The 51,514-nt window shown below is 64.6% G+C and carries 48 protein-coding genes and 2 pseudogenes; 22 read left to right on the top strand and 28 right to left on the bottom strand.

Translation table 11 applies throughout. The annotated features are described in order from the left end of the window. Positions 1 to 316: 316 nt before the first annotated feature. Positions 317 to 490: a hypothetical protein gene (locus FJ694_RS25530; RefSeq protein ID WP_157270141.1), complete on the bottom strand. Its 174-nt coding sequence runs from the start codon at positions 488 to 490 to the stop codon at positions 317 to 319. Positions 491 to 705: 215 nt separating this feature from the next. Continuing rightward, positions 706 to 2,640, bottom strand: coding sequence for a ParB/RepB/Spo0J family partition protein (locus tag FJ694_RS25525; protein ID WP_198320989.1), 1,935 nt, complete (start codon positions 2,638 to 2,640; stop codon positions 706 to 708). A gap of 215 nt (positions 2,641 to 2,855) precedes the next feature. On the opposite strand from FJ694_RS25525, the gene FJ694_RS25520 reads away from it, so the two are divergent. From FJ694_RS25520 to FJ694_RS25485, 10 genes are all read left to right on the top strand, one after another. Continuing rightward, positions 2,856 to 3,761: a DUF932 domain-containing protein gene (locus FJ694_RS25520; protein WP_157270144.1), complete on the top strand. Its 906-nt coding sequence runs from the start codon at positions 2,856 to 2,858 to the stop codon at positions 3,759 to 3,761. A 57-nt stretch (positions 3,762 to 3,818) separates the two neighbouring features. Next, complete coding sequence (locus FJ694_RS25515) at positions 3,819 to 4,190, top strand: hypothetical protein (protein WP_157270139.1); 372 nt, start codon at positions 3,819 to 3,821, stop codon at positions 4,188 to 4,190. Continuing rightward, positions 4,187 to 4,714, top strand: coding sequence for a hypothetical protein (locus FJ694_RS25510; protein WP_157270138.1), 528 nt, complete (start codon positions 4,187 to 4,189; stop codon positions 4,712 to 4,714). The genes FJ694_RS25515 and FJ694_RS25510 overlap by 4 nt, the downstream gene beginning before the upstream one ends. Next, positions 4,707 to 4,841, top strand: coding sequence for a hypothetical protein (locus FJ694_RS37665; RefSeq protein WP_259373180.1), 135 nt, complete (start codon positions 4,707 to 4,709; stop codon positions 4,839 to 4,841). Before FJ694_RS25510 ends, FJ694_RS37665 begins: the two co-directional genes overlap by 8 nt. Beyond that, complete coding sequence (locus FJ694_RS25505; protein ID WP_157270137.1) at positions 4,838 to 5,050, top strand: hypothetical protein; 213 nt, start codon at positions 4,838 to 4,840, stop codon at positions 5,048 to 5,050. The genes FJ694_RS37665 and FJ694_RS25505 overlap by 4 nt, the downstream gene beginning before the upstream one ends. Positions 5,051 to 5,137: 87 nt before the next feature. After that, positions 5,138 to 5,269: a hypothetical protein gene (locus tag FJ694_RS37660; RefSeq protein WP_259373179.1), complete on the top strand. Its 132-nt coding sequence runs from the start codon at positions 5,138 to 5,140 to the stop codon at positions 5,267 to 5,269. Positions 5,270 to 5,312: 43 nt separating this feature from the next. Beyond that, positions 5,313 to 5,558, top strand: a complete 246-nt coding sequence (locus FJ694_RS25500) for a hypothetical protein (protein ID WP_157270136.1) — start codon at positions 5,313 to 5,315, stop codon at positions 5,556 to 5,558. 16 nt (positions 5,559 to 5,574) lie between these two features. Beyond that, the gene (locus tag FJ694_RS25495) at positions 5,575 to 5,967 is read left to right on the top strand and encodes a hypothetical protein (RefSeq protein WP_157270135.1); all 393 of its coding nucleotides are present in this window, start codon (positions 5,575 to 5,577) and stop codon (positions 5,965 to 5,967) included. Between the two features lie 134 nt (positions 5,968 to 6,101). After that, positions 6,102 to 6,428, top strand: a complete 327-nt coding sequence (locus tag FJ694_RS25490) for a helix-turn-helix transcriptional regulator (RefSeq protein WP_157270134.1) — start codon at positions 6,102 to 6,104, stop codon at positions 6,426 to 6,428. Positions 6,429 to 6,487: 59 nt separating this feature from the next. Further along, positions 6,488 to 6,775 carry a hypothetical protein gene (locus FJ694_RS25485; protein WP_157270133.1) on the top strand — a complete coding sequence of 96 codons (288 nt, stop codon included), beginning with the start codon at positions 6,488 to 6,490 and terminating at the stop codon, positions 6,773 to 6,775. Between the two features lie 71 nt (positions 6,776 to 6,846). Here the strand turns inward: FJ694_RS25485 and FJ694_RS25480 are convergent, their stop codons facing one another. Next, on the bottom strand, positions 6,847 to 7,053 hold the full coding sequence (locus FJ694_RS25480; protein WP_157270132.1) for a hypothetical protein: 207 nt from the start codon (positions 7,051 to 7,053) through the stop codon (positions 6,847 to 6,849). A 343-nt stretch (positions 7,054 to 7,396) separates the two neighbouring features. Here FJ694_RS25480 and FJ694_RS25475 point away from each other — a divergent pair, with 343 nt between their 5' ends. Beyond that, positions 7,397 to 7,948: a hypothetical protein gene (locus tag FJ694_RS25475; protein ID WP_157270131.1), complete on the top strand. Its 552-nt coding sequence runs from the start codon at positions 7,397 to 7,399 to the stop codon at positions 7,946 to 7,948. Positions 7,949 to 8,455: 507 nt separating this feature from the next. Here FJ694_RS25475 and FJ694_RS25470 read toward each other — a convergent pair. Then, positions 8,456 to 8,704: a hypothetical protein gene (locus tag FJ694_RS25470; RefSeq protein ID WP_157270130.1), complete on the bottom strand. Its 249-nt coding sequence runs from the start codon at positions 8,702 to 8,704 to the stop codon at positions 8,456 to 8,458. 232 nt (positions 8,705 to 8,936) lie between these two features. Beyond that, positions 8,937 to 9,164 (bottom strand): hypothetical protein, encoded by a 228-nt coding sequence (locus FJ694_RS25465; RefSeq protein ID WP_157270129.1) that lies wholly within the window; start codon positions 9,162 to 9,164, stop codon positions 8,937 to 8,939. A gap of 216 nt (positions 9,165 to 9,380) precedes the next feature. On the opposite strand from FJ694_RS25465, the gene FJ694_RS25460 reads away from it, so the two are divergent. Then, complete coding sequence (locus FJ694_RS25460; RefSeq protein ID WP_232540222.1) at positions 9,381 to 9,857, top strand: hypothetical protein; 477 nt, start codon at positions 9,381 to 9,383, stop codon at positions 9,855 to 9,857. An 80-nt stretch (positions 9,858 to 9,937) separates the two neighbouring features. On the opposite strand, the gene FJ694_RS25455 is transcribed toward FJ694_RS25460, so the two are convergent. The 14 genes from FJ694_RS25455 to FJ694_RS25390 all read right to left on the bottom strand — a co-directional run bounded on the left by FJ694_RS25455 (position 9,938) and on the right by FJ694_RS25390 (position 25,371). Then, complete coding sequence (locus tag FJ694_RS25455; RefSeq protein WP_157270127.1) at positions 9,938 to 10,396, bottom strand: hypothetical protein; 459 nt, start codon at positions 10,394 to 10,396, stop codon at positions 9,938 to 9,940. Between the two features lie 128 nt (positions 10,397 to 10,524). After that, positions 10,525 to 10,836 (bottom strand): hypothetical protein, encoded by a 312-nt coding sequence (locus FJ694_RS25450; protein WP_157270126.1) that lies wholly within the window; start codon positions 10,834 to 10,836, stop codon positions 10,525 to 10,527. A gap of 141 nt (positions 10,837 to 10,977) precedes the next feature. Beyond that, positions 10,978 to 11,283, bottom strand: a complete 306-nt coding sequence (locus tag FJ694_RS37835) for a histone (RefSeq protein WP_157270125.1) — start codon at positions 11,281 to 11,283, stop codon at positions 10,978 to 10,980. Positions 11,284 to 11,774: 491 nt separating this feature from the next. Further along, a complete protein-coding gene (locus tag FJ694_RS25440; RefSeq protein ID WP_157270124.1) occupies positions 11,775 to 12,773 on the bottom strand; it encodes a site-specific integrase in 999 nt (332 codons plus the stop codon). Further along, on the bottom strand, positions 12,770 to 13,702 hold the full coding sequence (locus FJ694_RS25435) for a tyrosine-type recombinase/integrase (RefSeq protein ID WP_157270123.1): 933 nt from the start codon (positions 13,700 to 13,702) through the stop codon (positions 12,770 to 12,772). Before FJ694_RS25435 ends, FJ694_RS25440 begins: the two co-directional genes overlap by 4 nt. After that, entirely contained in the window at positions 13,699 to 14,973 is a 1,275-nt protein-coding gene (locus FJ694_RS25430; RefSeq protein ID WP_157270122.1) for a site-specific integrase, read from the bottom strand. Before FJ694_RS25430 ends, FJ694_RS25435 begins: the two co-directional genes overlap by 4 nt. A 43-nt stretch (positions 14,974 to 15,016) precedes the next feature. Beyond that, a complete protein-coding gene (locus FJ694_RS25425; RefSeq protein WP_157270121.1) occupies positions 15,017 to 15,226 on the bottom strand; it encodes a hypothetical protein in 210 nt (69 codons plus the stop codon). A 332-nt stretch (positions 15,227 to 15,558) separates the two neighbouring features. Continuing rightward, positions 15,559 to 17,271, bottom strand: coding sequence for a GTPase domain-containing protein (locus FJ694_RS25420; protein WP_157270120.1), 1,713 nt, complete (start codon positions 17,269 to 17,271; stop codon positions 15,559 to 15,561). Between the two features lie 11 nt (positions 17,272 to 17,282). After that, positions 17,283 to 19,376, bottom strand: coding sequence for a GTPase (locus tag FJ694_RS25415; RefSeq protein ID WP_157270119.1), 2,094 nt, complete (start codon positions 19,374 to 19,376; stop codon positions 17,283 to 17,285). Positions 19,377 to 19,749: 373 nt separating this feature from the next. Further along, a complete protein-coding gene (locus tag FJ694_RS25410) occupies positions 19,750 to 20,127 on the bottom strand; it encodes a PH domain-containing protein (protein WP_157270118.1) in 378 nt (125 codons plus the stop codon). Positions 20,128 to 20,226: 99 nt separating this feature from the next. Continuing rightward, entirely contained in the window at positions 20,227 to 20,964 is a 738-nt protein-coding gene (locus FJ694_RS25405) for a YaaW family protein (RefSeq protein ID WP_157270117.1), read from the bottom strand. A gap of 197 nt (positions 20,965 to 21,161) precedes the next feature. Further along, positions 21,162 to 22,466 (bottom strand): DUF445 domain-containing protein, encoded by a 1,305-nt coding sequence (locus tag FJ694_RS25400; protein WP_157270116.1) that lies wholly within the window; start codon positions 22,464 to 22,466, stop codon positions 21,162 to 21,164. Between the two features lie 116 nt (positions 22,467 to 22,582). Next, the gene (locus FJ694_RS25395) at positions 22,583 to 24,889 is read right to left on the bottom strand and encodes a VIT and vWA domain-containing protein (RefSeq protein WP_157270115.1); all 2,307 of its coding nucleotides are present in this window, start codon (positions 24,887 to 24,889) and stop codon (positions 22,583 to 22,585) included. Between the two features lie 41 nt (positions 24,890 to 24,930). Then, on the bottom strand, positions 24,931 to 25,371 hold the full coding sequence (locus FJ694_RS25390) for a MerR family transcriptional regulator (RefSeq protein ID WP_157270114.1): 441 nt from the start codon (positions 25,369 to 25,371) through the stop codon (positions 24,931 to 24,933). Between the two features lie 176 nt (positions 25,372 to 25,547). Here FJ694_RS25390 and FJ694_RS25385 point away from each other — a divergent pair, with 176 nt between their 5' ends. Together FJ694_RS25385 and FJ694_RS25380 are read left to right on the top strand one after the other, a co-directional pair. After that, positions 25,548 to 26,354: an ADP-ribosylglycohydrolase family protein gene (locus FJ694_RS25385; RefSeq protein WP_157270143.1), complete on the top strand. Its 807-nt coding sequence runs from the start codon at positions 25,548 to 25,550 to the stop codon at positions 26,352 to 26,354. 120 nt (positions 26,355 to 26,474) lie between these two features. Next, a complete protein-coding gene (locus FJ694_RS25380) occupies positions 26,475 to 28,112 on the top strand; it encodes a nuclease-related domain-containing DEAD/DEAH box helicase (protein ID WP_157270113.1) in 1,638 nt (545 codons plus the stop codon). Between the two features lie 117 nt (positions 28,113 to 28,229). Here the strand turns inward: FJ694_RS25380 and FJ694_RS25375 are convergent, their stop codons facing one another. Further along, positions 28,230 to 29,051 carry a DUF1439 domain-containing protein gene (locus FJ694_RS25375; RefSeq protein ID WP_157270112.1) on the bottom strand — a complete coding sequence of 274 codons (822 nt, stop codon included), beginning with the start codon at positions 29,049 to 29,051 and terminating at the stop codon, positions 28,230 to 28,232. A gap of 561 nt (positions 29,052 to 29,612) precedes the next feature. Between FJ694_RS25375 and FJ694_RS25370 the strand changes: the two genes are divergently transcribed. Further along, on the top strand, positions 29,613 to 30,656 hold the full coding sequence (locus FJ694_RS25370; protein ID WP_157270111.1) for a hypothetical protein: 1,044 nt from the start codon (positions 29,613 to 29,615) through the stop codon (positions 30,654 to 30,656). A gap of 14 nt (positions 30,657 to 30,670) precedes the next feature. Then, positions 30,671 to 31,099, top strand: a complete 429-nt coding sequence (locus FJ694_RS25365; RefSeq protein WP_157270110.1) for a hypothetical protein — start codon at positions 30,671 to 30,673, stop codon at positions 31,097 to 31,099. A gap of 171 nt (positions 31,100 to 31,270) precedes the next feature. On the opposite strand, the gene FJ694_RS25360 is transcribed toward FJ694_RS25365, so the two are convergent. From FJ694_RS25360 to recC, 4 genes are all read right to left on the bottom strand, one after another. Further along, positions 31,271 to 32,194: an HNH endonuclease gene (locus FJ694_RS25360; protein WP_157270109.1), complete on the bottom strand. Its 924-nt coding sequence runs from the start codon at positions 32,192 to 32,194 to the stop codon at positions 31,271 to 31,273. Positions 32,195 to 32,312: 118 nt separating this feature from the next. After that, complete coding sequence (gene recD / locus FJ694_RS25355) at positions 32,313 to 34,388, bottom strand: exodeoxyribonuclease V subunit alpha (RefSeq protein WP_157270108.1); 2,076 nt, start codon at positions 34,386 to 34,388, stop codon at positions 32,313 to 32,315. Beyond that, entirely contained in the window at positions 34,385 to 38,053 is a 3,669-nt protein-coding gene (recB, locus tag FJ694_RS25350; protein ID WP_157270107.1) for an exodeoxyribonuclease V subunit beta, read from the bottom strand. Before recB ends, recD begins: the two co-directional genes overlap by 4 nt. After that, positions 38,050 to 41,580: an exodeoxyribonuclease V subunit gamma gene (recC, locus tag FJ694_RS25345; protein ID WP_232540220.1), complete on the bottom strand. Its 3,531-nt coding sequence runs from the start codon at positions 41,578 to 41,580 to the stop codon at positions 38,050 to 38,052. Before recC ends, recB begins: the two co-directional genes overlap by 4 nt. Positions 41,581 to 41,893: 313 nt before the next feature. Between recC and FJ694_RS25340 the strand changes: the two genes are divergently transcribed. After that, entirely contained in the window at positions 41,894 to 42,598 is a 705-nt protein-coding gene (locus FJ694_RS25340; RefSeq protein ID WP_157270106.1) for a hypothetical protein, read from the top strand. Positions 42,599 to 42,691: 93 nt separating this feature from the next. Here the strand turns inward: FJ694_RS25340 and FJ694_RS25335 are convergent, their stop codons facing one another. The 4 genes and pseudogenes from FJ694_RS25335 to FJ694_RS37320 all read right to left on the bottom strand — a co-directional run. Continuing rightward, positions 42,692 to 43,195, bottom strand: a complete 504-nt coding sequence (locus tag FJ694_RS25335; protein WP_157270105.1) for a hypothetical protein — start codon at positions 43,193 to 43,195, stop codon at positions 42,692 to 42,694. A 67-nt stretch (positions 43,196 to 43,262) separates the two neighbouring features. Further along, positions 43,263 to 44,261: a helix-turn-helix transcriptional regulator gene (locus tag FJ694_RS25330; protein WP_157270104.1), complete on the bottom strand. Its 999-nt coding sequence runs from the start codon at positions 44,259 to 44,261 to the stop codon at positions 43,263 to 43,265. Between the two features lie 2 nt (positions 44,262 to 44,263). Further along, positions 44,264 to 44,911 (bottom strand): ATP-binding protein, encoded by a 648-nt coding sequence (locus tag FJ694_RS25325; protein ID WP_232540219.1) that lies wholly within the window; start codon positions 44,909 to 44,911, stop codon positions 44,264 to 44,266. 308 nt (positions 44,912 to 45,219) lie between these two features. Further along, a pseudogene (locus tag FJ694_RS37320) lies at positions 45,220 to 45,735 on the bottom strand (AAA family ATPase); the annotation flags it as partial. Between the two features lie 2,255 nt (positions 45,736 to 47,990). Between FJ694_RS37320 and FJ694_RS25315 the strand changes: the two are divergent. The 5 genes and pseudogenes from FJ694_RS25315 to FJ694_RS25295 form a co-directional block, all read left to right on the top strand. Then, the gene (locus tag FJ694_RS25315) at positions 47,991 to 49,292 is read left to right on the top strand and encodes a replication initiation protein (RefSeq protein ID WP_157270101.1); all 1,302 of its coding nucleotides are present in this window, start codon (positions 47,991 to 47,993) and stop codon (positions 49,290 to 49,292) included. A 41-nt stretch (positions 49,293 to 49,333) separates the two neighbouring features. After that, positions 49,334 to 49,597, top strand: a complete 264-nt coding sequence (locus FJ694_RS25310) for an H-NS family nucleoid-associated regulatory protein (RefSeq protein ID WP_157270100.1) — start codon at positions 49,334 to 49,336, stop codon at positions 49,595 to 49,597. Positions 49,598 to 49,624: 27 nt separating this feature from the next. Further along, entirely contained in the window at positions 49,625 to 49,846 is a 222-nt protein-coding gene (locus FJ694_RS25305) for a hypothetical protein (RefSeq protein ID WP_157270099.1), read from the top strand. A gap of 411 nt (positions 49,847 to 50,257) precedes the next feature. Then, a pseudogene (locus FJ694_RS25300) lies at positions 50,258 to 51,217 on the top strand (IS5 family transposase); the annotation flags it as partial. An 87-nt stretch (positions 51,218 to 51,304) separates the two neighbouring features. Continuing rightward, positions 51,305 to 51,514: transposase (locus FJ694_RS25295; protein ID WP_157270098.1), on the top strand; the 210-nt coding region annotated here is incomplete at its 3' end.

The raw sequence follows: 51,514 nt of genomic DNA, 5'->3' as shown, positions 1-51,514 counted from the left end.
CACCCGGCAGCACGCGTGGCCGAGCTCACGCCACGGCTGTGGAAGCAGCACTTCGCCGCCAGCCCGCTGCGTTCGGCCTTGCACGGCGTGAGCGTTTAGGCAAGGACGCCGCGCAGCGGCCGCTTACAGCCGTGCTGCCGCGCCAGCCCACCAGGATGGGCATCGCGACGGCACTGGCAAACACGCCAGCGAGCATCGTCACGAAGGCTGTTTGAATGTCGAGCACAAAGCGGCTGATTGTCTCCGATCAGGCCGCCAGGCCAGGGGAGCGGATGCTCGCGTGCGACGGCGCCCGCCCGGTGCGGCAGACCGGGCTTCAGCGTCCGGCCTGCTTGCCAAGCTGGGCACCGATGCCCACGGCCGCGGCTGCTGCCAGGACGGCGCTGGCCATCCCGACCAGCCACGGCATCTGCTGCGGCGGCAAGTAAGCCGAGGCGATGCCGGCGCCGACATAGGCCAGCAGCAGCAGGGTGACAACCAGCCTTGCCATTCGATTCCCTTTCCCTTGCGAGCACTGGGTCAGGATAACCACAGGCCTTTCAGCAACCTGAAGCTTCCTGCTCTCGCATCCGACGGTTTTCGCGGTGCGCTGAACGCATGGCGACCGGCGATACGGGATATCCAACGCCGCCAACAGCACAGCACTGCGGTCCGTGTCGCAGCCCCTGCCCTTGCAGCAGAGGCCGGTACGAGGCAGTTGCAGCTTCAGCCCTTGGCCTGCAGCACGGGCGGCAACCACCGCGTGCCCTGCAGCCGCTGCTGCGCCAGCGCGACGGCCTCGCCCTTCTTCAGCCCTTCCAGGCCCGCCGCCGCTTCAGCGCCTGCGCCCTCGCGCACCGCGTCGATGATCTTGGCTTTGGGCACGGCGCCCAGGTAATGGGCATCGGCTTGCCAGAAATCCGACATGTCGAGGCCCACGGCGGCGGCGATGGCGTCCGCAATGGGCTGCGGCGCCTCGCGGCCCTGCACCGTGTTGAGCGTGCTCGCGGTGCAGACGGCCAGCAGGTCCAGCACCTGGGAGTCGTCGGCCTTGAGCACCCAGGCCAACAGTGCGCGCTGGTCGCCGGGCAGCAGTTGGCCCCATCGCTCGGCATGAGCTTCCATTTCCTGCTGCGCCTTGCACTCGGCCAGATCGGCGCCTTCCTTGCGCACATCGGCGGTGTCGGCGCGAATCTCGACCGGGCGATCACCGGAGCCACAGCGCGACGACAGGCCGGTCTGCACAGCAAGCTGGTAGGCCAGCACGCGCAGCGCAATAGCCGGGCTGTCCGCGAGCGTTGCGCGCAGCGCCGCCGTGCGGTGCGCGGTCAACTGGCGCAGCAGCTTTTCCGAGTAGTCAGCTTTGGGTGCCTTGGCCTTTGCCGTACCTGCGCTGCCCGGTGCTGCTGCCGTGTCGCCTTGCGCCACCTGTGCCTTACGGTCCTCCGCGCGCACCAGCCCACGCAGCACGGCCAGTTCGCCGCGCTGGTCCACGTACACCACCGCGCCGGCCAGCGGCAGGTCGCGGGGGTCGATCTGCTGCAAGGTCTGCTCAATCGCCTCACGCTCTGCCTCTGCCTGCCGCTGTTGCCCTTCCAGCAGGTCAATGGTTGCGCTGTCATCCTCCGGGTTCAGGTTGTCAATCTTGGCCTCCAGTTCCGACAGCAGGGACTCAAGAGCATCCAGGCGCTCTTGCTGCCCATCGCTCGGGGCTACATCGAGCGTGCGGTAGTGGGCGAACGCCTGCCGGTCGGTGTAGCTCAGGCTGGTGCGAACCTCCACCCATTGCCAGCCGCCTTCCGTCCGCACGGCTTCAGCCCCGCGCTCCAGGCGATCCAGCGCCAATTTTTGGAGCAGAGCCGGTTCAGTCATAAACCCCGGCGCGTTTTCATTTTCAGAGAAAAGATCGCGGCGCACGTTCCCACCCGCCGCCTCGTAGGCGGCAAATCCTACGAACTGAACCAGCGGATTATTTGACGGCACGTCGCACTCAGTCAGTTTGCGGCGCAAGTTATACGCAGACCGCTCCCAGGATGGGGTGTTCTCCCAGAGGGTTTCCTGCAATTCGTGCGAATCCGTGAGGGTCAAGGCCATCAACTGTTCCAGTTCGATTTTGTCGTCCCGGTACAGTGCCATGAGCTTCGGGCTGATCTTGGCAAGCTTCAGCCGGCGCTCCACAGTAAGCGGGCTGATGCCCCAAGCGTCGGCGATTTGCCCGACTGTCTTGCCCAATTCAAGTAAGGCGGCGAAAGCATCAAGCTGGTCTGCCCCGTGGAGAGGTTCGCGCCCGCAGTTTTCAGCCAGGGATACCGAAACGGCATCGTCTTGAGAAACTTCCAGGCAGCGCACCGGAAAATCAGCCGTCACCTTGCCCTGTGTGAACAGAAAATTCAGTGCTTCCAGGCGGCGGCCACCAGCCACGACGCCGTAGCGCCCCGTGGGCTTGGGTGCCTTCTTGCCTGACACCTCAGCTTGCACGATTACGTTCTGCAGCAAGCCCTGGGAGTAAATCAGCGCCGCCAGTTCTTCGACGCTGCGTGCCGGGGCTTTGCGTCTTACGTTGAGGGCGTGACGGAAAAGGTGCTTCAGCGGCACGGTTATTTCCCGGCCTTGCACCCGCTTGGCTGCTTCGACGATCTGCGATTGTTCAGACAAGTTCATCTGTAGCTCCTGCCTCTCATGCGGGAGGCGCCGTGATCGCTGCATGCGATGGCAAATAATAGTCCAAACACTCATTGCAAGCAAGCGCACCAATAATCCGCGTGTCGATTATGGAGAATGTGTAGTGCTTGCTTGATATGGGTGAAACACCGAAAATGACTTCAAGGCGATGCAATAAAGCGGCGCCCCGAACCCTGGAGTCACTGATGGACCACATGCTCGCTACTCGCTTCGGTCGCAATGTGAACAGCATCCGCCGCGACCGCCCGCTGACGACGGAAGAACTGCAGCACCACGTTCCTTCTCTGTTCGCCGAATCGGCGCATTCCAGCCGGTCGGAGCGCTACGCCTATATCCCTACCATCGCGGTGCTGGACGCGCTACGCAAGGAAGGGTTCATGCCGTACTCGGCGATGCAGTCGCGCTGCCTGCGGGAAGACAAGACCCCGTACACGAAGCACATGCTGCGGCTGCGCCACACCAGCCAGCTCGACCACGGCCAGTTCAAGGCCCTCAAGATCGGCGACTCGGTGCCGGAAATGCTGCTGCTGAATTCGCACGACGGCACGAGCGCGTACCAGATGCTCTCAGGCATGTACCGCCTGATCTGCACCAACGGCATGACTGTGCAGGACGGCGCCGTGCGAGACGTGCGGGTGCCGCACAAGGGCGACGTGCGCGACCGCGTGTTGCAAGGCGCCTTCGAGGTGCTCGACGGCTTCACCCGCGTCATCGAGAAGGTGGACGACATGCGCCTCATCACCCTGGACGACACGGAGCAGGAAATCCTGGCCGAGGCCGCCCTGTCGGTGCGGTTCGACGACCCGGCAACGCCTGCTCCCGTGACTGCTTCGCAGATCAACACGGCGCGCCGCTGGGAAGACCGGGGCAACGATCTGTGGCGCACGTTCAACCGGCTGCAGGAAAACGCGATCAAGGGCGCGCAGCAGGGCCGCAACGCCAAGGGCAAGCCCATGCAGACCCGCCCGGTCCAGGGCATGGACCGTGACGTGGGGATTAACCGCGCGCTGTGGCTGCTCACCGAGCGCATGCGTGCCCTGAAGGCCGGCGAGCCGGTCCCCGGGGACGTGCCGGCTGCCGCCGAGCCCGTCGCCGCCTGACAAGGCAGGGAGCCCGGCCAGGGCTCCCGCTCATCTGGCCGATCAAGGAGCCCCGAAATGTGCGAAGGCAACGACAAGCCCGATGTGTACGCCGTCATGGTCGAGTGCTGGTTCAACCTGGACCACGACGACGCGGCGCTGATGGAGGGCTGGTTTCTCACGCCGAGTGACGACCCCGGGAAGGAGCCGCTGCAGGTGCAGCGCGCAGCCGACGCGGCCGGGCTGCAAGCCGCATGGGGGCTGCCCTTCGCAGTGCCGGCGCTGCTGTCGAACGACGACGCCCGGGCGCTGGTGCGCGATGGCACGCAGCCCCATCACCAGGCAGCGCGCGAACTGCTGGCGCTGCTCAATCCGCCCGAACTTGACCGCGTTGCAGCCTGCGCCGCGCCGGCGCAGCCCGTCATCCCTGCCCACGAGGACCAGCAATGAACCCCGACACCGTACTGACCGGCTTTGACAAGTTCATGGCCGCCGTGCGCGGCATCGACACGCCGCACATCGCCAAGGCGCTCGGCACCTTCACACCCGGTACGGACTGGTGCAGCTGCTCGAAGTACCGCATGGCCGAGTGCTACGGGCATGCCGTGCTGGACAGGTGCCCGGGCGTCCTCAACCTCACCAGCGAGGGCCTGCGCAGGATGGATCTGGGCCTGCTCGCGATGCGTGCACGTGCTTGCGCGCAAGGGCGCGAGGGGTGGCAGGCCATCGGCAGCGACGCCAGCGCAGCGGCCCTGCCCGGGCTCACCGTGGCCGAGATCGCGGCGGAGCTGTTCAAGGCCCCGATGCTGGAGGGCTTGCGGCGGGAACTGCACGACGTGTCGCGCTCGCTGCTGCGCACGGAAGACAAGCTGCGCTCGGCCGAGGGGCGCTCGAAGGAACTCCAGGCGTACAACGCCGCCTTGCTGGCGCTGGTGGAGCAGGCGGCCGTGCCGGGTGGCATCGGGGATGCATGAGTTTTCGCGCCCGGGCGGCTGGCGCGAGCGGGCTGAGCGGGTCATCGCCCAGCGCCAGCAGGCCGAGCACATCGCCGCCGAGCTGGTCAGGCCAGCCGTCGGCATCGGCAGCGAGGCTAGGCTGTGAGCGCCGCCAACCCCGCAGAGGCGCAGCGCGCATTGCTGGCGCAGGCTGCACGTGCCCGCGCGGCCGATGCCGTCTGCCGCGCCGGCGCCGCCGGCCCCTTCTCGCCCGGCTGCGACACCGCGTTGATCGCGCTGCGAAACGAGCTCGACCGCATCGGCCGGCTCACCCCAGAGCAACTGCTGTCCGGCGCCGCGCGCGCGGCAGCTTGAGGCCCGCCATGAGCACTGCCCCCCTTGCCCCGCTTGCCCCCCCCTGTGACCGTTGTTCCCGCCGGTCAGGAGTGATGGCGGGAGGGCTTGCACACCTGGCACGCGCGCGCGCTGCAGGCCGAGGCCGAAGCCGAGGCGCTGCGGATCGAGCTGGCGGCTGAGCGCCGCCGCAGCGCCGAGCTGCAGGCGCAGTTGCAGGCCGCCTGCACGTCGCGCTGAACCACTGCCCCTTCGCAACACCGTTCCCCGGAGACACACCACCATGCCCGGTATCGCTATCTCCCCTTCCCTGGACGCCGACGACCTGATCGACAGCGAGCAACTCGCCGGCACCGACTTTCAGATCCTGCTCGATGCCTTGAACACGCGCGACAGCCGCGACGTCGAGTGCTGCCGCGAGGCCCGTGAAGGCTCCGCGCTGCAGCGTCACCACAGCGCCCGGCTGAAGGCCAGCAGCAAGCTCGCCGAGAAGCTGCGCCGCATGGCCGCGGCAAGCCGCAACGCCTGAACCGGGAGCACCACCCATGCAAACCACCTTTACGCTGTGGTCCGCGTGCGGCACCACCTACGTCCGAGCCAACAGCGCCGTCATCGGAACGGTGACGACAGAGCCGGTGCCGGGGAGCCAGCGCCGGCGGCACACGGTCACGTTCTCTCCCCGGCAGGGCGTGGCGGACCGCTGCGGCCTTCGCCAGGTGCAGGGGGGCCATGTGGCCGAGGTGCTGGCGCTGCTCGCGCTGGATTGGGCGCCGCCGATGACGCGCGACCAGGCACAAGAGGCGTTCCGGGTGCTGGTGCGCAAGTACGGGCTCGCGTGGAGCATCGACACCCCGGTTGAGGCGCACACGAGCAACGACCTGATCGGCACGGTCCTTGACGAAGCCGGCCGGCGTGAGGCGCTGGGCCTTCCTGCCTGATCTTGCAGAGCGGGGCGGCTTGGCAGGCGCGGGGCTCGGCTTGCCAACGGCCCGTGCATCAGCTCCATGGTCAAGCGGCGGGCGCGCGAGCGGCGGCCCGATGGGTAAATCACCTACAGTGAGCGCAGGACGTGATGGAGATATTGATGACCCCGACGAGCCCGCAGCGGGCAGCCCGCCCCTCGCGCAAGGCGCCGCCGCTGGAAATTTTCCCCAGGCTGCCGACTCCCTCCGGCGACGAAGTGAAGGAAGTGCGCCAGGCCATGGGTTGGACGCAGGGCCAGGTGGCCGACCTGGTGGGCTTGAGCGATGCGCAGGCCATCAACGAGATCGAGCGCGGCGACCGCAAGATGACGAACGCACGGTGGACGGTGATGCTGTTGGCCGCCAGGCGCCATCCCACTCTGAAGCTCGTGCCGGCTGACCAAGAGCAGCCGAGCGAGCAGCCGTTGCCGGGATGAGTTCGACAAAGCTTGCTCCAGGCGATGCGTTGCCGGCAAGCAGCTGCAGAGGTGTTCCCGTGGATCGGCTTTTCCCCATCGACGAAGCACTCACCGCGGAGCACGCCGCCGTGCTGGAGGTGATTGCGGTAGATGTGGGCTGCTCTACCGATGCGGTCTACATCGGCGCCGGCGCGAGTGGACCTGCCGTGTTCTACGAAGACGCCCACGGCAACAACGGCACCCGCTGCGCCTGCGATCTGGAAGGGGCGTACTGGCAGGAGTGCAAGCTACGCGCGGTCGCGAATGCCTCCGTGACAGAACTGCTGGCGCGGCTGCGGACCAAGGCGGGTCGAGGGCCTGCGTAGGCAAGTTCTCTGCTGGTCCGCACGCTCGCGGACTTCATGCTGCGCCCCGAACGGGAAGTCATCGGGGTCGCTCAGGACCCTTGGAGCGTCGGGGCCGCGCTGCCTTCCTCGCCGCGGCGCTGGAGCCAGTCCTTGATGACCTGCTTGGCTTCGGCATGCAGCGCCAACGGCACATAGACGCCGCGAAGTTCCGCCTGGCCTTCGGCGGCCCGCGCCTGGCGTAGCTTGCGCGACCGGCGCGTCGGTCCCTTTGCGGCGGAGGGGTCGTCGGGATTCATGATGGCTGGATCGCAAGTTGACCTGTTGCGCGCAACACTTCATGATGCGCGCCGACTTGATAACGGGACTGCATATAGAAGTGCTGCGCCCGGTGAGACAGCTTGGCTTGTAGTTCCTAAAACTATATTGCCAGTTTGTATGTGCCGGACACAAGTTACGTCAAGTCTCGTTCAAATACACAGGACAAAACCTGCTTTTCCTGCGCGTGCTCGGGACGCTTCAGCTTCCTTTGTCCGGTGCCCCATCAACAACCCACTAAAGAGGGAAGCCCCCGTGACTACGAGCAGGTCCATCGAGCAGCGCCTGCCAGTGCCTACGCCTGAAGAAGTCAAAGACGGCCGCATGCGCGCCAACCTGTCTCAAGCGCAAGCCTGCAAGATCGTCGGTTTCCGGGAGGTGATGAGCTGGAGCAATTGCGAGCGTCGCGCGCCGGACGGCACACCCAAGGCGACCATGGACCCGCTGCGCTGGTTCGTGTTCCGCATCGCCACAGGGCAGCACCCCACCTTTGTCCTGGCGCCGCGTCTGGGCGCACCGATTCCCGAACCCACGACAGCGCTGCGCCGGCGCAGCTCGGCCAGCGCCGACGTGGCCGTGACCTACGTCATCGAGCAGCGCCGGCGAGGGCGTCGATGGACCGCGCTCGAAAGCGCCCCGTTCCTGAGCGTGACGGCTGCCCGTGCCGCGGTGGAAGCGCTGCAAGGGGCACAGGGGATGGGGCCGCTGCGCGTCACCCGCTATGCCGACGACGCACCCGAGCAGGCGCTGCCAACTGCCGACAAGCAGGAGGCCAACCCGCGGCGGGTCAACTTCAGCTTGCGCGCCTTGCCGCGCGTCCAGCGAGCCGAACACCCCTTGACGCCGAGTTGCGCCCGCTACTGCTGGCGGCGTTGAAATAGGTGGTGAGGTGCGGTGCGCTGTTGCGTAGCGAGTGCCCTATTCCGCGCGCTATTCGGGGCCATGCCCAGTGGCGCGGTATCCCCGCCGCGCCGACACACCTCACCGGGTGGCGCGCAGTCTAAAGCGACTTGGAAAATTAGTTCATAGAACTACATTAGAACGCCCCGCGTCTGGGTGTAATTCAGCACGCCAGCCGGGGCACTCACGGGTTTCCCAGTGAAACGCTCCGGTGCTGGTAGACCACCAAGCGGAGGCCGCGGGTCAGTTCCAAGGTTGGTCCGACGCTGGCCAGCCGTCCGCCTCGGCCGCGGCCGGTGACGGCAGGGGACTTTGCCGAGCTGCTGGTGCCGGAGTTGGCGCGGCAGCCTGCCTGCAGTTGGGCACGTACCTGCAGCCGTGCCCCCAGGGGCTGCCGCGCCGGCCCGACTGGGCGCTCCAGCACCAGTGGCGTGACCAAGCATAGGAAACCGCGGGCCATGCCGCCGAAGTTGACTGCTAGGGTCACGCAGGCCAGTGCGCCGAAGGGAAAGCGGTAGAGCATGCCCAGGTGCGTTGCCGCCGCAGGCTCGATGTCGAAGACTTGCGTGTCCGGCACACCAGCTCCATGGCACCCAAGGAGCGCGGCGCCAGCAGCCGGAACCAGTCGTGGCGCTCGATGAGGGTGAGCTGCGCCGGTGCCAGGCAGCCCAGCGCGTCAGCCTCGGACGCGGCCTCGCGCAGGACGCGGGCATCCTCGTCGGTGATGGTCATCGATGTTCAGTGACGAGGCGAAGCGCAGATTTTCGGTGGAGCCTGCTGTCCGCGAGACTGGGCTCGAGCCGTTCTTCACCTGGCGTCCGTGCTGCGCGTACGGGATGCTCAGGGCGTCTTCCCCGGCGGGACTCGCTGGCGATACCCACGGCTGCGCTGAAAATCAAACTCCGCCGCGCAGCCCCGGGACGATGCCGCGCGCTCCTGCCGCGTTCTGCCGCAGCCCGGGGATTCAGGGCTTTCTCTGGCAGCTCTCAGCGCAGACCTTCTGGTTGCCTCCCAGGATTTTCTTGGTCACCAGCTCGGAGAGCGGCCGGTGCTGCCCGCACTTGAAGCACGACATCGTGGTCGAGGCGCCGCCCAGCGTGACCGAGCCGAAGGCCGAACCGGGCTTCTTGGCTCTGTACCGCAGCCCGTCATTGGAGATCTTCGTCTTGGTGTCGGTTTCGCGTGCGCTCATGTCGTGCCGGGGCGGAAGAATTGGGTCAGATGGCGCCGGTCAAGGAGATTTCAAGGGCATGGCCGGCGCACGGCGCGCTGCCTCGAAAGACGGCTACGCCACAATCCCGCCCACCATCACCCCGGCGCGGCTGCCTGCCGCTGGAGCCGCCAGCGGCCCGCGCGGCGCGCAGCACAACAGGAGAGTACGGACGTGACAGCCTTGTCGATTCCCATCGTGGCCGACGCCATCCGGGCCGTCGCGGCAATGGGCTTGCAGCAACGCCTGGATCTGGCGGACCGGGTTCATGCCGAGCAGCCCACGCTGCTGTACTCGGTGCTGGTGATGCAGCGGTTTGGGGCGACGATGGCGCAGATCGAGGTGCTCATCGAAGTGCTGCTGGTGGTGTTCACGGCGATGAAGGTTGCCGGCGGCAAGTGGCCCGTCATCACCGAGGAGTTGCAGGAGCGCTGCCTGGCCCGTGTGGTGGGGCGCGCCAGGTTCATCGAAGGCCTCGACGCACCGCAAGTCGACGCCGCCGTCAAGGACGCGACGCTCGGACATCCGCAAGCGCCGCTGCTGGCCTACGCGGTGGACGCGATGCGGTGCCAGGGCTGGCTGGGCATCAAGGACGACACGCAAAAGCACCTGGTGCTGACCGGGCTCAACCTGGTCGAGTGCGTCGCGGAAGCGGCCACCCGGCGCAAACGCTGAGACGCTCCAGGAGCGTCCAGGCGCCGCCTGTAATAGAGCCGCGACGAGCCAACGTGCCGGCACGCTCGCGGCTGGCCGGCTCAGCGCCTGGCGTTGGCGCGAGGCAGGAGGGCGGCAGTGCCAATGCGCACGGGCGTGCCGGCCACGTCAAGCTCGATGTCGCCCGTCACCGCCATGGAGTGCGCCAGACTCCACACCGTGATGGTCAGCACCGGCGGGTTCGGCGCGGCATGCGGGCCGTGGCCCGTCCGTGGCCTGCTAGTCAGTTCCATCAGCACCAGTGTCGCGTCGTGGTCCTCGCCCACGGCGAACTCTGCCCTGGACTCTATCTCCGCGAGGCCCTCCACCGTGTCGTGCCGTGGTGGCTCCACGTCGATGACGGCGCGCTCCAGCCCCGCCGCCAGGTCCACGGTTCGATACACCAGCCAGCGGCCGGCGAAGTCAGCCAGGCGCACGCCCGGCGCACCGTAGCGGCGCGACAGCCGGGCGTAGACAGCGTGGAGCAGCTGCGGCGGTTGCGGGTCGAGCGTGGAAAACATGGCGCGGCACTTTGCCAGCCGGTCCGTCCGCGCCAGGGCCCATGTTGCAGCACCGTCACACCAAGCGGGCGGGTGCGCGTGATATCCGGCCAGCCCTGCAGCGATACGGTGGGCCGTGCATGACAGCGTCAGGCATGTCCTGGCGGGTAGAAGAAGCCGCCGCCACGCTCCATTTCCAGGCGGGTTTCCTCCAGCAGATCCTCCTGCACCGGGTCCGGCGCGCCGCCTTCCTCCACGTGCGCCGCGTACCAGGCCGCGATCAGCGGCACCACCAGCGGCTCCGGGCCGTCAACCAGTTCGTCGAGGTCCAGGTCGCTCGCCTCGCAGATCGCCGCGATGGGTGCCATGGAAAAGCGCACCCGGCCATTGGCCACGTCGCGTGTCAGGCGCAGGTCCTCGAACTCGACGCCCTCAGGGATGGTCACGCGCAGCCGTCTCATGTCGCTCCTCCCAAGTGTTGCCATGCCGGGATACTCGCCCTTCGCCGCTGCTTTGGGCTGCGCAGGCATGGAAATCCCTGCCCTGTGGGGACTGAATGCCGCACAGTGGCGGCACCGGCAGGCACTGGAGCGCCTTGCGCGTCAGGATGCGGCGGCGTCAGCGCCCGGGGTGTCGGTGGCCGATGTCGCATCAGGAGCCGCTGCACGCCCAGGCGCGTTCACGCCGTTGGCAGGGCCCGTTTTGCGAGCGGCCTTCTTGGCGGACACCTTCTTGACCGCCGCCTTTTTCGCGGCGTGCTTCTTCACCGCGGGCACCGCCGTGTCGGCGGCCTCGCTCACCGGCGCAGCGTCCGCAGGCGCGGCCTGGGCGCGCATCTTCTTGGTCGGGGCCTTCTTGGCGGCAGCCTTCTTTGCGGGAGCTGGTGCCAGAGTCTCAGCCGCTTTCACGGACCCAGAAACCTTCTTGGCAGCCGGCGCGGCGGTCTTAGCACCGCGCTGGGCAGCCGAAACTCCAGTGGAGGCGGCGCTCGAACGGCGCGCGCCCCGGTGCTTTTGGACGCAAGCCGCCCCTCAGCACAATGGCTGAATGAAGACGTTCCTGTTGTTCGTTGCAGACGCTGGTCAAGTACCCGACGCTCACGGCCAGCCGGCTTTACGTGATGGTGTGCGAGCGCGGTTATGCAGGCTGTCAGCGTCACTTCCGGGAACTGGTGGCCGGGATGCGGCCGCGTCCCGCGGCACAGGCCTACCTGCGGCTTCGCACGCTGCCCGGTGAGCAGGCCCAGGTGGACTGGGCCCTATGCCGAGATCGGCATAGCGCCCACTACGCCGAGTCCCCGGGCATGCCGAGTAGTTGGGTATTTGCGCAATGACCTTCCTCCAAATCGAGATCGTCGTACGCTGAAATTGACCCCAGAAACTCGGCATATCTTTTTGCTCTACAAGTTCTTCAGGAAAGTGAGCAGGGCATCATCTGGCCTGTACGCCGATGCGACAGAAGTTGGCGACGCGGTCGTGGTCAGCACTTGTCGCTTCAGTTCCAAGTCGGCATTCAAGTAGACATGGGTAGTCTCTACTGATTCATGGCCGAGCCACATGGCAATCACTGATGTGTCGACACCGGCCTGCAGCAAGTTCATCGCTGCGGTATGTCTCAGCAAATGTGGAAATATGCGTTTGGTGCCCAATGACGGGCAGTTCTGCCGCGCCTTGTTGGCGTGCTTTGCGAGCAGGTATTGAATGCCGTCGTTGCTCATCCGACCACCTTCACGGTTAGGGAAGAGAACATTGCTAGTACCACGCACTGGTTCTGCAAGCCATGCGCGTAGGACTGCGGCCGTTTGTTTCGTAAGAGGCGTGCAGCGCTCCTTGCGACCTTTACCTATCACACGAACATGAGCGCCAGAACCTAAATCTACGTCGTTCCGAGTTAGTCCTGTCAACTCAGATAGCCGTAGACCAGACTGAACTGCAAGTAATAGCCATGCGTGGTCACGCCGCCCAGACCAAGCGCCTTGGTCGGGAGCCGCAAGGAGCGCATCGACCTCCTTGCGTTCAAGGTAACCAATCTGTCGATGAACGCAGCGTTTGCACGGTATCGCTAGGACTTGCTGGATCTGCACAGCGTGTTCAGGCAGTTCAAAAGCAGCGTACTTGAATAGTGATCGAATTGCCGTCAGACGCAAGTTGCGTGAACGCGCAGATACCCCACGATGATTCTCAAGATGGTCAAGATATTCGGTAATAAGTGGAGCATCGATATCCTGCCATGCCAGACTGGAGGGAGACTTGCCGGTACGATCGGTTGAAAATCTCAGCAGCAAGCGGAATGTGTCGCGATACGAGCTCACAGTATGCGGGCTGGCATGACGTTGCTGCATGAGTCGTTGAGTGAAAAACCGCGTCAAGATGGCGGCGAAACTCACTGCCGGCTTCATGACGTCATCTCCCAATGTCGTTCAAGCCGATCCTTTGCAAGGTTCATCAGCTCTGGGCAGGCGGAGATATACCAATACGTGTTGCGAGTCTCAGTATGACCCAAGTAAGCCGACAGAATGGGTAATTCTCGATCGACATGCTTGCCATCTTGGTACCAGCGCAACAGGGTCTGGATAGCAAATCGGTGACGAAGGTCGTGCAGTCGGGGACGTCGTCGGTCACGCTGCTTGGCAACACCAATGCTCTTGAGCAAGCGTTGAAAGGTATCGTGCGCCTGCTCATATGACAGGGGAGTCCCGTGATCATTTACAAATACACGCTCCGTTGTGTATGCAGCACGGAATGATTGTCTGCGCCATATATAGTCCGCAAGAACATCCATCGCGGTGGGGTGCAGTGGAACCAAGCGCGACTTCCCAAATTTGGATGAGCGGACAGTAATAACTGCCTCGTGAACGTCTACGTCGCCGAGATTCATCGCAAGTGCCTCGCCAATACGGAGCCCTGTCACGGTCAGTAAACCGAACAGGCAGTGGAACGTCCAGCGCCGCAGGCTGTCTTCTGGAGGGAGCGTCAAGGCAGCACGCAGCAATAGCTCAATCTCTCCATCGGTAAAGAAATGCGGGGGGTTGCGAAGCTTCTTGCAAGGAATGACATCAGGAGGCGGAACCTCCGTTCGCTCATCGATTGCACTGCAGTACCTTGCGAACAGACGTACAAATCCTAGCCGTCGGGCCCACCGAATAGGCTGAACTGAACTTGGCAGCAAAGCCCACCGCAGCGCAGATTCATTAGTAATGTAGTCCAAACCTTCGCCCTCCATATAGGTCACAAAGGCTGCCAGCCCGGTTCCTTCACTCTGTAGTTTGAATCCCAGTGCGCGACGCATGGAAAGGTAGTCATGCAATAGAGATCGCAAAGTATTCATTGCGCACTCCCCGGCCATGCAAGGCTTATTGAACGTAGAGCGGTAAAGTCAACCTTTGCATAGATGGATGTTGTCTTTTGATGCTGATGTCGCAGCAGGCTGCCAATCTCCGTCAAGCTGGCGCCTTGCCGCAGCAACTGACAAGCCAGCGCATGACGAAATTGGTGTGCTCCTGCGTGGGGCGGATGAATACCTGCCCGAGCAATGGCTGCGACGACAATTGATCCGATGCTGGTTTGTGATCCAAGCCCAGCGATAGGAGCGTTCACGCGGAGAAACAGGCTTCTACAGGCACTACGCGGTCTACCTCGCTGAAGATATTCCACAATTGCGCTGCCCACGTCAGCGGGCAATGGTAGCTCTGAGCGCTGTCCGCCTTTGCTGCCAACCACTGCAAGACTTCCTTGCTCCCAATCTATACTGTCGAGGGTAAGAGCGACAATCTCGCTGGAGCGCAGACCCAATCGGGACAAAAGCAACAATATTGCGTAATCGCGGCAGCCAACGGCTGTGTCACGTCGGCAACTTGCAAGAACAGCCTCCACGTGATCCTGTGAAATAGCCCTTGGAATGCCTGTCATTGACCAGTTCGGCACGGTAGGAACCGCTGCGGCGAGGTTCAATGAAACCGCACCGCGCATGCGCAAATAGCGTAGGAACGACCGCAGCGCAATGGTTGCGCTCTTCGCTCGGGCAGGGCTGTATCGAGAAGCTTGTCTCCTTATAAATTCCACCACGTCTGCAGCACGTAGCTCATCGAAGTTAAGGACACCACTTCCAAATCGTTCGCTCAGGAAGTGCTCGGCGAAGGAAATATACTGAGCGCACGTTGAGCGCGACAATGCTTGATCCTTGAGAAGGGACGCACCATAATTGAACATTGCCTGCTGGATCGCCGAAGCGTCAACAGAATTATTAATGGCAGGCTGCTGGATTAAGTTAGAGCTCCGCAAGAAACACATTAGCCTCTGCAGGCATGGTCGGTCTCCGATTCTCTTCGATTGCGGGCGTTCGACCGCACGCATGAAGACTCCAACGTGCTCATCTGATAGCGAGGTCAATGTGATGGCATTTGTCTCCAACCATCCGCTGAACTTCGCGATAAGGCGCACTTGTGGGGCTATTGATCGCCGCGTGAACCCTTGCTCTAACAGATCTCTTGCTATCGCATCGATATAAATTGCAATTGGACCTGTAGGAGCATGCAGCAGTGACCATATCTTGACTTCAGATCGTTCCATTTGATCCTCCATGAAGGGGATGAACACCATGGAGGAAAATGCAATGCCGAGTAAAGCGACGCTTGCAGTCGTCCTATGTCGTCATGTCACCGGAACTACTCGGCATGCCCGGGGACTCGGCGTAGTGGGCCCACATGGGCCACATCGAGGTCGGCCGGGCGCGGCGCCCGCTCATGGCCTTCAGGTGCTCCGAAGTTAAGGCGTCGTGGCGCTCCTGCAGGGCGCGCACGTGGTCGAAGGCGGCTCGGCGCAGCAAGGCGTCCTCAGTGTCGTGCTGCGTCACGCAGCCGCTCCTTCTTCCTTCGGTCCGCGTGCTGAGGGAGCCCAGCGCTCAATGCTGAGCTGCAGCGCGGTAAGCTCCACGGCCTCACTCAGCCGGGTGAACAAGTCGCCCTCCCACGCGATGGGCCCGCCGATCCGGCGTCCGAGCATGTCGTACTCTTCCAGAAAATGGTGCGCTTTGCGGCGAGAAGCGCAAGCGAATCAAGAGGTTAGGTAATCCGCGCAAACGGTGGCCCAGTCCACTTTCCAAATGCCTGTCAACAAAGGATAAATTGGCCAGAAACGCATCATTCATCCTGAAAAATACGAACTCAAGACAGCGCCGCAAAGCGCTCAGCAAGCTGCTTGAATTTCGTCGCGAAGCGCCATCAGCGCCCCCAGACGCTTCTTAAGCAGCAAGGATTGATCCGACTTGGAAACGGTCTCTTCGCGAATTTGGTTCAATACGCCGTCCAATTCACCCAACGGTGTATCAAAGGCAGTCGTCAGCATGGCTTTCATTTCCTTGTTGAGAGCCGCGCGAACGAAGTCTGCATGGGCCTTGTACGCCTTTCGTATTTCCCTCTTGGCTTCCAGTATCTGCTTCGCTCGTTGACTCTGTTGGTAGTCATCGTAAAACTGCATCAACACGCCGATGCAAGCCATAGCCGGACCCAAGAATTTGGCGCCCTTGCCGATACCGTCCGCTATTTTGATGGCTTCGTAAGGTTTGAAACTATGCCCGAAAAAGTTTCCCAATTCCTTGACGGCGGAATGAACCGGACTACCGGACACCTTAGTCAATCCTGACTTGGATGCATTGCCGACGGCATTTTCCGTAATCCAAGAGCAGCCTCTCTTTGCACCGCTCAGCAGTGTCTGATTGAACGCCGTGTTAATGGCCGCCGGACCATCGACTGAAAATTGACTTTCAGTCGTGAAGTCATGGCGTAAACTGGATATCTCTATGGTTTCGAAAGCCGCTTTGACTTTCCGGGCCAAGGGAGACTCTGAGATGGCAACAAGCTCCTGTTCAAGATCTTCCTGACAAGTTACCAAGACGCCTTCAATCGACTTCAGCGCCGCACTGCAGCTTTTGCCGCATTGGTCGTTGGCCCGCTGCTGCGTCGCCTCGAATTCATGCTGTGAAATCTCCGTACCGACACAGTCCGCAAGTTCATTGCCTTGGGCCTCCATCTTCGTAACCATCTCTTCGAGCAGTCCTTCCACGCGCTCCTTGACATGTCGCCGGCGGTTGCGAAACGCTTTCCTGAATTGCTCCAAGATGCTGATCAATCCAGCCGTCTTGGGGTCGGAAACATCAAGGCTGGCGATCATGGATTCCAGCCGATCCTGGAGCTCGGATAGCGGCTGCGTCAGTCTGGCAGCAATGCCGCGCTCGGCCACGAATTCGTCGATAGCCTTCACGAACCCCGACCGGTTTGCCAATGCTTCCAACTCGCGCCTTTCGAACTCGTCGTCTTCATCCAGGGCATCAAAATATGATTGCGCATCGGTGAACACGATCTTGAAGTCTTCCGGGATTCTGGGCTCCAACACCGCCGACATTCCCGATATTTTCGTATCACGGCTACCGGAATCATTGCCAGACTTGTTGACAACGATCATTAAATCCTTCGCGCGTCCCTGTTGAAAACACAAACGGCGGAAGGCTTGGCCCACCACGTCGTCAAACAATTCATTGGTGATGACAAACACCAGCAGGTCTGCGTTTTTAATGGCTTCAAGCGCGTCGGCGTCGTGCTCCTCACACACGCCTGCAAGAATGCCGGGCGTGTCCCATATCTGCACTGAGCCGAAGGAGTATTCATCCACACGGAACGTAGTAACGCCCGCACCGACCTTGATATGCTCAAAACCTGTGAGCATCTTGATCAACGACGATTTTCCCGCACTATACTGACCAATGAACGCAATCCGCAGGGGTGCGATGGCCATATCCGTTTGAAAAGACGGCGTTGGCGCCATCGAGCCGGTAGCTTGTGTGGTCTCCTGAATGAATTCCTCAATCTTCCGCTTAAACAAGTCATATTGAACGTTTTGCATTCGCTTCTCCTTTACAATGCAATGGGCCTGATTTCAACCCGGCAAATTCCAGCAACCATCTTAATTTTTCTGTGGTCTTTCCCGTAAACTTTGCCAAGCTTTTCTTTTGAAACAAATATCTTAACTACGTTGTTACCAATATTCTCCACGCGCTCGATCAGCCCTCGGTATAGGTGCATGACTTTATTTTCAATACTGCCTTCGTAGATCACCTTGATGTCTTCATTCAAGGCATCACCAATCTGCCTTAGCAATTCGCCATCACGAAAGTATGCATGGGTCGAAAAATAGCATGCATAGCCCCGGCTCCTGACGATGCGTGACATAGAAGGTAATGCAAAGTGGCGTTTCATGACCAATGCCGCCACACGGTGCAGCAGCCGGCTATTGAGTTCGTGCTCCACGCTCAGCAACTGATCCTTGGTCTGCTCGACACTGTTCAAGAACTTGGTGAGCGCGATGCACAAAGAAATCAGATTGGCTTCGGCAGGTACCAAGGTGGCGCGGGTGATCTTGTTGTCAAACCAGTCTTCAAGATTTTTTCTGATTTTCAATTTTTGCTGATTCAGCTGCTTTTCCAATTCCTTGCGCTGCTTCAGCTTTGCTTCATTTAACTTGCGATTGCGGCTGTCAGAGAGCCACGAGAAAATTCCAAACAACAAACTTGCACCTGCCGCAATCCATCCAACTGGATTCCAGGCGTTATAGAAGGCAATGGCGCTGAGCACGCCGGCAATCGCCGATCCCCATCCGTTGATGCGTTTGTAATCAAATTCCGAAAAGCTGCCACCCGGATGCAGTGCGTCCAATCCCATGCCGATCGTGATGGAATCCTCAAGGGCTTGGTTGAAATCCCTCAACTCATCCATGACCCTTTCAACCAACTCGCAAGTCGCATCTTGGATGCTCTCTTGAACCTTGTACTGCTTAACGTGAGCGTTCCATGCCGACTCGGCATTGGCATTTTCTACGTGATTATCCACGAAGTCGGACACTGAATCCTGCAGTGGCTTGAAAGCCTTGTCCACCAAGTCAGCCATCGTGGCAGGCAAGTCATGCAGCAACTTGCTTTTCCAACGCCGGACCCGGTTCAGTATGCTTTCATAGTTCTGCAGCAAGCTCCGCATCCGGTCGCGCTGCTCATGCAGCAATTGGTCCTGCTGTTCAATCTGAAACAAGGCGGAGTCCAGAAAAGTTTGAACTCTTCTAATAGCACCACGAGTTTCCACTTCTATTCTCAGCGCATCAATCAAGTGCCCGATGCGGCTCAAGGTGTGTAGTTCGGCAGCCATTTCTCCGCTTTCCTGGGTGGCCAGGAAAGCGGCTTGTGCATGTATATGAATGACTTTGATGTCAGGCTGCATGCCTGCTCGCGTGGCAAGGAACCGGAGACGCCCGATATGCTCGGCAATGTCCTCTTCCTTGTACACATACTTCTCGGGATTTTTCAGGGCGCGGCGCCTTGTGCCTTCATTGCTCAAATCCTTTTTGATGTTGAGAAGAAAAATAAGAGGCTTGTTTAAGCGATGCACGTGGACCAACTCGTTGAAAGTAGATTCCTGGATGCCGTCGCTGTTGAGGAGGAACAAGACGACATCAGACTGTTCTAGTATTTCCCGGGCCATGGCAGTGTCTTCACCCCCCTCAAACGCACCGAAGCCAGGCGTGTCAATGACACGGAGGTCATTCCACACATATTCCCTTACGTCGCGAGTGGTGCGTTGCGCACCCCGACCTATGGTCGAGCCGTCGCCTCCAGTGAGCGCTTCACGAAGTGTGCTTTTCCCTGCCATTGTCCTTCCAAACAACATGACGTTAAAGTAGGACAGGCAATTCTTGTGTTTCCTGATGCTGGCATGACGCTGTTCCAGGAGTCGTGCATGGTCAATATTCAGTTGTTCGACCATGGTGGCCAAGCCGTCCTGGACAAGTTTTTCCTTTGAGAAGGTGGAAACTCCTTCCCTCACAATGGAAGACAAGGACGATTTCAGCTGCTCGATGGAATCGTCGCATCGCTCAAGATGCTCAACGACGACGGACAACTCCGTTTTGGCTATCTTTTTGCATTGGTGCAGTGCTTGGTTGTACGACTCTTCTGCGCGCATAATGCTTTGCTGGTGTTGCGTCAGGTGTCGGTGCACCGACGTGCGTTTAACGATATGCAAGGCCACTAGTGCTTGGCCGGGATCAAGGGTCCGAAGGGTTTATTGATTCCGGTGCGCTGCCGCTGTTGCGGCCCATCTTAGGGGTAGGCGGATTTTTCGTGCGGATTGGTACGGCTATACCAAAATTCCCTTTGACAGACAGACACTTGCAAATTTCATGCGACGGCCAAGTAGGTGGTTTACCAAATTTTTGATGCGCTCTGTTTTTTTTTGACTTCAGGTCCACCTGTCTGCACAAAAAGTCCGACTACCCTAGATTCGCAACGCAGCTATTCCACGATTGCATATGGTAAATAATTTTTCTTGCTGCTGTTCATCGCAATACGTGTTCGGCAAGTACACTTTGAACCTCGTAAATGTTAAGCCTTTTGTTGAACTGTTTCTGGACTGGCGTAGGGTTGCCTGAAATCCAAATCTTCAGTTCTGCATCAAGATCAAAATGACCCGCAGTTTCCACGCTGAAATGTGTGATGCTTTTATAGGGTATGGAGTGGTACTCCACCTTACTGCCGGTTACCCCCTGCTTGTCAACGAGCACCAGTCGCTTATCGGTAAAGACAAAGTAGTCGCGGATAAGTTGGTATGCTTGCTCCACTCGTTCGCTAGACGCTAGTATTCGACTGAACTCAGTTTGAATCTTGGCGGTGTCGACTTTGGAGGCATTGCCAAGCATGCCGTCAAGTATTCCCATGATTTGTCTTCGTAATGTTGCAAGACTCTAGTGAGATTACGCACCGCCTATGGCCTTGCGAGGCATGATAGGCGGTGATGCTTTGAGCAAGCAGTTTCTTTAGCGGCTCGTGCTGCCGTACTTCGTCTTGGCTCGCAGGAATGCTACCTGCACAACACAAGGCATGGTGACGCGGTAGGCCGGGCCAGAAATATCGAACGCTGTCCACAAGGCAGTTAGCGCCCAACCAATTGGGCCAGCAAACGTGCCAATAGTCCGCATTAACACTTGATTGCCGGCGAGGGTCAAACCTCGCCCAATAAGGAATTTGGCGACCGCGTTGGCGACGATCGCGGCGATCTTGTAGGCCATGAAGCCGCTCATGACGACACCGCCTTGAATGGCCGCGATGACGCCTTGCTTGGTCATATCAGTGGTTTTCAAGTCCAGATCCTTGACCACGTCTCGCAACTGTGCAGGCGTCATGTCGGCCATGGAGTCGGTCAGAATCTTCATCAGAAGATTCATCTCAATCGTCTCAACCGACGCCTTCTCGTTGTAATTGACCTTCATCTTGTCACAGACATCGGTCAGCACTTCCTTGTACGACACGCCCTTGCCGCCCCGGAAGATCGTGGCAAAGGTGTTGCCGCCGAAGCATTGCAGCTCCGCTGCAATCAGGTCCCAGTAGCGTTTGTGGTCCGGGCTATACCGCTTGTACTGGTCGGTTCCTGTGAGTTCTTCTGTCAGCCTGATGGTGCCATCCTTATCCTTGGTGAGCATCTGCACCAGGATGTCCAGGTCGTCGCTGCTGCAGCTCCTGAGGAACTCGAGATCAGGGTCGTGTCGATAGGCCAAGATAAACTGTCCTTTTAGGGTGGTGGGTAAAAACGTTGGAATTGCCGAAGGGCTGCCTCTGTATTCAAGTAAGCGTTGGGGTTGGTCGAAGTCGCGGCTGCCTTTTTGCGTTGGAGCTCAGGATGGATTCGCCCGGGCCACGCGGTAACTGACGGTATTCTGGTATGACGGTGAGCAAACGGAGCTAATTCATGCATTCACTGCAGGGAAGCCAAGAGGTGAATAAGCAATCCAACCAGGCCGCCTACCAGCGTGCCGTTGATGCGGATGAATTGGAGATCCCGTCCTACGGCGAGCTCGATGCGGCGGCTCATCTCGGTCTTGCTCCAGGCGTCGATCTGGGCCTGTATGAAGGCGGCGACCTTTCCGCGGTTGTCGCGCACCAGCGGTGTGGCTGCGGTTACCACGGCATCGTTGATCCACTGGCGCAAGGCCGCGTCGCTGTCGAGCTTGCGGCCGCAACCCAGCGCTAGCGCGGCGGCGTGGCCAGCCAAGCGAGACTCAGGCTGCGCCAGGTCATGCTCCAGCCAGGCCCGTGCGTCGTTCCACAGGCCTTCCAGGCAGGCCGCCAGTTGCGGGCTTTGCAGGGCACCGAGCTGGAAGCTGTGGAGGCGCTCGGCCAAGCCGGGATCTGTGCGAAGGCGAACCAACCAGTCGCGGATGTGGGATTCGTAGCGCTGGCGCAGCGCGTGTTCAGGATCGTCGAGCGCGGCCACCAGCGAAGCCTTTACCGACCCGCGCAGCCGTTCAGCACCCGCATTGGTGAGCGTGCGCAGCCAGGCGTTTTCCACCCCCAAGGCCTCGTCGATCATCCTGTTGATGTGCCCCTGGGCGCCTTCAGACTCCAGCCACAGTACTGATTCCTTGAGCGCCCAGTCCAGCAGCTCGTGGTGACGCCGTTCGGTGACGAGCTGCTCGGCGAACTGCGCTACAGGCTGACTGAGGTCATAGGCCGATAGGCGCTGCACGAGTGCCGCCTGCAGCATGGCGCGCAGCCTTTGGTCGTCCATCTGCGCCAGCAGCCGCCGGCCACCCTCCACCAGCACCACGCCCAGCCGCTGGGCGTTGGCCTGGTGGCCCAGCCACTGCGCGAGCTTGTGTGCCGGGTCGAAGGCGCGAATGCGTGCGACGACGGCGTCCACGGTGATGAAGTGCGTTTCGACGAACTCGCCCAGGTTGCGCGCGATGTCGTCCTTGCTGTCTGGGATGATGGCCGTGTGCGGCAGTGGCACGCCCAGCGGATGGCGAAACAGCGCCACCACGGCGAACCAGTCGGCCAGCGCGCCCACCATGGCCGCCTCGGCAAAGGCCGCCACGAAGCCCCAGGCGGCATGGTCCTCACGTAGGCTTCGTGCAGCCAGGAAAAGGCCTGCCATGGCCACGAAGAGCCCGGTCGCTATCACCCTCATGCGCTTGAGCTGGCGTGCCCGATTTGCATCGCGCTCGGCCTGCAGCAGCACCAGGGGATCATTGTCCGCAAGGTTCACGGCGCCTCCCTCCATGTTCTTGTCGCCGTCTGCATGTCAAGACGGCAGTCAGCACTCAGGCCGCTGCGCCCCGACATTTCAGAATGTAAACCATCCTGGGCTGCAGTCTGTCTGCAGCCCAGGGACGGACCTCACACGCGCCGGCGTGACAGCAGCCGCTGCAGCCGGGCCGATAGCCCCGGTACAGACGAAGGCGTCGATGCCGGTGCGAGACGCGAGCCCAGCTCGCGCTCCAGCATCGCCAGGGCCTCGCGCAGCCGCGACTGCGTGTGGTCGGACAGCAGTGCCTGCAGTGCAGCCTCACTCCCGTGCGGAGCGCCAGCGCTAGAGCCGCGCTTCACCCATAGCGTCAGCACCAGCCAGGCGTCCAGCGCTGTGATGCCCAGGGCCTTCAAGCCACTGACCACCGCTTCGAGTTCGCCCGGCACGCCTTCCTGATCGACGGCTTCGAGAAGGCTCTGAGGCGGTGCTCCTGCAGCCAAGGCATCGAGCACGCGCTGCGCCAAGGTCTGCAGTTGTGCGACATCCAGGGCGGGGGGCTCCACGTCCGGCGCCATGCGCGCCTTGCTGGATCGGATCCCCGGCGATGACCGCACCGGATCGCGGCTGCTGCGCCAGCGGGAATACATCGGCACGCCCGAGTCCATTGCCTTGAAAGCCGCGTCAAACACCGGTGCACAGGCGGTGAGTCCCGCAGCGACTGACGCTGCCCCCGCCACGATGCCCATGCCGCCCCAGCCACCCGCCAGCATCTGCGGCACGACATGCAGGTCGGCCACGTCGGTGATCTTTTCGCCAGCGGCGCGCTCGTGGACCACGACACAGCAGGTATGGCGCGTGAGCAGCTGGTAGTCGAGTGCGAGCCGCGAGGCGGCCGGCACGTCGTCGAGGTCCTGCAGCCGCCGCGCGGCCAGCATGCGCGCAAGCGTTGCGGCTTCCTGAGCTGGCTCTACCGCTGCGCTGGCGATCTCCACGCTGCGCCCGTCCGCGCTGCGGCCCAAGAGCCTTACTTGGCGTGGCAGCTCCTGGTCGAAGCGTGCCTGCACCAGCAGCGTGTCGCCGCCAAAGGCGCTGCTTGCCAGCGGGCTCGCGTCCTGGGGCTCCACGTCCCAGACGCAGCGCAGATCCTGCCAGGGCTGCTGGCGGATGCGGCCGAAGGCGCGGTCCACGGCCTGTTCCAGGCTTTCGCCCGGCGTGGCGAACTCGCACGCGCCGCCCGTGGCGCCGGCGAGCTGGCGCAGCAGCCCCTCGCGCGGCGCCGAGCCCACGCCGATGGCGAAGATCCGGTGTCCCGAGCGCCGGGCCGCGGCCACCATGGCCTCCACCTCCCAGACCTGCGCGTCGGTGATGAGCAGCACGTCCGCGCCATCACTCTTGCCGGGCAGGGCGAACACCGCCTCCAGCGCTGCTTGCATCTCGGTGCCGCCCAGCGAGGCGTCGGTGGCCGCCACCAGCTGCGCCAGCCGTTGGCGGGTTGCCTCGTCCCCGCAGCGGGGTGTGGCCAGGTCATGGGCCACCGTTGAGCCGAAGCGGCTGTAGCTCACGTGGTCCTCGGCACCCAGGCGCTGCACCACCTGCGCCAGCGCCCGCCGCGCCGAAGCGATGCTGTCGCCGTTCATGGAGCCCGAGCAGTCCACCAGGATCTTGAGCGTCACGCCGCCGCGCTGCGCGGCCATGGGCAGCCGCAGTGCTGCCAGCGCCACGTGCTGTTGCCTTCCACCGTGGCTGTCGAGCCCGTGCAGCGCCAGGGTGGCTTCAGGCGCGGGCTGCAGCGTGAACACCACATCGCGGTCCAGGGCAGCGCTGTCGCACAGCGTGAGGCGCACCCGGTCCTCCATCCGCTGCGACGCCACGCGGTGCGTCTCGCAGCGCACCGGTGCAGCGGCCAGGGCTCCCACGATGTCGAGGGTGAGCTCCAGCGGGTACTGCGCATCGATCGAATGCTCGGGAACCTGCTGAGGCTGCAGCGACGGGGCACCGAAGCGCGGCGCCAACACCGTGGGCAGCACGGCGCGGATGCGGCCTTGCTCCTCCTGCAGCCACTGGCCCCAGCGCAGCGTCACGACGAGCTGCTCGCCCGGCGCCAGATTGCCCAGGTTGGCCGTGAGCAGGCCATCGTCGGCGAGCTCCAGCATCACCGGCGTGTCGCCGTCCTGCAGTGCTTCCTCGTAGGTGCGTTCGGCCTCAATCCGCGCCAGGATGGTGCCCGTGCGGCGTTCCTGGCCCAGCTGCGTCTGCAGCCCCAGGAACACCGCCTGCGACGGCAGCGGGAAGGTGTAGACCACCTCCAGCGGGCTCTTGCCCGGGTTGGCATAGGTCTGCTGCAGGACCGTCTCGAACAGCAGTCCCTCGATGCGCGCGTCAGCCCGGGCGCGTACCAGGGCCGGCCGCATCGTCGATGCGCGGCCTGCGCCGGCGTGGATGTTCATGGTCTTCATGTCGTCCTCCCTCCCTTGATGTCCTGCGTGAGCTGCTTAGATCAGTCCCGTGGCGGCTCGTCGGGCGTGCCGCGCAGGGTGCGGTACAGCCGTGTCACCTCGCGCACCAGATCGCGCAATTGCTGCGGATCCAGCCCGGCGCGCGAGGGCTCGACGTGCAGCTCCAGCCCGTCGGCGAGCGTCACGCGGCTCCAGACCTCCACCGTCCCCGGCTGCACGGCCCGCGGCGGCGGGTCCTCGGGTGCGCCGGCCAGCAGCTCGCGGATGCGCTCCAGGCTCAGGCCGGCGTCGCTCCAGCGCCGTACCAGCAGCAACTGCTCCAGGTGGCGGCGCAGGTAGTGCGCACCCCGCTTCTCTCCTTCGGGCCGGTCCACCAGGCCTTGCGCGATGTAGTAGCGCACCGTGCGAGCCGTCACGCCGGCGAGTGCGGCGACCTCGTCCAGCGAGTAGCGCTCGGGTTCGGCCTGGGCTTGCGTGCTCATGGCTGCAATATATGGCAGTCAAGTGTCGCAAACAAGTGTTGTAAATCAGATTTTCCAGCGCTTGGCACCCAAGCGCATCCCCATGGCTCGATAGCCTGACAGGCGCGAGGCTCATGGCGTGAGCCAGCGCGGCCGGCACGGCAAAAAAAGTCGCCAACGCATCAAACACAACGCTTCTGGAGTTCTTCCCATGCTGGGTACCGCCGCCGGCGACATCGCCAGACACCGCCCGCAAGTTCACCAACCGCCGCACCAAGGATTTCGGCCCGCTCTTCCACGAGCGCTCGCGTTTCACCGACGACACGGTGTGCACCGTGGCCGTGGCCGACGCGCTGGTCAACGAGCGCGACCCAGCCCGGGCGCTGCAGGACTGGGGCCGGCGCTACTGGGACAACGGCGGCTGGGGCCAGCGCTTCGCGCTGTGGCTGGCCGACAACGACCCCAAGCCCTATGGCAGCTGGGGCAACGGGGCCGCGATGCGCGTGGCGCCGGCGGCGCTGCTGGCCACGTCGCTGGAGGAGGCAGTGGCGCTGTCAGATCACGTCACGCGCGTGACGCACGACCATCCCGAGGGGCTCAAGGGCGCCGCGGCCACCGCGGCGGCCATCTGGCTGGCGCGGCAGGACGCCGCGGCGGACGACATCCGGCGCGAGATCTCGTCGCGCTTCGGGTACGACCTCGCCATGACGGTGGACAGCATCCGCCCGACCTACCGCCACGACGAGAGCTGCCAGCGCTCGGTGCCGCAGGCCCTGGTGTGCGCGCTGGAGGCCACGGGCTTCGAGGATGCCATCCGCAACGCCATCTCCATCGGCGGCGACAGCGACACGCTGGCGGCAATCGCGGGCTCCATTGCCGAAGCGCGCTTCGGCATGCCCGAGGACGTTGCACGCGCGGTGTGGGCGCGGCTGCCCCAGGACATGCGCGAGGTGCTCAAGGCGCTGTACGCGCTTCACGGCCAGCGCAGCGCTGGCGCGGCGTAAGCGAAGCCACGGCATCGGGCTGTCATACTGGCGCCGTAACACCCGGTTGCAGTGGGTGGACCGACTGGGCTGGTCCGCGCCGGGGTGACGACTTCCCAAGCAACACGGCGCGTACATCCCATGGTCCAGGTCCATCCCCCGCTGGAAAGCATCCGGCCCTTGTCGCCCGGCGAGCATGCCGAGTTCCAGGTCCTGCAGACGCTCGCGCGCGGGCTGCCCCAGGCGTATGCGCTGTTCCATGGCGTGAACTGGGCTGAGGCAAGGCCGGGTGCGGACCTACACGGCGAGATCGACATCGTGGTGGTCAACGACGCGGGTGACGTCGCGCTGCTGGAGGTCAAGGCCGGCACCGTGTCGATGGATGAGCAGGGCATCTTCAAGCGCTACGGCGCCTCTACCAAGGACGTGACGCGGCAGGCCAGGACGCAGTTCGACGCCGTGCTGCACCGGCTGCGCAGCGAGGGCCTGGGCAGTGGGCGGCTGCTGCACTTGCTGGTGCTGCCCGACCAGCGCGTGGAGGGGCCCGGGACGATCGCGTTCCCGCGGGACCGCATCCTCGACGCCGCGGATTGCGTGGACCTATGCGGCTGCCTGCAGCGCACGCTGGGAGCGGGCCGGCCTGATGCCGCGGTGAAGGCGAGCGTGTGCGACTTCTTCGCCGACCGGCTGGGCCTGGAGCCCGACGTCTCCATCCTGGCCGGGGCGTTGCGGGAGCGCGTGACGCGCATCGCCGGCGGCCTGGCGGACTGGGTACCGCGCATCGAGTCTCCCTCGGGCGTCATCCGCGTGCAGGCCACGGCAGGTTCTGGCAAGACGCAGTTGGCGATGCGGCTGCTGCGCCGGGCGCGCGCGGCCAGCCGCGCAGCAGCCTACGTCTGCTTCAACCGGCCACTGGCCGACCACATGCGCGACATCGCCCCGGCGGGCAGCCGGGTGGCAACCTTCCACCAGCTGTGCTGGGAAGCCGCAGGCTCGCCGCTGGGGGCGCAGCAGGACTACGCCGCGCAGGCGCGACAGTTCGTGGAGGCCGGCGCCGTGGCCGAGCCGGCTTGGGACGTGCTGGTCATTGACGAGTTGCAGGATCTGCAGCCCGATTGGGTGCAGGCGTTGCTGGACCGGCTGCGCGACGGCGCCAGCGCGGTGCTGCTCGAGGACCCGGCGCAGTGCCTTTACACCGACCGGCAGGAGATGGACATCACGCAGGCCGTGGTGGTGCGCTCGCAGGAGAACTACCGCAGCCCACGCCGTGTGGTGGAGGCGATCAACCTGCTGCGCCTGGCACCCGAGCCGGTGCTGGCTTGCGGCCCGTACCAGGGAGAGCACCTGGAGCCGGCCATCTACCAGGCCGACGGCGGCGGCAGCCTGGTGCGCGAGACGGCCCGAGCGGTGCAGCGCTGCCTGGACAAGGGCTTCGCGCTCGACGCCATCACGGTCCTGTGCTGGCGCGGGCGTGACAACTCGGCCCTGCTGGCGCTGGAGCGGCTGGGTAACTGGAGGCTTGCGTGCTTCAGTGGCGCCTACGACGAGCGCGGCCGCCCGGTGTGGAGCGACGGCGAGCTGCGCATCGAAACCGTGCGCCGCTTCAAGGGCCAGTCGGCCGATGCCGTCGTGCTCACCGAGGTGGATTTCGACGAACTGGGGTCCTTGCAGCGCAGGCTGCTGTTCGTGGCCCTTACGCGCGCGCGCATGCATGTGGAGATCGTCATGACCGCCACGACCGAAGGAGCGCTGATGGCGCAAGCCAAAGGCGCTGGCTGAAGCGGCTGGAGGCTTAAGCCAGGAGCGCCTGATTGCCACCCGTGCAGGTTCACACTCGACCAACTCGGCAGTGGAGGCCAAGTGCGCACGCCTTCCGGCTGCCAGGACTGCTGGACATTAAAGACCCAAGGCAACACGCAGCTTGCCGTCGGCCACGTAAATGTCCTTGATGACCTTCGCCGTGACGCCTTCAGGAATCTCGTAGACAGGCACTTTTTTGAGCGCATGTTCCAGCGCAGGGTGAACAAGCTTTGCCAGAAACTCGGTTTTCCCTGTCGAAACCCCATCGATGTTTAGTATGGATATTTCCGGCTCGCCGACATACAGCTTTCGTGAACCTTCAGGAAACACAAGTTCCCCCGTCAGCTTGACGCTTCCAATCTTTGGACCCAGAAGGGGGGCCTTGGCTGTAACGTCCATCCTGATGCCAATTCTTGTGCTGTCCTTTTCAATGTGGAGCAAAGGATTGGCAAGGGTCAAGGTTCCCATCGGTTTTTCAAAGGTAGCAGGAAATTCCTTTTGAACTTGTTTTTGCAGGAATTCCTGGCTCAGGCCAAAGGAGAACAGCGCAGGGCGGCGAATGACTGGCGCCGAATTATGGGCAGCCGTTTCGTCGCCCTCGCGCAAGGCCCTGATGGCATCAACTGACGGCAACAGCGCATCCCTTTTCTCAAGCGCATACCGTACCAGGACGCCGCGAGGCACTACGAGTCTGACGGCTACAGGCAAGAGGTCATAGGCTGCTTCTACGGCAACCGAGAAGATTTTGTCATCCTTGAGCTTTTCCTTGGTCAGCGGCATGAGGACATCGACAAGCGCACGCTCGACCCGGGACCAGTTCTGATCAAGAAATGAGCTGGCCTTAAGCCTTGCCGCGTTGGCATGCTGACTCGATGACTCCAGCACGTGATCCTTGATGGGAGGAAATCTGTGCAGCATTTTGTTTTCCTGTTTGGCTAGAAGGGGAGCCGGGACACAGCTTGGCATCTGTTCTTTTGCAGAAGATTCTGTACCTCAAGCAAAAAATCCTTCCGGGAGGATTGTCCCGGGCGGACTAGTAGTTTTGTCCTGTTGGCGATGCCTTGGACACGCTCACGGCGGTGCAGCTAACGCGGCGAACCGTCCTGCTGAAGACCAAATGGTGAACATATCAGTCAACAGCCTTGCCGCCGACCGAGACGCCGCATCGCAGCTTCTGTAGCGCAAGTTCAAGTTTGATTGCAGGACACGCGCTTGGAAAACGCGATTCGTGCTGTGCGGTGGAAATCGATGCAGACAAGGGGAAGCAGGGTGGCGTGCGGAAGCGAGCGATCTGTACGCAACCATCGGTACTGAAAGATCCAGGAGCCTGACGTCTACCGACATGCCTGGGATGCCGGTAGGCACGAGTACAGTGATTTTTTTCAAAAAACTCGTTAAGCTGTCATCCTAGCTGCAATAAAAAGTTTGAACCGCAGTCGTAGGGAGGGAGAGTTGCCTTTACCGTTGATTCCACTTGCCATGGGTGCTGCTGCCTTGACCAGTGCAGTGGCTGGCTTGAAAAAAGCCTGGGATGCCAAGGAAAACTTTGCCACGGCCGAGCGATGGACGAAGGATGCCGAACGGCGACTTGAACAGGCGTCTCGGGCGCTGGAAATCCGTCGCAAGGCGGTAAGCGAGCAACTGGCCGAACTCGGCACGCTGCGACTGAGAATCCAGAGCAAGAGTCTTTCCAAGCTCGTGCATCTCATGAACCAGGTCAATGGTGCGGAGATCGGCTCGATCACCGTGGAAGGGTATGAACTGTCCATTGACACGGTGCAGGTTGAGGACGTCTCTGCTTCGGCATACGAGGCAACTGACTTCCTTCAGCATGGCATGCAGGGTGCGTCGGCTGGCGCTATGGTGGGTGTCGGTATCGGCCAAGCTGTCAGCATGCTGGGTGCTACTTCGGCTGGCACTGCCATCTCGGGTCTATCCGGGGCTGCGGCCACCAATGCGACGCTAGCATGGTTGGGGGGCGGATCGCTAGCATCGGGAGGACTGGGCATGGCCGGCGGCACGGCCGTCCTGGGTGGGGCCATTGCCGGGCCAATGCTGCTCGTGATGGGCTATCTCGCTGCCGGAAAATCCGAGCAAGCATTGACCCAAGCGTGTGCCCATTCTGCCAAGCTGGAAGTGGCTGCGGAGCAGCTTGAGAACGCAGGGATTGCGCTGGATGCCATCAGCCTGCGTACACAGGAAGTCGCATGGGTGCTCAGCGAACTGGATTTGCGATTCAAGAGGTGCGCTGATCGTTTCGGGCGCATGCTAGCGCGTATTCGGCGCGAGCGCAGTGAAAAGTATATCAATGCGGGAAAAACAATTCCCGACAGCTTGGCGAAAAGAAAATTAAAGTATGACTCGCTTAGCGGCAAGGAGCAAAACGAATACCACATGCTGATCGTGCTGGGATCCGCACTGTTCAACATGGCCAAGGTCAAGATCCTCAATACCAAGGGCGGCCTGACCAGGGAAAGCGGGAAATCGGTAAAACAGATGTCGGAACTGCTGGAGGTGACATGAGTAGGAAAGGTGCCATGATCGAGATGGCTGGGAAGGCGGTCGCTAAGGCGGGTGCTAAAAGGGCGGCCAAGGCTGCCCCACTGGCGCCACTGCTGGACGGTCTTAAAGAGATGAACAAGGCCCGCTCCGACTACAAGAAACTGCGTGAGCAGGAACGCACCAAGCGTCTGGCCATTCTGGCTGACCGCGATGTGAGCATTGAGCGGCTGAAAGGGCAGAGAGATGTTATCAAGCAGGCGCTTACCGAGACCTTTGAATTGAGAAAAACTGGTCTGGCAGCTCAGATCAGGGCCATGGATCGCGCACTGGATAGCGGTAATGTTGCCGCGCTGCACTTAGTACTGGATGCCATGGTAAAAACCATCCAGACCTCGCCATTCAAAGACATTGGTGAGATGCAGCAGCAACTCCGAAACAAGGACTTCGTGCTGCGCCTTGAGTGAGGCAGTTGAGAATTAGATCCATCTCGTCCCGATCCGGTTTGTACCATCACAGTTCTTGGAGTTGCGGGTATCAGCCCTCAGCAGAGATGCCGGCGAACTTGCTTTTTTATTCGGGCAGCAGCCATGGCCGCGAGTGTCTGCAGGCTTGGTGGAGCTCGCAAAACGGCCTAATTAATAGTGAGTCGGCTTGTCTTGTTCAACGAGAGCGCGGTGGCGACGAAAATGCTGCTCCATATATCGCCTAAATCTTCCCTCGTTGGCAAATCCGAGGTGACTGGTGTCAAGTACCATCCCCGAGTTCAAGCCAAGCTTCGAGACTGCGGTTCGAACACGCGGGTGGAGTACGGTGGTGAATCCAGCGCGCGACTCTTCGAAGCTCATCAAAAAACGGTCAAACAACTTATCGGCATGAGCCGCCAAGAGCAACCCATTCATTGGATCAAGGCGTTCCTCGTTTGAACTCTCACGCCACGGCTTGATGTGAGAGGCGATAAGCATTTCGGGAATGGCTAGCTTGGTCAGTGCACACACCTCCCCTTTCCTCCAATTCGCCACCAAGTCGGCCCGGAACTTCCCTTGGCCGATTCGTGCCTTTGCCAGTACCTGACGCTCGGTTTCGTCGGGCACATCCCGAGCAAGTTCGGCTAAGTCTGCCGTGAGGTCGTCTGCCTCGCTTGAGCCGAAGCCTGCCAGCAGTTCGTCGAACCGGGTCTTGTAGTCGGGGTCAGTTGGCAACGGGTTGAAATTCTGCCCGCTCGAAAAAAACCGGTGCGTGTCTTCTCGCGAATACCAAGCTGCCAAGTTGAGGGCAATCGGCACATCCGGACGTCGAACTGGTTCCATCGAAAGACGGAACTGATAGTTTTTTACCTCACCGCGAAGAGTCTTCAGCGGCCACGGCCCAAGGTGGCGGCGGTGAATTCGAAAGATGCCTTCCAGGAAGTAATCCACTCCAGGCACTTCAGGCTCTTTGTCGCCCGAAAGCACATAGACCAAGTCACCTTCTACTGGCTTGTCACTGTTGGTGTGATAGCTGTCCAAAGTGAACGGGCCGAAAACATGGGTGAGGTGATAGGCAAAGAAGGTGCGGGACATGGAGAAAGGAGGGCTAAGAGGGATGTAGAACTATCGTGCGTGATACATCGCAAGCAAACGGTCATCTCGCTCTTGGGGTTTTTGATTTTTTGCAGATTATGCGGTGGAAAAATTATGCTCAAACTTCCGGCCCAGGAACACTTTCTTCTACAGCCAGCAGGCCGCCGAATCGCTGCACCCGGCGCTGCACCGCCTGCCGTAACACGCCGGCGTCGCCGGTCTCCACCAGACTGAACCAGCGTTTGGCACGCGTGATGCCGGTGTAGACCAGCTCACGCGTGAGCACGGGGCTGCCCCGGTCCGGCAGAACCAGCGCGGCATGGGTGAACTCCGAGCCCTGCGATTTATGCACGGTCATGGCGAAGACAGTTTCGACTGCACTCAACCGGCTCGGCAGCACCCAGCGGATGCCCGTGCCGTCCTCCGCCGCGAAGGCCACGCGCAGTACGCCCGGACCATCGGCCGCAGGCCATTCCAGCGTGATGCCGATGTCGCCGTTCATCAGTCCCAGGCCGTAGTCATTGCGCGTTACCAGCACCGGCCGCCCCGCGTACCAGCCCTCGGCGCGCGGGATCAGCCCTGCCTCGCACAGCCAGTCAGCCACGCGCCGGTTGAGGCCTTCCACGCCCCACGGGCCGCGGCGCAACGCGCACAACAGCTGGAACTGGCCGTAGGCGTCCAGCACCGCGGCGGCCCAGGCGTCCAGCTCTTCCCGGCCGGCGCCGGGCGCGGGCTGGCGCTCGTGCAGCACCTGCAGGAAGTGGCGATAACCCCGCGCCGATTCGTCGCCACCGCCCTCGATGGCCAGGCACCGCAGGGCGGCCTCCTGGCCGGGCGTCAGCGCCACGCGCGCGAGCTCGGCATGGCCCTGGCCCAGCACGCGCTGCACGGCATCCAGGTCGCCGGCATTGACGGCGGCGGCCAGGCGGCCGATGCCGCTGTCGGCGCCAAAGCGATGGCTGTGGCGCAGCATGGCCACCGCCTGGTCCAGTGCGGTGCCCTGGGCATCGACCAGGCGCGGCTCGATGGGCGCGCCGGTTAGCTCGGCCAGCCACGCCCCGGTGGCCGGCGTGTAGTGCCCGGCCTCGGCGCGGCGGCACAGCTCGCCCAGCACGCTGCCGGCCTCCACCGAGGCGAGCTGGTCCTTGTCGCCCAGCAGCACCAGGCGCGCCGCCGGCGGCAGCGCGTCCAGTACCGCCGACATCATCTCCAGGTCCACCATCGAGGCCTCGTCCACGACCAGCACATCCACGGGCAGCGGCTGCCCGGCGTGGTGCTTGAAGCGCCGCGTGTCGGGGCGGCTGCCGAGCAACCGGTGCAGCGTGGTCACCTGGCTTGGAATGGCCGTGCGCACCGCCTCGGCCTGGGGCAGGCCCTCCAGCGGCAGCCGTGCGACTGCCCCCGCGATCGACTGGCTCAGCCGCGCGGCCGCCTTGCCCGTGGGCGCGGCCAGCCGGATGCGCAGCGCACGGGCGCCGGGCTCGGCCAGCGCCAGCGCCTGCAGCAGCGCCAGCAGCCGCACCACGGTCGTCGTCTTGCCGGTGCCGGGCCCGCCGGTGACCACCGCGAAGGCGCTGCGTGCGGCCAGGGCGCAGGCCAGCTGCTGCCAGTCCGGGCCGGACGCGGCCGGATCATGCGGAAACAGCCGCGCCAGCGGCTCGCGCAGCGCAGCGCTGTAGAAGGGCAACACGCGGCCCAGCCGCGCCTCGATGCCGGCGCGCACGCCGCGCTCGTAGCTCCAGTAGCGGCGCAGGTAAACGCGCCGGCCCACGCACACCAGCGGCGTGTCGCCGGCGGCACTGCCCACGAGCGCCGGCTGGCCGTGCAGCACCCGGCACCAGTCGGTGGCCGTGACGCCCAGCAGCACGGCGTCCGGCCGCGGCGGGGCCTCGTCCTGCGCGAGGTCGTCGCCTGGTGGCGGCAGCGACAGTGCCCGGCCTGGGTCGCGCAGCGCCTGCTCGATGTCCAGGCAGGCATGGCCGTGGCCGAGCTGGTGGCTGGCCAGTGCCGCGGCCAGCAGCGTCAGCGGCGCGGCGTCCGGCACCTCGCGCGCGAGGAAGGCGGTGAAGGCCGCGTCGATTTCGCGCAGCCAGCCGTGCCGCGCCCAGCGCTCTATGACGCTCAGCAGGGCCGCGGTGTCGGCCAGCGGCGCGGCGGCCTCGGCGACGGTATTGGTGGCGATGGCGGAAGTCATGCGGTCTCCAGGGCGGTGCGGCGGCTGAACAGCCGGTCGAGGGCTTCGATCAGCGCCCGCGGCGGGCGCTCGGCATGCACGCCGGCGCATTCGGCCTGGCTGCCGCGCAGGAACAGGCACAGCGCGCCGCCGATGTGGCGTTCGTAGTCGTAGTCGGGCAGGCGCAACTGGAGCAGCCGGTGCAGCGCCAGCAGGTACAGCGCGGACTGCAACTCGTAGCGCCGCCCGGCTACCTCCCGGCACAGCGCCTCGGCGCCGTAGGCGCCGTCGTCGGGCCCCAGCCAGTTGGACTTGTAGTCGATGACCCAGTAGCGGCCGTCGTGCTCGGCCACGAGGTCGATGAAGCCGCGCAGCATCCCGTTGAGTTGCGCCGGCTGCAGCGGCGCGCGCCGTGAGGCGCCGAGGGTGTGGCGGCACACCAGGGTGTCAAGGCGCAGGGCGTCCACCTCGCGCACGCCCATCCAGAACTCCATCTCCGCGACCGCGCCGCCCAGGCCGGCCAGCGTCAGGGGTGGCGCGCCGGGCACGGGCAGCGGCCGCACCAGCAGGTCCTGCAGCCAGGCGCACAGCGGCTCGATCCACGCCTCCCAGCCGCGCAGCGCGCAGCGCCGGGCCACCACGTCGCGCAGCAGCGCGGGTGACTGCACCACCTGCGCGAAGCCCTGCTTGGCAGCCCATTCCAGCAGCTCGTGCAGGAAGGTGCCCACCGCCGCGCCGCGCGGAAAGCCGTGCAGCAGGCCGGCCGAGGGTGCTGCGGCCGGGAGCACGGCCGGTAGCGGCGGCACGGCCGGCAAGGCATGGGCCGCCGCCTCGCGGAACACCTCCTCCTGCGCCGTGGCGCCGCCCTCTCGGGCAGCGAGCTGCAGCGCCGAGTAGCTGGCCACCCACCAGAGCTCGCGCAACCGGCGCTCAGCCAAGCGGGCGCCGCCCGCAGCAGGGACCTGCACCGGGCCGGCGAAGCGGTCCTCGCCGGGCTGCGGGTCGTTGTCCACGTGGATGTGAGCGCAACCGGCCTGCAGGGCGTCCACGCCCGCACGCAGGTCGCCGCCGATCAGGCAGCCGAAGGCACTGCGGCCCAGGCCCTCCACGGGCGCGGTGCCGAGCCAGGTCGCGTAGCGCGCCCGGGTCAGGGCCACGTAGAGCTTGCGCAGGTCCTCCCCCAGCCGCTCCTCGTCCGCGGCCGCCACCGCTGCTGCCGAGCCGCCCAGGTCCAGTTGCAGGCGGCCCTCCTCGTCGTGCCATTTCAGCGGCGTGTCGGTGGGTTTGGCCGCGCGGAAGCTGCAGGCGAAGGGCAGGAACACCAGCGGGTATTCCAGCCCCTTGGACTTGTGTATGGTGATGACCTGCACCAGGTCGGCATCGCTTTCCAGGCGCAGCTGGCGCGCGTCGCCGCTGCCGGCGGCGCCTGGCTGCCCGCGCTGCTCGGCCAGGTGGCGGACGAGCGCGTGCTCGCCGTCGAGCTGTGCGCTGGCCTGCTGCAGCAGCTCGGCCAGGTGCAGCAGGTCTGTGAGGCGGCGCTCGCCGCCCGTGCCGTCGCCCAGCAGCCGGGCCGGCACGCCGAAGTCGTGCAGCAGCCGGCGCAGCATCGGCAGCACGCCCTGGCGGCGCCAGCCCTCCTGGTATCCGCGGAACTGCAGCACGCGCTCGTCCCAGGCCGCCTCGTCGCGGTTGAGGCGGTCCATCTCACCCCAGTCCAGCGCCAGCGTCGGCGTGGCCAGCGCGGCGCGCAGCGCGCGGCCGTCCTCCGGCGCCGCGCAGGCCGCGAGCCAGTGCTGCACCTCCAGCGCCTCGGGGCGCTGGTAGACGCTGTCGCGCTCGGAGAGGTAGACGCTGCGCACCCCGCGCGCGGACAGCGCCGCGCGGATGGCGCCGGCCTCGTCGCGGTTGTTCACCAGCACCGCCATGTCGCCCGGCTGCAGGCCGCGCCAGCGGCCGTCCGCGCCGGCGAAGCCGGCCTGCCCGCGCTGCCCCAGGTTGAGCAGGCGCACCATCTCGCTGGCGCAGACCTGCGCCATGTCGTCGATGTAGGCGCCCTTGCCGCAGGGCGTGCCGTCATCGGGGTCAGGCAGGCGCCACACCGTCAGCGCCGGCGCCTCGCGGCCCTCGACCACCAGGGCATCGTCGCGCCCGCGGGCCGTGGCCGTCAGGAACGGCACCGGGTCGTCCGTGGCGGTGCGAAAGCGGAACGCCCCCGGCCCAGGCTGGCGCTGCTCGGCGATGTCGAAGCAGTGGTTCACCGCCTCCACCATCGCGTGCGTGGAGCGGAAATTGCGCCGCAGCGTGTAGTGGCGATCAGCCGTGTCGGCGCGTGCAGCCAGGTAGGTGTGGATGTCGGCGCCGCGGAAGGCGTAGATGGCCTGCTTCGGGTCGCCGATGAGCACCACGGCCGTGTCCGGGGCGTTGTCGCGCACGCGGTAGACGGCATCGAAGATGCGGTACTGCAGCGCGTCGGTGTCCTGGAACTCGTCGATCAGCGCCACGGGGAACTGGCGCCGGATCACGGCGGCCAGGCGCGGCCCGTGCGGGCCGGCCAGCGCGGCATCGAGCCGCTTGAGCAGGTCGTCGAAGCCCATCTCGGCCCGCTGGAGGCATTCCACGTCGAACCGGGCCGTGATCCAGTGCGCGGCGTGGCGCAGCAGGTCATCGCGGGCAATGGGCAGCGCGCCGATCTCCTCGCGCAAGGCGCGCAGCGCCTCCAGCGCCGGGTGCCGGGGCGGTTCCGCGCCCGCGTTCCAGATCGCCTGCAGCCCCTCGGGCGTCAGCCGCTCCCAGGCCGTGTCGGTCAGTGCCGGCTGCACCTGGGCCGGGTCGTCGCGCCACTGGGCCAGGGCCGCCAGCCAGTTGGCGCTGACCGAGCGGTTGAGAGAGCGGGCATTGAAGAGCTTTTGCTCGCGCGCCTCTTCGATCAGCGCTTGCAGCTCATCCACCCATTCCCGCCAGGGTGCCTTGAGCTCGGCCAGGCGCTGCGCGTGCGCGGCCTGCGCTGTGGCCAGCGCCTGCAGTGGCGCGGCGGCGGCGGCCAGCCGGCCCACGTGCGGCAGCAGCCCGGCGATGGCCGCCTGCAGTGCCGCGGGCGAGCCCCACCACTGGGCCACGCGGCGCACGGCGTCCTCGTCCAGCGGCACCATGAAGCAGCGCCAGTAGTCGCGCACCACCTCGGCCAGCAGCGCCGACTGGTCAGTCTCCAGGCGCTGGGTGAAAAGGCTGCCGCTGTCGAAGGCGTGCTCGCGCAGCATGCGGTTGCACCAGCCGTGGATCGTGGACACCGCGGCCTCGTCCATCCACTCCGCGGCCAGCTGCAGCCGGCGCGCGCAGGCCGGCCAGTCTGCGGCCGGGTACTCGGCGCGCAGGTCGTGCAGCAGGTCCTCGCCCGCCGCGCGCGGCGCCACCTGTGCCGGGTCGGCCAGGAAAGCCTGGGCCGCCTCGGCCAGCCGCGCGCGGATGCGGTCACGCAGTTCCTTGGTGGCCGCGTCGGTGAAGGTGACGACCAGGATCTCCGGCGGCGTCAGCGCCCGGCCAAAGGCGTCGTCGCCAATGCCATGGCCCAGCACGAGGCGCAGGTACAGCGCGGCAATGGTGAAGGTCTTGCCAGTGCCGGCGCTGGCTTCGATGAGGCGGCTGCCGCGCAGCGGGAAACGCAGGGCTTCAAGGGCGGTCGCGCTCATGCGTGGGCTCCGGCCGCGGGGGCGGCTGCTTTCTTCGTCTTGTCCTTGCCGGCCGGCGTGGCCGCATGCAGCGGCTGCAGTAGCACGCGCACGAGCCGCTGGAACTCGCCCCCGGCGCTCAGCTCCGCGTAGTCGGGCCAGGCCCGCTGCAGGTAGGGGCAGGACGACTCACCTTCCTGCCGTCGGCCATTGCCTTCGTAGGCCAGGCGCGCCTTGTCGCCTTCGCCGCCCGCGGCGGCGTCGGTCAGCCAGGCGAAGCCCGTCTTCACCGCCAGGGGCAGCGGCCGGCACATGCCGTCGCGCCAGGCGCCCAGCAGGGCCTCCACGTGGCCACGGGCCGTGTCCGCCTCCAGCGGGGCGAACTCGACGTTGCCCACCTTACTGACCACCAGCGTGGTCAGCGGCTGCCCGCCCAGGTGCGCCGCCAGGTGCGCCACCCAGGCGTGGATGAGCTGGTGGTGCTGGTAGTGCCCTTTCTTGACCGCGTCGCTGGTCTGCAGCACCACGCGCGCACGCTGGCCGCCGGCATCTACGCGCAGTCCGTGCAGCCGGTCCTCGACCACCAGCCCGGTGGCCTCGTGGCGCCAGCACACGTCCTCGTCGTGCGGCGCCGCCAAGTTCCAGCGCGCCAGGGCCTGCTCGTAGCGGCCGAACAGGTCCTGCATCGGCTCGACCAGCCGCTCGGCCAGCAGTGCGCCGAACGGCCCGCAAGGCAGCACGCCGCGGCGGTGCAGCCGCGCCAGGCCCTCGTCCAGCGCTGCCTGGCGCGGCATGCCGTCGCGCACCGCCCGCGCCTGCAGCTCGATCAGCTCGTCCCAGAGCTGCCACAGCTGCAGGCCGTCGAGCTCGAAGGGCTCCTGGTCCTCGCAGGCGGCTTCCTCCATGTCGAAACTTACCTTCAGCCGCTCGCGGAAGAAGGCCTTGACGGGGTGGCGCAGGAAGCCGCCCAGCTCGGCCAGGCTCAGCGAGTCGGTGCGCGCCAGCGGCGGCAGCACCGCGCCGGCCGGCGCGGGCCGCGCGTCGGCCAGGCGCCATTCACCGGCATAGGTGAAATGCCGGGCCGCGGCATCGGGCGTGAAGTAGTCGGGGCTGAAGGGCTGCAGCCGGTGCTCGATGGTGAGCGCCTGCATCAACGCTTGCGGCCGGTCCTCGGCATTGCTCAGGCGCCAGCCGGCGCCCAGGTGGTCGCGCAACTGCCCCACCAGCACCGAGGGCGGGCGCGCGGTGTTGTCGTTGACGCTGCGCCCGACCCACGACACCAGCAGCCGCTCGCGCGCCGACAGCAGCGCCTCCAGGAACAGGTAGCGGTCGTCCTCGCGGCGCGAGCGGTCGCCCGGGCGGTAGTCGCGCCCCATCAGGTCGAAGTCCATGGGCGCGCGCGTGCGCGGATAGTCCCCGTCGCTCATGCCCAGCAGGCACACCTGCCGGAACGGGATGGCGCGCATGGGCATCAGCGTCGCGAAGGTCACGGCGCCACCGAGGAAGCGCTGCGACAGCCCGCCCTCCTCAATCTGCGCCAGCCAGTGCTCGGCCACCACGCACAGCGGCAGCGCCGCGTCCAGGCGCGCCGCCTCGCAGGCCTGCTGCCACTGCTCCAGGGCCGCGCCAAGCTGCTGCAGCGTGTAGGCGTCCTCGCCCTCGCCGGGGTCGAAGAAGTCGGCCAGCAGCGCGCGCAGGCGCCGGCACCACTGCGCGGCGGTGGCGTCCTCGGCCAGGCCGCGCCAGGTGAACTCCAGCCGCTCCAGCAGCCGCGCCAGCGGGCCGAGCTGCGCCGCGTCCAGGCCGCCGACTTCGTCGAAGGGCTCGATCTCGCGCCAGGCGCTGCTGGTGGCGCCTACCGCGTAGCCCAGCAGCATGCGGCGCAGCCCGAACAGCCAGGTGTTGGCCTCAGCGCCATCAGGCAGGCCGAGCTGGCCGCGATGCCCGGCATGCAGGCCCCAGCGCACGCCCGCGCCGTGAATCCAGCGCTGCAGCAGCGGCAGGGCGTCGTCCCCGATGCCGAAGCGCCGGCGCACGGCCTCGACTTCGAGCAGGCCCAGCACGTCGCTGGCGGCCACGCGGGCGTTGGGCAGGTCCAGCAGCCGGGCCAGCGCATCGACCAGCGGGTCGTTGCGCCGGCGCCCCAGGTCGGCGATGTGGAAGGGAATGTGGCGCGCATCGGCCACCGCCGGTAGCCCGAACACGGCGCGGATATGCGGCGCGTAGGCATCGATGTCCGGGACCATGACGATGACGTCGCGCGGGCGCAGGCTGGCGTCGCGGTTGAACGCGGCCAGCAACTGGTCGTGCAGCACCTCGACCTCGCGCTGCGGGCTGTGCGCGATGTGAAAACGGATCGAGTCGTCCTGCGCCGGCACGGCCGCCCAGCGCGCGCGCGTCTCGCGCAGCGGCCGCAGCGCGCGGATGTCGTCCTGCAGCTGGTGCAGCAGGCAGTCCTGGCCGGGGCTGGAGAACAGGTCGATGCGCTGCTGGAGCGCCTCGAAGTGCACGCGGTAGCGCGCGCGCTCGGCGTCGCTGTCGTACTCGTCGAGCAGGCCGATGAAGTCGCGCCCCTGGCGTCCCCAGGCCGCCAGCAGCGGATGGGCGTGCAGGTGCAGTTCGTTCTCTTCCAGCTGCGCCGGCATGCCGGCGCGGCGCTGCTGCCGGCTGCGCGTGGCGCGCAGCAGGTGCCGGTCGGCCACGATGTCGGCCCAGTGGTGCTCGCAGGGGTTGTGCACGCAGGCCAGCACCTGCGTCCAGCGCGACAGCGCGTGCAGCACCTCCAGCGACTGCCGCGGCAGCGAGGAAATGCCGAACACGAACAGCCGGCGTGGCAGGCCCGCGGGGCGCGTGCCGTCGGGCCACTGTGCCGCCCGCTGCAAAAAGGCCTCGTGCACCGAAGCCCGGCCCTGGCGGTTGGGCGCGGCGCTGCCGTCGCCGGCCACGTCCTGCAGCAGCGCCCGCCACAGGCTGGGCTGCCAGCGCTGCTCCTCGGCCAGCGGCTCGCAGCTGCCGTCGGCGCGGATGAGCACGTCCTCGCCCTGTTCCCAGGCGGCCAGCCAGTCGGCGCGGTACACCTGGTACTGGTCGTACAGGTCGGCCAGGCGCCCGGCCAGCTGGAAGCGCTTGCGCAGGTCGGCGTCCGCGGCCAGGAAGCGCTGCAGTGGCGCGTACTCGGACTGCTCCAGAAGTTGCGGCAGCAACCGCATCAGCCGCCACACCAGCCGCGCCTCGTCGAAGGGCGACTCTTCAGGCACCTCCTGCGCGCCCAGCACCGCACGGTAGGCCCGCCAGAGAAAGCGCGCCGGCAGCGACAGCTCCAGCGCGGCGGCGATGCCGCAGCCCGGTGCCTCCCCATCGAGTCCCTCGGCATCCCGCGCCAGCGCCAGGCGCAGCCACTGCGCGATGCCGTTGCTCTGCACCAGCACGGTTTCCATCTCCAGCAGTGGCAGCGGATGGCTGCGCATCCACGCCAGCAGTACCTGCAACAGCTCCTCGGGCTGGTTGCCGTGAACGAACATCAGGCCTGCGGGCGGGGAAGACGGCATGGGCGGGGCGTTTGGGGTGGATGGAGCGTGATCGGTCTGCCATCGGCAGATATAAGGCATTGCAACACGCAGATACAAAACGGCGCGTGCATCGTCGCCAGGAAGTGCAAGCGGCCCGGCCTATCTGCCAGTTCGTTGATGCACATCAATTCGACAGGGGGTGGCCCGCGATGGCAGTGCTCGCCGGCACGGTCAGCGCCCCACGCTTCCTGCGTGAATCAGTTGCGCTTTGCAGGTCATGGGGGGCCAGGAGCGTGCAGCCTTTCACAGACAGCGCCGATCGGACGCCGTCCAGGCCGCAAGCACTGCATCGATGCGGCACCGCGACCTCAAGAATCCCAGCGATGTGCCCGATAGGGGACATGCGCAACCTGTCCATGCCCAGCTGATGAAACTCGTTCTCTACCGCGCCGTGCCCACCGCGGGGTTCCGCGACGGCGTCCTCAAGCCTCACCCTGTCACGCGGCGCGTGCCGTCCAACGTGCCCTGCGTCGTGGACAACCTGTGGGAATGGTTGCGCCCGCAAAATTACCCGTCGCGCCGGCATGCGGCCTATGCCAGCCCGACGCCGGAACTGGCGCTTCAGGGCGCCAGCGTGCGGCCCTCGCAGCGTTCGCAGTACGTGGTGGCTCGCGTTCAGTTCCCGGGACGCTTCGCCATGGTGCAGCTGGCGGTGGCCGATGCGCGCTTCCACTCCGATGTGAAGGCGCTGCCGCGCATGCTGCTGGAACTGCTGGGCGCAGCGTCCTGGATCGACGCGCCGCTGCAGGCCAAGCGCGTGGCTGCACCGCTGTACGCCCCGGCGCTGGCACGCGAGGAAACCGAGGCCGTGCTCGACGAGTTGCCTGATGCATCGCGCGTCAAGGAGGCCTTGCGCACCGCATCACGTTTCTGGACCGATGCGCAGTGGCTGACAGACGAGGACGGCACCCTGCACCATCCTGAGGGTGAGCTGTTCTTCGAAGCCTTCGACGGCTACCGGCTCACGCAGGACCCGTCCAGTATGGCATCGGCTTGACCGCCGGGCACGCCGCTTCTGCTCGTTTTTCTGAAACTCCAACACGCGACAGGGAAGCGAGCCTGTCCATGCTGCGGGCAGCGGCGGAAACCATCAGGTGGTCCCCGCTTGTTGCACCAGCGGACAGTAGTAGACGGCACCCGCTTTCGGGCCGCCAACGGCCACGTCCGGGGTTTGCCTGATTTGGGCGTAGGTGGTGTGTCCTTCCTGGCCGAAGAGCAGCAGCGACCGCGACGCATCGAAATGCTCGTTGGTCCAGGCCAGCATGGGTTCAAGGCAATGCGAGGTCCACAAGGCCTCGCGTGACGGGAACAGGTCTGCCGGCTCGCACAGCCGGCAGCGGTAGCGTCCATCGGCCGTGCGCTGCTCGATGACGTCGAAATCGACCAGGATGTCCCAGACGATGCCTTCGTGAAGCACCATGATTCCGGCAGCGCCCCGAGTGCCGATGCAGAACTGGAGCTTGGGGGTGATCCCGGCAAACCCCAGGACGATCTCGTCTCTGCGCCGCAGCATCCGATACGGAGGAAAGCGAAAGCGTGTGCGATTGCAGGCAAGCCAGCCCTCCAGGGTCTTGTGAAGGAAATTTCTGGGCATATCGCTGGTGCTTTCAGGGCGCCTGCCTCGACGCTCGTTCTCCTGCCCCGTCCCGATCGTCGGTGGGTCATTCCAGGGGTGTGTAGCGCGCGACAGCGGCCTGGAGCGACTGCGCCATGTCGCGGCGCAGCGTCGGCGGCTCCAGCACCTCCACCCGGGCGCCAAGTCCCAGCAGCCAGCGCTTGAGCTGCGCCGTCAGCACGACCGTGGCTTCGACCCGGTGGCGGCCTTCGCCATCGGGTTCGATGACCTGGTCGAGCGACAGCGCGGCCTCGCGAACCAACTCGCCAGCGTTGTCGAAGAACCGGGCCACCAGCCGGATGCGCTCGCTGCCGCCGAAGCCCAGCGCGCCGGCGTCGATCCACGCCTGCAGGTCGAAGCGCTCGATGCCGGACGGCCCGGGCAGCAGTTCCGCCCGCTGCACGCGGTGCAGCCGCAGCGTGCGCACGTCGTCATGGCCCTCGAAGCGCACGGGCACGTACAGCCCCTGCACGACCTGCACCAAGCCCAGCGGCGACACCACGTAGGAGCGGGCCTTTTCGCGGTCGAAGGCACGGTAGCTGAGGCGCAGTTGCCGGCCCAGCAGCACGGCTTCGGTGACCGCCTCGTGCACAGCACGCGACACGCGCGGCAGGATGAGCGGCGGCCCTGGCGGCAGCAGCCGTACCCGCTGCGGCCAGTGGCGCAGCGGCAGGTCGTGGAAGCGCTGGGCCAGCAGCCGCCTGGCCTCCTGCAGGTAGGGCTGCAGCGCCTCGGTCACGCTGCCGGGCAGCATGCCTTCGAGATAGGTGTGCAGCAGGTGGAAGCTCACCGCCTCGGGCCAGTCCATGCCCGGCACGGACAGCCCGGGCGCCGTGGCCCGCCAATGCCACGCGTAGGGACGCACGCACGCATCGCACTCGATCGGGTAGACCTGCGCCAAGCCTTCCAGGTCGCGCTGCACGGTGCGGGCCGTCACGTCGTGTCCACGGGCCGCGAGCCGCTGGCGCAGCTGCGTGGTGTCGAGCGACCCCTTGCGCGGCAGCAGCGCAAGCAGGTCCACCAGCCGGGCGAAGTTGCGGTCCATGGCTACAGGAACCCCATGGCCGCGGCCTGCGCGCCGGGCTTGGCCTGCTGCTCGGCCTCCAGCTCGTCAAGCCAGCGCGGCGCGTCGGCCGCCAGCCAGCGCAGCCGGCGTTGCACGTTGGCGAAATCACCCGGCGTGAGGCGGTCCAGCCGCTGCAGCCGGGCCTGCGCCTGTGCGTCGACGGTGGCCTGGGCGTCGCTCAGCGCCAGCTCCGCAAACAGGGCCACGCGCTGGAGAAACTGCAGCGGTGCGAAGGCCACGCGGTGCACGAAGCGCCGGGCCAGCGCCGGGTCCAGATCCTGCGGATGATTGGTCGCGCAGACGAACACGCCTTCGAAGGCCTCCAGCCAGCGCAGGAACTCGGCCGTCACGGCCCGGTCGGCCCGGTGTGCGCCGCCGCCGCGCGCGCCCAGCAGCACGTCGGCCTCGTCCAGGAACAGCAGTTCCTGGCGCGGGTCGCACTCCCGGAACATGCGCGCGACGTTACCCTCGGACTCGCCGTACCACTTGGAGTTGATGTCGGAAGCCGTGCGCACCACCAGGCGGCGTCCGAGCGAGCGCGCGATCTCGGCGGCGAACTGCGTCTTGCCAGTGCCCGGCGGGCCGGAGAACAGCACGGTGCCCGCCCCTTCGCGGCGCAGCACCTCCATGAGTTCCTCGGCACGCAGCGGCCCGGCGAGGTGGAGGTGGCGCGTGTCGAAGGGGATGGCCGTCGCGGCACTGCGCTGCGGCTGCGTGTGACCGCAGGCCGTGCCGTGCCCCTGCACCAGCGCGTGCACGGCGGCATCGGGCCCCAGCCCGCTGCCGGCGCTGAGCAGGGCAAAGCGCGCTGCGGCGCCGGCGTCATCAGCGCGCTGTCGGCGACCGCCTCCACCGTCTCGGGCCGGCAGCCCAGCGGCTGCAGCCGCGCCTGGGTGATCTCGCGTCGCAAGGCCAGCGGCGGGCGCGGCACTTCCAGGCAGAACGTGAAGCGGCGCAGATAGGCCGGATCGAGGTGGCTCACGCGGTTGCTGATCCACACCACCGGCTGCCGGTTGCACTCCAGCAGCTGGTTCATCCAGGCCTTGCCCTCGCTGCGGCGGCCCAGCAGTCCCGCCAACGGCGAGCCGTACTCATCACGGAAGACGTCCTCGGCCTCGTCGAGCACGAGCACGGCGCGCTCATGGCGCCCGGCAAAGGTCTGGCACAGGCGCAGACTGGCGAGCCGGTCCTCGCGCCGTGCTTCTCCGCCATGGCCGTCGAGGTGATCCACGGCGAAGGCCGTCACGCCCGCCTCGGCCACCAAGTGCCGCACGAACTCGGTCTTGCCGGTGCCGGCCTCGCCGTGCACCAGGATGTTGACGCCCCGCTCGCCGCGCGCCACGGCGGCTCGCAGCGTGGCCACCAGCAGGGCCTGCGCCTGCTGCAGGTGCGGCCACGCCAGCCGCTGCCCCAGCGCCGGCGTGTCGAAGCTGCGAAGCACCGCCGCGGCCATGTCTTCGGTGCTGTCGAAGCAGCCCGAGAGCAGTCCCTCGCCCACGGCGCTGAGCGCCAGCAGGTCATCGAGGTCGCGCACCGGGCGCGAGGCCCGCATGTCGGCCAGCAGCCCGGCCTGCCCCAGCGGGCTGTTGCTCTCGAACATGCGGGCCAGTGCCAGGCCCCGCGCGCCGGAAATGAGCGTCATCGCCCGTGCGATGCGCGCGGGCGTGTCGACGAAGGTGAAGTTGGCTCGCGCCAGGGTGCCCTGGCTCAGGGCTGCGGCCAGGCGCAGGAACTCGGCTTCGGCGGCAGGCAGTCCCAGGAGCTCGGCCAGGAGTTGGACGTTGCGGGTATAGCGTTGCGGATGCCGTGCGACAAAGTCCAGCAGCCGCTGTTCCAAGGCATCGAGCAGGCCACGAAAGTGCGGCAGCCCCTTGGCCGCGCCCCTGCCCAGCGCCAGCAGCACGGCATGCTGACCCAGCAGCGCATGAACGTCGGTGTCTTGCGCAAGCGCCTCGCGGCACTCGGGGTCATCGTGGCCGCTCAGCGCCGCCACGAGTTCCGCGGGAAAGGTCGCCACGGCAGGAGCGATCCAGCTGCCCAGATCGTCGTGGTTGTGGCTCGGCAGTGCCCCAGGCAGCCCCCGCACGCAGCGCAGCAGCGCCCAGGCGGTGTGCGCGTCGGCGGCTGCCGTGGGATCCGCTTCAGTGAAATTCCAGCCCAGCTGCGCACCGTCCCGTTCCATCCGTACTCCCGCTCGATTGCAATGCAGGCATCGTGGCATCCAGGTGCGACAAGATCTGTCGCATCAACGCATCGCCCATGCTCGCCTACGTGGTCACGGCTCACGTGACACATAGGACAAAAGGTCGATCGCACGGTTCGGCAGGTCATGCAGGCGGAGGGGCGCCGGCATGCTGTTATGCGTCAACCACAGCTATGGCAACTGGTACTCGTCAGGACAGCCCGCCGTAGTAAGCAGCACGTCGGTGGACGGGTTCAGCGCGGTCTTGGCCGAGCCCTGCGCAATGACTCGAAACCAACGGCACAACATACCAGAAACCACTACCCACCCACTGACCAACTCCCCTTCCCTCCCTCCCCCTTCTCCCCCCTTCAACGCGGCCGGAGCAGGCGGGACCAAAGCTTGGCAGAGGCTGAACCTCGTATGTTGTCGGCGATGGGCTGGCTTGGCCACTTAACGACCTAGCCTCTCGTTCAGGATGGCCCGATGTCGGCCGACAGTTCGGTGCCGCCCAATGCAGCTGTGGAACGCGCGCGACGGGCAAGCACAGTACTTCTGACACGGCAGACAGCCAGACCGGACTTTCATCACATCGAATGGCGATCCAGCAGCGTCTCTGATCAAGCGGTGACAGATTTTGGGAGGGACGATGCAGCCGGACTGCAACGACTTCGGTCTCTCCCAAAAGGTGTCACGGTTGACCTGCTGAATCGCGAGCGGTGACAGGTTTTGTGATGCCACCAATTCTTGGCGCTGTCGCGGCCCGCCTGCCAAACAAGAGACCGGCCTGCTCTGCAGCCATGCCTGATCCCCAAACAGCCGCTTCTGGCGCTGTTCATCGTAGCCATGCGCATTCCAGAGTGTTGCCGCTGCGTCGGCGTCCTCGTGTTGTTGGTGGCCGCCCTCTAACGGTGTCATGTTTTGGGAGGCAACATCAAACACGCCGCATACGGTGACATGCACACACCAGCGATGTCACCTCACTGCCCTTGATGCGTCTCAAGGTTGCAGCTTTTGTGATGTGGGCAGGCTGGCCGGGCCTGCAGCGGCTACAACTTGGTTCTCCTGTGTCACCGAAACATGGCGCCTCATACTCAAGAGTGTCAGGATTTGGGAGGCACCAGGCCTGGTGCCAGAGCCAGCGCGGCCTTCTACCGAGCCTTGCCCACGGCAACGAACTGACTGAACGGTCCCGGCCGCTGTCACTTCAGTTGCCCCACACCACAGCCCCCAAAAAAGCTCACCTGTCTCCCAAATCCACAACCCCCTGCTCCCAAACGTTGCACCCTTTCCTCCCAAATCCACAACCTTTTCTTCCCAAATCCTGCACCTCTTCATCACAAAAGGTGTCACCCAAACGCGTCCAAGTCCTTGTCTTCGTTGAAGAATTCCGAGCCGAAAGGTATTAAACAAAAAAGGTTCTTAAAGGTTAAAAACACGTCGCGTACGCGCGCCGGCCGAACCCGAAAGGTGAATTTGACCGGTTACACTGATCCGTCTTCTCGTAACCGATAGCGGAGTGTGCGGTGAACGATGCCCCTGACGATGAGGTGCTGTACAGGCAAGGCAGCCTTGTGCCGGCAGAGCAGTCACGCCAGCAGGAGTTCTTCCGCAAGACGGTCTACGTGCTGCACAGCACGCCCAGCGCCGAGCTCACCCTTGTGCAGCGCCGCCTGGCCAACGCCTGGCTCAAGTACGCCATCGAGGAAGAGCCGGATGAGAGCGGCTGGTGGACCATGCCCATGGCACGACTGCGGCAGGACATCGGGTTCGGCTCCAACAATATTGCGCACTTGCGTGACGCAGCCCGCAAGATCCAACGCATCGCCTTTGAATGGGACGTTCTGGCGCCTGAAAGCAAACGCGTTAAGTGGATCACACAGACACTGTTCCCTTCAGTGGCAATTGCTGAAGGTTATATCCAGTTCCAGATCGGTTCAGACATATTTCGTGAGATCCGCCGTCCTGAGGTTTACGGGCTTATCGACATGGCGGTGATGCGCAAACTCAGCACCACGGCTAGCCTGCAAATATGGGAATACTGTGTTCGATTCGAGAATATCGGGCAGACAAAAATAATGAAGTGGGAGGAATTCCGCGACAAAGTGCTTGGCAGCGGCGACAAGGCTTCTTTCAAGGAATACAAGACCTTGAAATTGCGTGTCCTGTCCAAGGCGATTGCTGAAATCAACAGGGAGACCGCCCACCAGATCGATCTGGTCGAGTTCAAGGAGGGGCGACGGATCGCGGCAATCCAGTTCAAGGTACGACGCAAGGATGGGCCTACTCCGCTGGGCGATGCCAAGACGCTGCAGATGGTCAGCAGCCTTGGCCGTATCGGCGTGCCAAAGGCGGAGGCGCAGAGGCTGCTGCGCAAGCACTCAGTTGCCGAGATAGACGCTGCACTGGCGTATACGGAACGCAGGATGGGTGACGTCCAGCAAACTCCCCTTGAAAATTCCGCAGCGTACTTCAGAAAGGCGCTGGAAATGGGCTATGGCCAAGTGGTCAATACCGCTGCTGAAAGTACACCGTCCAAGAGCAAGAAGCCCGTGCAGGAATTTGATATTCGGGAGGCATTCCGCGATCAGCAGCGTGAGAAAGCACGCAAGCTCTATGCGGAGTTCGATCCTGAAGAAAAGAGCGAATTCTCGTCCAGATATAACGACCAGCAGGCTAATCCTCAGTTCAAGGTCAAGTCCAGGTTGACTAAGGCTGCCGAAGTGGCTTTCATGGATTGGTTGGCCCGCGAAACATGGGGCGAACCTACGTCTGACGAGCTGTTGAGTTTTTCCGCACAGCTCCTCGCCGAAAGAAAGACTGGCTGAGTAGCTGAAATTTACTCTATTTTTATTGTGAGACTTGTCGCATGTATAGAGACGACGAAATCCCGACCGGTTGGGTCAAGCCGGTTGCTAAGCCCACCCGTGATTCGCTGAAGGCTCGTGTAGCCGAACTGCGCGCCGAGCTTGCGGAAGCCGAGGCGCAGCTGCGCGAGATTGAAGAAGGCGAGCGCCTGGAAGCACTGGTGAAGATCAGGAACCTCATGCGCGCCTTCGAGCTCACGCCTGCGGATTTAGGTATCGAGCCCACACCGAAGCGCCGCAGCCGGCCACGGAAGGCCGCGCCCTGACCTGCGGCCTGGACCCCAAGATTCACCATGGATAAGGTCGATGAGGAACAGGCCCAGCAGCTGGAGGCGGCTTTGAGCCCGAGCCGAGCCATCGCTGTTCAGATCGGCCGTGTTCTGACGAGCCGGCTGGGGCTGTCGCTCGACGATCGGATCGCGCTGGTCGACACCGTCGCGCCTCTGGTGGCAGAGATGCTTCAGCAGGAGCAGCTGTCTGCGGCACTGCGCGAGCTGCCGGCTCACGAACTGTAGCTACTGCCCCTGCTTGAAAACGCGGTCGCACGAGCCGACGACTGGCACGCTGCCGCGTGCGGATGCAGCGATGGCCACGACGACAGATTGATGGACCAGGCGCGCGCCACCGTCACGGCCTGGCGCCGCAACTGCGCTGAAACAGCATGACGCTGGCACCGGTTGAGGTGAGCGAAAACATGGCTTACTTCTAGCGACAGCCACGCTTACCAACATGTGCACATCGTGCGCTTCGTGAGCAGGCTTAAGCGCAACTAATAGCGTCAAAGCGCAGACAAGCTTACTTAGTCGGGCCTGCAAAACGCTGTAAGTTCGCGCTGCCATTGACTTTTCAGGGTATGCGACAGTAATTGGAGCTGCCAGAATTCGCCTTATCGGTATTCGATTCCTGGGAGTTTTGGAGGCCGCTTGATGAGCACCGACGACTTCTTCCGTGCCCGGTTGGAGACCATGATCGACATGCGCCACCCGCTGGCCGTGCTGGCCACGCGCATGCCGTGGAAGGAGATCGAAGCCGCGTTGGCGCCGGTGCTCGCGCACAAGGACCGTGCGGGCCGCGGCATCGAAGGCGCTGACCTTTTCGGCCCGACGCTGGCTGTGGCCGGCGCGGGCGTGAGCAACGCCGGGCGACCGCGGTTGCCTATCCGGCTCATGGTCTCGCTGCTGTACCTCAAGCACGCCTACAACGAGAGCGACGAATCGGTCGTGGAGCGCTGGGCCGAGAACGTCTACTGGCAGTTTTTCAGCGGCATGCAGTACTACGAGCCGCGGCTGCCGTGCGACGCCACGCAGATCGGGCGATTCCGCCGCGTGCTGGGCGAGGCCGGCGTGGAGCAGTTGCTCAAGTCCACCATTGAGGCCGCCGTGGCGATGAAGGCGGTGAAGAAGGCCGAGCTGGAGATGGTGATCGTGGACACCACCGTTCAGGAGAAGGCCATCGCCTTCCCTACCGACAGCCGGTTGCTCGAAGTCGCACGCGAGAAGATCGCGCGGCTGGCCCGGCGCGCCGGGCTCAAGCTGCGCCAGAGCTACGAGCGCGAGGGCCGCGAACTGCGGCGCAAGGCCAGCGGCTACGCGCACGCCAAGCAGACCCGGCGGCTGGGTCGCACGCTGCGGCGCCAGCGCACCATCCTCGGGGCGCTGCTGCGTGACGTGCAACGCAAGATGGTCCACCTCGACGAGAAGGCCCGCGCCGCGCTGCAGGTTTGGATTGAGCGCGCCCAGCGCATCCACACCCAGCGCAAGAACGACAAGAACAAGCTCTATGCGCTGCATGCGCCCGAGGTGGAGTGCATCTCCAAGGGCAAGGCCCGCCAGCGCTACGAGTTCGGCGTCAAGTCCAGCCTGGCCATCACGCACCGCCAGGGGCTGGCCGGTGAGCGTCCAGGCGCTCCATCTTGAATGGCGCGAAAGCGCTCGTGACGATGGTGCCCACCAATTCCGAACAGGTGGGCACCTATGCAACCCAAATCCCAGAGGCGTGTTCATGGCGCCGAGTTCAAGGCGCAGGTTCTGGCCGAGTGCGAGCAGCCCGGCGCATCTGTGGCGGCCATCGCGCTGGCCCACGGCCTGAACGTCAATCTCCTGCGCAAGTGGCTGGTTGGTCGCGGCATCAAGCGCACCGGGCTGCCCGCGCCCAGGATCACCGCGACCCGCGTACTGCCCGCC

It is taken from the genome of Azohydromonas aeria (assembly GCF_009760915.1).
Lineage (GTDB): Bacteria > Pseudomonadota > Gammaproteobacteria > Burkholderiales > Burkholderiaceae_C > Azohydromonas > Azohydromonas aeria.
This window is presented reverse-complemented; position numbering and strand designations above follow the sequence as displayed.

Excerpts from the sequence above, each read along its gene's own strand:
- FJ694_RS25305 (WP_157270099.1), top strand. The coding sequence starts at position 49,625 with ATGGATAAGGTCGATGAGGAACAGGCCCAGCAGCTGGAGGCGGCTTTG.
- FJ694_RS25370 (WP_157270111.1), top strand. The coding sequence starts at position 29,613 with ATGGGTGCTGCTGCCTTGACCAGTGCAGTGGCTGGCTTGAAAAAAGCC.
- FJ694_RS25515 (WP_157270139.1), top strand. The coding sequence starts at position 3,819 with ATGTGCGAAGGCAACGACAAGCCCGATGTGTACGCCGTCATGGTCGAG.
- FJ694_RS25490 (WP_157270134.1), top strand. The coding sequence starts at position 6,102 with ATGGAGATATTGATGACCCCGACGAGCCCGCAGCGGGCAGCCCGCCCC.
- recC (WP_232540220.1), bottom strand. The coding sequence starts at position 41,580 with ATGCCGTCTTCCCCGCCCGCAGGCCTGATGTTCGTTCACGGCAACCAG.
- FJ694_RS25475 (WP_157270131.1), top strand. The coding sequence starts at position 7,397 with ATGCGCGCCAACCTGTCTCAAGCGCAAGCCTGCAAGATCGTCGGTTTC.
- FJ694_RS25325 (WP_232540219.1), bottom strand. The coding sequence starts at position 44,911 with ATGGAGGTGCTGCGCCGCGAAGGGGCGGGCACCGTGCTGTTCTCCGGC.
- FJ694_RS25410 (WP_157270118.1), bottom strand. The coding sequence starts at position 20,127 with ATGGGAATACTTGACGGCATGCTTGGCAATGCCTCCAAAGTCGACACC.
- FJ694_RS25520 (WP_157270144.1), top strand. The coding sequence starts at position 2,856 with ATGCTCGCTACTCGCTTCGGTCGCAATGTGAACAGCATCCGCCGCGAC.
- FJ694_RS25530 (WP_157270141.1), bottom strand. The coding sequence starts at position 490 with ATGGCAAGGCTGGTTGTCACCCTGCTGCTGCTGGCCTATGTCGGCGCC.
- FJ694_RS25375 (WP_157270112.1), bottom strand. The coding sequence starts at position 29,051 with ATGCTGCACAGATTTCCTCCCATCAAGGATCACGTGCTGGAGTCATCG.
- recB (WP_157270107.1), bottom strand. The coding sequence starts at position 38,053 with ATGAGCGCGACCGCCCTTGAAGCCCTGCGTTTCCCGCTGCGCGGCAGC.
- recD (WP_157270108.1), bottom strand. The coding sequence starts at position 34,388 with ATGACTTCCGCCATCGCCACCAATACCGTCGCCGAGGCCGCCGCGCCG.
- FJ694_RS25430 (WP_157270122.1), bottom strand. The coding sequence starts at position 14,973 with ATGGTGTTCATCCCCTTCATGGAGGATCAAATGGAACGATCTGAAGTC.
- FJ694_RS25420 (WP_157270120.1), bottom strand. The coding sequence starts at position 17,271 with ATGCAAAACGTTCAATATGACTTGTTTAAGCGGAAGATTGAGGAATTC.
- FJ694_RS25330 (WP_157270104.1), bottom strand. The coding sequence starts at position 44,261 with ATGGACCGCAACTTCGCCCGGCTGGTGGACCTGCTTGCGCTGCTGCCG.
- FJ694_RS25440 (WP_157270124.1), bottom strand. The coding sequence starts at position 12,773 with ATGAAGCCGGCAGTGAGTTTCGCCGCCATCTTGACGCGGTTTTTCACT.
- FJ694_RS25360 (WP_157270109.1), bottom strand. The coding sequence starts at position 32,194 with ATGTCCCGCACCTTCTTTGCCTATCACCTCACCCATGTTTTCGGCCCG.
- FJ694_RS25465 (WP_157270129.1), bottom strand. The coding sequence starts at position 9,164 with ATGAGCGCACGCGAAACCGACACCAAGACGAAGATCTCCAATGACGGG.
- FJ694_RS25480 (WP_157270132.1), bottom strand. The coding sequence starts at position 7,053 with ATGAATCCCGACGACCCCTCCGCCGCAAAGGGACCGACGCGCCGGTCG.
- FJ694_RS25390 (WP_157270114.1), bottom strand. The coding sequence starts at position 25,371 with ATGAGCACGCAAGCCCAGGCCGAACCCGAGCGCTACTCGCTGGACGAG.
- FJ694_RS25340 (WP_157270106.1), top strand. The coding sequence starts at position 41,894 with ATGCGGCACCGCGACCTCAAGAATCCCAGCGATGTGCCCGATAGGGGA.
- FJ694_RS37665 (WP_259373180.1), top strand. The coding sequence starts at position 4,707 with ATGCATGAGTTTTCGCGCCCGGGCGGCTGGCGCGAGCGGGCTGAGCGG.
- FJ694_RS25400 (WP_157270116.1), bottom strand. The coding sequence starts at position 22,466 with ATGGAGGGAGGCGCCGTGAACCTTGCGGACAATGATCCCCTGGTGCTG.
- FJ694_RS25415 (WP_157270119.1), bottom strand. The coding sequence starts at position 19,376 with ATGCGCGCAGAAGAGTCGTACAACCAAGCACTGCACCAATGCAAAAAG.
- FJ694_RS25510 (WP_157270138.1), top strand. The coding sequence starts at position 4,187 with ATGAACCCCGACACCGTACTGACCGGCTTTGACAAGTTCATGGCCGCC.
- FJ694_RS25500 (WP_157270136.1), top strand. The coding sequence starts at position 5,313 with ATGCCCGGTATCGCTATCTCCCCTTCCCTGGACGCCGACGACCTGATC.
- FJ694_RS25435 (WP_157270123.1), bottom strand. The coding sequence starts at position 13,702 with ATGAATACTTTGCGATCTCTATTGCATGACTACCTTTCCATGCGTCGC.
- FJ694_RS25380 (WP_157270113.1), top strand. The coding sequence starts at position 26,475 with ATGGTCCAGGTCCATCCCCCGCTGGAAAGCATCCGGCCCTTGTCGCCC.
- FJ694_RS25525 (WP_198320989.1), bottom strand. The coding sequence starts at position 2,640 with ATGAACTTGTCTGAACAATCGCAGATCGTCGAAGCAGCCAAGCGGGTG.
- FJ694_RS25450 (WP_157270126.1), bottom strand. The coding sequence starts at position 10,836 with ATGAGACGGCTGCGCGTGACCATCCCTGAGGGCGTCGAGTTCGAGGAC.
- FJ694_RS25310 (WP_157270100.1), top strand. The coding sequence starts at position 49,334 with ATGTATAGAGACGACGAAATCCCGACCGGTTGGGTCAAGCCGGTTGCT.
- FJ694_RS25335 (WP_157270105.1), bottom strand. The coding sequence starts at position 43,195 with ATGCCCAGAAATTTCCTTCACAAGACCCTGGAGGGCTGGCTTGCCTGC.
- FJ694_RS25395 (WP_157270115.1), bottom strand. The coding sequence starts at position 24,889 with ATGAAGACCATGAACATCCACGCCGGCGCAGGCCGCGCATCGACGATG.
- FJ694_RS25455 (WP_157270127.1), bottom strand. The coding sequence starts at position 10,396 with ATGTTTTCCACGCTCGACCCGCAACCGCCGCAGCTGCTCCACGCTGTC.
- FJ694_RS25495 (WP_157270135.1), top strand. The coding sequence starts at position 5,575 with ATGCAAACCACCTTTACGCTGTGGTCCGCGTGCGGCACCACCTACGTC.
- FJ694_RS25365 (WP_157270110.1), top strand. The coding sequence starts at position 30,671 with ATGATCGAGATGGCTGGGAAGGCGGTCGCTAAGGCGGGTGCTAAAAGG.
- FJ694_RS25470 (WP_157270130.1), bottom strand. The coding sequence starts at position 8,704 with ATGACCATCACCGACGAGGATGCCCGCGTCCTGCGCGAGGCCGCGTCC.